This is a genomic window from Turicibacter sp. KK003 (assembly GCF_037014675.1).
GTDB classification, from domain to species: domain Bacteria; phylum Bacillota_I; class Bacilli_A; order MOL361; family Turicibacteraceae; genus Turicibacter; species Turicibacter faecis.
Genome location: NZ_CP142738.1, coordinates 755172 through 812313, shown reverse-complemented (window position 1 = coordinate 812313; position 57142 = coordinate 755172). Strand labels below are relative to the sequence as shown.

Here is a 57142-nt window from a genome sequence, read left to right as displayed (position 1 = left end):
AAATACATCGAAACTTGCACAAACCCTGATTGATTCGATGGATTAATTTCATTATAAGGAAAATAAGCCGTCATTTCGTTATACAGAGCTGTTCGCTCCATCGCAAACTCAATCTGTTGCGGATAATTAATTTTTGCCAATTTACAAAAATAATTAAATTTATCCATGGCACCTAATGGGTCCGTATAATAACGATCAAAATATACTTGTTCATCGGGTTGCACAACAACAACGCGAACACGTTTAAAACTTCTCTCCATAATTACCCTCCTTCTTTTAACCTGACTGTATTATTATCCTATTGTTTCAAAAGAAGAAATATGCCCCAAAAACAACGAGCTTTTTCTTACACCCTCACCTTGCATCAAATGAACGGCATAAAAAAAGGCGAAGAAATTCTTCACCTTCTACCTATACCAATTTTTATTACATCGCAATTTCATCCCATGATGGAATAGAGTCTAACGCTCCCAATTTTGTTGTTGTTAACGCACCTACTTTATTCGCATTTTGGGTAAACTCGACTAACATTGCTTCATCCGTTAAAATTTCTTTCGGATTGTTTAAATTCGCAATTTGTGATAATAGTGCTCCGATAAAAGCATCACCCGCTCCTGTTGAATCAATCATGTTAACTGGGACACTCTCAACTTTATAAATTTTATTAATTGAGATGAGGGACCCCTCTTTTCCAAGTGTTAACGTTACAATTTTAGCCCCTAACTCGTGCAATGCTAAAATCATTTTCTGATGATCCGTTTCCCCCGTAATAATCTGTCCTTCTTCCTCTGATACTTTAATCAAATCAACCGATTTAATTACTTCCTTACAATGTTTAATAAACAATTCCTTTTTATCATGATAAAGTGCCTCGCGATAATTTGGATCAAATGAAATAAACTTATGATTCTCGATAGCAAATGAAATAAATGACTTATAAACCTCATAAAGTTTATCTCCTAATAAGGCCGTTGCACTCCCTAAATGAACAATTTTACAATCCTTAAATGCTTCAAAGTCAATTTGATCAGGTGATAGATTTCCATCTGCCCCTCGCATGAACTCAAAATCACGTTCCCCTTGCTCATCGATTGAAACATAGGCAATTGTCGTTCCAAGCGTTTCATCCTTAATCACGTGTTTTGTTCCTACTTGATAACGCTCAAGTGTATCCATTAAAAACTTACCGAACGAATCCTTTCCAACCGCACCCACAAATTCAGCCGATGCACCTAATTTAACAAGCGCTGTTGCTACATTTGCAGGAGCCCCTCCTGCCTTCTTTTGAAAACGTTCTACGTCTACTAATTTCTTACCATTTTCAAGCGAAATAAAATCAATTAACACTTCACCTGGACAAATTACCTTTGCCATTATTACACCTCTTTCTAAACATTTAATCCCCATTTGGTTGTCTTCAATTGTACCATTCCATCCGTAAAGAATTCAATGCCTGCGCTTTCAATTTTTGTAAAAATTCGTGTAGAAAATACTTCAAGCCCATCATTTACAAAAATTTCAATAGAGGAAACATCAACAAAAATTTGTAGTTTCAATTGTTTTTCATCAAAGTGACATTTTCTCACCGTTCCATATTCATCCCCACATGTACGCCCTGATTTTGAACGATCTAACACAAGTTTTCGATTGATTAAATCGTAATAAAAGACCGTTTCTTCGTTATCACCTTTACGAAGTTTAATCCCGACAACTTGGGCTTCAATTTCGGTAAACTCAGCCGTTAGTTCATAAACAATTCCGTTAATTTTTTCAAAAGAGATTGATTCTTGTTGCAAAAGGTGCGTGACGGTATGCGCTTCTTTTCGCAATTGCTCTAGTTCTTTTATCGGACGTTGCCATAATCTATTCTCCTCCACGATTAATTCACGTGGAATCGTCAAACAATGTGCCCAACCATTTTCATCACTCACACAATCAACACCTGGTAGACCAAACCAACCAACTAAAATCCTTCTTCCACTTGGATCTTGCATCGTTTGAGGAGCGTAAAATTCAAATCCACGATCTAACTCAACAAAACTCCCATGTTTAAATACACCATTCTGCCAATCAATTTCTTCCCCAATCAAATACCCCGATTGAAAAATATTATTATAAAGATCTCCCTGTGATTCCATTCCCTGCGGTGAAAGAATCATGACCCCCTTCCCGTTTTGGGTGAAATAGTCTGGACATTCCCACATAAATCCATTTCCTTTAAATGAGGTTTTCACCTCACCCTTGTAGGTCCATTCCACTAAGTCTTTTGACTGATAATAAACAACAGTTCCTTGATTCCCTTCTAGCTCAGCACCAATAAGACAATAATACATGTCTCCTACTTGAAAGACTTTTGGATCCCTAAAATGCTCGGTTACCTGATAAGGCCTATTTTTAATTACCGGTTCCTCATATTTCATTATCTTCCCTTCTTTGTTCATCACTGCCAAACATTGCGTTGGATACCTAACCCAATCTTTATCACGCGCATTTCCCGTATACATTAAATACAACTGGTGGTCCTTTTCAATGGCCGTTCCTGAAAAGACGCCATGACTATCAAAAGGACGATCAGGTTCTAAGGCGATTCCTTCGTTTCTCCAATGAACTAAATCCTTCGATACTGTATGATACCAGTACTTCACCCCATGAACGGGTCCTAGTGGAAACCATTGATAAAACAAATGGTACTCCCCATTGAAATAACTAAATCCATTTGGATCATTTAATAACCCTGTGACGGGCTGAATATGATACATTTGTCGATACGGGCAATGTTTCACCTGATCAATTAATTTCCCATATTCTTCTTTCGAGACTTCTTCAATTCGTCGATAACGTTGCTCTGTTGTCCACTCCATCTGACACACTCCTTTGCAATCTAACCTTTGACTTTTTTATTAAACATTCGCGCTAACATGAGCGTTGCGATAAATCCAACGACAAATGCGATACCTAAAGTCACCATATATTGAAACATTGATTCTGGACGAATAACGATCACACCAGGTAACCCAGCAGGCCCTGGTGAAACAGATAAGACCTTCATAAAAGTTCCATAAGCCGCTGCTACTGCTGAACCAACTAATGCCCCAATAAACGGATATTTTAACTTCAGATTAACCCCAAAGACTGCCGGCTCAGTAATACCAAGTAACGCTGACACTCCCGATGCCGAAGCTAATCCTTTCATTTTAGTATCGTTTTTCATCAAATACATCACCGCTAACGCCGCTGCTCCTTGGGCGACATTCGAGGCAGCAACGACAGCGAAAGTAGGTGATCCACCTAGTGTCCCAATATTCGCTAAAATCTGAGTTTCTGCTGTAACTAATGAGTGATGCATTCCCGTAATCACTAATAACGGATAAGCTACCCCATAAATAGCCCCTCCAACAGGACCTAAAGAGAAAAATAACCACATGACTGCCTCAGTTAATCCGTCCCCGACGATTCGCATGATAGGACCTATGACGATAAACGTAAGAACAGCCGTTACTAGCACAGCAACTAACGGGGTAATAATATTATCAAACATAGCTGGAACGATTTTTCGTGTTTTACGTTCGACTTTTGCTAACACAAATGCCGACACAATAATTGGTAAAACTGTTCCCTGATACCCCACCTTTGCGATTTCAAATCCAAAAACATTCCAAACAGGTATCGTCTGATCTAATAAAGCTTGTCCATAGCTATAGCCATTTAATAAATCCGGATGAATCATAATTGCCCCAATGACGGCACCTAATACGGGCGTTCCTCCAAAAATCTTTGCCGCTGAAAAACCAATTAAAACAGGTAAAAAAGTAAACGCTGCATTTGAAAATAAATTAATCATCTCTGCCAAGTCTGCCATTTGCGGATACGACTCAATTAAAGACTTCCCTTCGATAAACAAACCTTGTGCAGTTAAGACATTATTTAATCCCATAAGTAATCCCGCCGCAACTAAGGCAGGTAAAATAGGGACAAACACATCGGCTAATGACTTAAGTATTCTCTGAAACACGTTCATTTTTGTCCCTGCTACCTCTTTTAACTCCTCTTTTCCAATCTCTTGAATCCCACTCTGCTTCAGAAACTCTTGATAAACTTGATCTACGATTCCAGTCCCAAGTATTATTTGAAACTGTCCCCCATTATTAAAGGTTCCTTTCACTAAGTCTAACGATTCAATCTGCTCAACATCTATTTTTTGATCCTCACAAACCACAATGCGTAAACGTGTGGCACAACTCGCAACGCGAACAACATTATCTTTCCCCCCGACAAGGAAAAGGATTTGATTCGCAGTTTCTTGATATTTTTGTTGTTTCACTTGACTCCCTCCTCTAGTTCACTCAAAATGAAACGTTTCATTTTTAGTTGAAAAAATATGAAACGTTTCATTTTTCATCTTCAGTATACTACGGGAAAGACCCCCTGTCAATAACAAAATGTAAAACGCTTCCTAACTTTCTTAAAAAGAAAAGGATCCCCTGATTAACAAGCTATCCTTTCGTTGTCTTTCCTTGGAAAAGCTGAACAGGCAATAATACCTCATGGGAAACCTCTCGTTTATTAATTAAGGCGATCACCCCATTAACGCTCATTTTAGCAATTTCTTCAATCGGCTGACAAATCGTTGTAATTTTAATTTCATCCGTTGCTGAAGATTTAATTCCATCAAAACCAATAATCTGAACATCTTCTGGAATCCTCTTCCCATTTCTTGTTACATAGTCTATCACCTGAAAGGCGTAATCATCCGTTACTGCAAATATTCCATCAATCGTTGATGTTTCGATGATCTCTTTTTTCAAAAATAATTCTAAATTTCTCTGAAAAGTTTCATGATGCCCCTGATCATCAAATATCAGATAGGATTTTTGATGTCTTTCGCAATAGTCCACAAAACCTTTTCTCCGATTTCTTGTGGCATTATCTTTCTTTGATCCGTGCCCAATAAAACAAACGGATTGACAACCTACATCGTCTAAATGCTTGGCCGCCAAAGCTCCTCCCGAAAAGTTATCACTACTCACATAGGGAATGTTGTCATTAAAAAAACGATCAATACTAATTAATGGTATATTGTTAGAAATATAGGACTCAATATCACTATAAGTAACCGTAATAATTCCATCCACCTGGTTTTGTTTCGCCATTGTAAAATAGGCAAGTTCTGTTACGTAATCTCCCTCTGAATTACAAAGAATCATTTTATATTGTTTTTCCCTTAAATAACGTTCAATATGAAAAGCTAATTCCCCATAAAATGGATTCCATACTGTTGGAATAATAAGTGCAACAGTATGAGTACGGTTAACTTTTAAACCACGTGCATAAATATTAGGTTCATAATTTAATTCTTTAATAGCTAGCTCAACAGCTTGTTTTGTTTTCGGCTTCACCGCGATATTATTAATTACCTTTGACACTGTTCCAACAGAAACTCCTGCTCGTTTTGCTACCTCTTTAATCGTTGACACGTTAAACTCACCTTTTTCTGACTTTATTATTAATTAGATTATACCATTCCTCACGGACAAACATTCAGAATATGTCATTAAAAAACACCAATCGCTTATAAAAAAACGAATTGGTGTCTTAACTATTTTATCGTCCACAACATTTTTTGTATTTTTTACCACTCTCGCATGGGCATGGTTCATTGCGACCTACTTTTGTCGATTTAACCGGATTAATCATCGGTACAATCATGGGTGCACTCTCTGACTGTTGACTATCTTTTAAGTCGACTTGACGGAATCCTTTGTTTTCCCACGTACGGGCGTGGTTATAGGCATCCGTTAATAATACCATTAATTGTTGACTTGTCTCATATGCACCAATTTCAACCCCACGGTCCTCTAGTAACATAAAGGCATATTTAGGTTGATACTCGTAGGCAAAAGATACGCCAATTGCATCTGTAATCTCATGTGCCTCCTGATCATTATGAACAATATGCTCAAAAATAAACGCTTCTACTTTTTCAAGCTCCTCTGTCCAATCTCCTTGATCCGTTCCGAATTTTAAAACTTCCTCTTTTGTCGGCATATAGTATGGCTTATCTTGATGAAGATCGTATAACTTAACCGCCTCCATCTCTGAATCCATGAGTAATGCGTCGCTCACAAATAAAGGCCCAAACGACTGAACATCCCCTTTAAAGGTTAATTTACAAAACAGCACATTCAAGGCTTCCTCAGGTGTTAACTCTCCCTCTTCGTATTGATTAAAGACAGTTACTAATTGATTAAACTCACACACACCATATAAATTAACAAGGGCCTTCATATAAAGATAAATTAAATCTGCACGGGCTTTAGTCGCCTCTAACGTTGTTAAATCAATGGCTTTGTATGCCTCTTTAACCACTTCAGGCATGACATAGACAACTTCCTTATCTTTCATCACCGGCAAAATGTAACCTAAACGATATAACACCAGAACACATCCACTTAATGTCGCATCTTGTGTTACATACGCTTCGTTTGCTAACATGACAAAATCACTCATCATTAATTCATCAAATCCGCAAAGAATATACTCAAGTCGGTTAGCATCACTAATCGTCTCTTTAATACGCTCGATGAGCCCACCTTTCGCTAAAGCCGAACACCCCTTTAAACCATGGGCATCCACAATTGACTTTAACTGTGTTTTCTTTAATTTATTTAAAATCGTCTCGAAACTTTCTGTATACTCACATTTAATGACATTCGAAACCATTGATTCTTTCACCATATCATTGATATTTTGCATCAGTAATCCCACCTTACAAAAGAAAAGTCAACTCAACTTAGCGAACGTTAAACATCCGCCCTTTTGAGTCGCAAGATTCGTTAGCAATCGCCAACCTCAATCATCATGATTAATGCATGGCACGACGCAACCCAAACGATTCCATTTTTAAAATAAGACATTGACGTCTTAATCATCTCCCGGATTCCTTTGGTTTTGATGGCGCACACCTTACTTCATGACCTTATTTCTTTATACAACTCCAAAACCAAAACATCGACTTGTATTTCTTCATCTATGTTCTGATGATTCATGCCGTGTACAACACTTGATAAACGTGCCAATTATCCATTAAAAAATGAAAACTAATCGTATTATACAAAAAAAAAGACGTTAAATAAATGATTTTGTTGTATTTTTTTGAAATCTTATATCACTTTTTGTAGAATAGCGAACAGATTTTCCATTTATTTCATCATCCCGACGAACATTTATCCAAATCATCTAAAATATAGGAATATCCCCCCTCCCCTAAACGTCATGATTACTAAAACACATGCATATAGTATAGTAATATCACCATAAAAAGGGGGGAATTTTATGGCCGTTTTTTGTTATGTTTTAGTTGCTTATCTAAGCATTTTTATTCATGAACTTGGACACTATACATCAGCCTATCTTTTCGGTATTAAGGCCACAGACGTTATTACGGGAATGGGATTTAAATTCTTCACGTTTAAAACAAAATCCACGACATTCCGATTCAACATTATTCCTGGCGGAGGCGTGACCATCTATCCGCAAAATCAGGAATTAACTCTTTCACGTTTAAAGCAGTTTATCGTCCTAGGTTCTGGAGTCACCTTTAACTATATAGCCGCTGTTTGTGCGACTACACTCTACCTTAAAACATCACCGATTGCTGGATTTTTGGCTTTTAATCAAATGATTATTAATTTTATAAAGACACTCTTTACCCTCTTTTCTATCGATCATTTTTTGGCACCCCATGTTGGAATGGCAGAATCAATTGGAATGATCGCCAATCAATTTACAACGGGACAATTTGTTCTCTTCATTTTTATTTTTATGAATCTTCTTCTTTTCCTGTTTAACTTACTTCCTATTCCTTACTTTGACGGAGGACAGATGATTTCCCTTTATACAGATCCGATTCTTCAAAGAATAGGACTTTCAGAAGCAGTGTTAGAACGCATTAAAATTTTAATTAATCAATTAATCGGAATACTACTTCTCATCGCTGCCTGCTTACCTTTAATCAACGAAGCCTACCACCGTATCATTAAAACATATTTATCAGAACATGACATGATAAAGTGGGCCCTGATCGTCGTTGGGTTCTTATTGATTAAACGACTCATTTCTCCACTTATCTCATCACATAAAAAGAAAAAAAGAGTCTGAGTTTTTTACTCAGACTCTTTTTATGGCCTTAGATAAAATGGGAAGTAAAAAGATTGTAGCTAGAAAAGTGCTCACACCGTTTCCAACCGACGTCTGAAAGCCCAATAATAAGTGTATCCCTAATGCCCTACCTGTCATACCACTTAGGAAAATAAAGGGGAGGTCAATCAGAGTCCCTGATAAAAAGGCACCTAAAAACCCTAAACACGCAACAACATACTCTGACCTTAGCCGCCGGCCAATCAAATGATAGATAATCGCGTAGGTTGGAAAAATAAGCACATACATTAGCGTCCATGGTTGGGCTCCATAAACAAGAACAATGAGTAAACACGCGATTAAGACAGATAAAATAGCTTGTCGTTTGGGCAAAGATACCCCATAAAGTAAAACGGTAAAGTTAAACAGTTCGGCATAGAGGACCAGTGAGCCACAATGATAAATGATAAATAGCAAGGAAGCCAAAGCGGAAATCCTCGCAAGCTCTCTAACCTTCATTTTCGTCCCCAAGCATGGAACTATAGTGGAAAGTCACCTCATCTTTATCAAAAAGAGGAAGTTGATCAGCACTAGGTGCCTGACCAAGAGGCATGACGATTCCCCGCTCTTTTGACTCATATTGATAAAGCCAAAAAGGCCCCGAAGGACCATTGTCTTTCGCACTCAAACCCAAAATTCCTGTAATATATAGTCCGTATTTAGATTCCTCGGCCTCTAACTGTAATGCTTCATGATTTTCTCTTAAAAATTCACCCAGGGAACTTGCATTTGTCTTAAAAACTTGATGATCAAGTAAAACCGATGAGGTTTGTTCATCTATTACCGTGAGAACAAGCTCCTTTTCTTCTTGTTCACCATAAGTTGGCGAGAAGGTATAAGTCAACGTAACCCCGATCACGATAACCACGAAAGCGATAAGTATCTTTTTGAAGTTCAACACAGTCACATCCTCTCCTAAAAAAACATTTGACCCTAAACTCCCTTATTATAGCGGAACAATGAAATATACACAATAATAAATACTTTTTTCAATCAAACTGTATGTTTATTGAAAAAGTGAACCATACTAAAGTTGGTACACTTTCATATTTTTCACTGTGTCACCGGGCGATGAGGCGCTTGTGTTGACGATGAAATGCTTCCTTCAAAAAAACACTGATGGGATTTTCAGTGTTTTTTTCTATTCCTCTTTAAAGTATTGATCCAGACGAACATCATAGACAACACACACCCATTGTCCTTTATCCTGATACGTGTAACTCACCCGTTTAAATTGATAATCCTTCCATTTTTTCTTTGATAAATTTGACGTTGTTAATAGGGAGCTTTGTTGATTCCCTCCAATTTCTAATGGATGATAAAGGGTATGGGTCTCACCTAAATCGTCCTCAAATGTATACATTATATTTTGAATCGCATGTGAAGAATTATTCTTTAAATACGTTTGAAGCTTAACCCCTGCCCCTTCAGGTGCAAACGTTGGATCAACAAATTCAATATCGTCAACTTTTACCTTAGGGTTAATCGTCTCGCGTTCAGTGGATTCACTATACGTATAAAAATCGCGTCCGACATCATACGTCACTACCGTCTCTTGATTCTCCTCATCAATCATTTTAATAGTAAAGCGAGTCTTTTTTAAATCTTTCAATTTTAGACTCTGCGGCCCAACGCAGCGAATCCATCCGCTCGTATCCCCAGGTTTTAACGTATCCTGGGTCACAATGGTCGTATGTTGCCCATCTTTTAGTTCAACCTCAATGGTCACACCTTGAACCGTGTGTTTTGAACGATTTTTTATTTTTGCTTGATAAACGGCTACCTCGCTTCCTTCTTCTCGTTCAAGTGATACATCAACTAGTTCAATTTCTTCAATCTGAATATAATGACGATTCGCCTTCCCGTCCTCTGCCTCCATCTCACATCCAAACAAAACCAAGATTAACATACATGCGAACGTAAGATATATCCATTTGAGTTTCATCCCTTTTCACCCCTTTTTAGCCTTTACTATTAAAATGACCCTAAATCTTTTTTTTATACTCACCACAAATATAAAAAGGTAGGAACATCGGTTCCTACCTTTTTATAACAAATGCTTTCCTAATCCACTATTATATAAATGATACCACTGCTCTTTAGTTAACGAGATACGTGTTGCCTCACAAGCAGCCTTTATACGCGATGGGGTCTTTGTTCCCACAATCGGCTGAATATGAGCCGGATGGCGAAGTAACCAGGCAATCATAATAGCCTCAAAACTAACCTCGTATTCCTTTGCATAACGTTCAATCGTTTGAACTAATGTAGGATACACTTCTCTCCCTTCCTTCGTTGCTAATTGCCCACCTGCAAGGGGAGACCAAGCTTGAATCGTTAATTGATTCAAACGGCAATATTCAAAGGTTCCATCATTTCGATAATTTCCGGGATTCACTGCACAATTTACGTTTAATCCCTCGTCAATAAGTTGAGACTGAACTAACGAAAGTTCTAATTGATTCGTCACAAGCGGATCACTTAAATACGATTGTAATAAAGCTATCTGGGCTGCATTATGGTTACTCACCCCAAAATAACGGACCTTTTGTTGTTCCTTTAAATCACGAAATGCTCTCGCTACCTCCTCAGGTTCAACTAAGGCGTCGGGACGATGAAGTAATAACGTATCTAAATAATCCGTTTTCAAACGTTTTAAAATACCATCAACCGACTTCATAATATAAGCATAACTTAAATCATAGTGGGGAGCAGAGCCCATAAATAAGTCATCCGCCAATCGAATCCCACACTTAGATTGAATATAAATTGACTCTCGGTCCACAAGATTAGCCTCCCAAATCGCAGAAAAGGCGCTTTCCGATTTGCCATTTTTATAAATATCCGCATGGTCAAAAAAATTAATTCCTTGCTCAAGTGCTGCCTCTACCGCTTTAACAGCTGTTATTTCGTCTTCTTTTGTCATCCCTTCACTCTTATTCCAAGATCCCCCTAGTCCCATACAACCGAGGGCAATTTGAGATACCATTTGGTCACTCATTCCTAGTTTAAATTTTTCCACGTCTCATTCCCCAATTCTTTCTCTATTTTTATTTCATCTGCTCTCCTCATCATTCACCATGATATGATTCTTCTGTCGCCCCTTCATGATGTTCCTGAACGGATGGTTCCTGTTGTTCCTGATTTTGATTCAATTGATTTAGCATAGAATCTGATTTATACGGAACACGTCCCGACGGAATCAATTGAGAAGCTGGTCCCACGTGATGATCTTGATCATCAAAAAAGATATGAGCATTAAAGGCCTTCAATACTTTATCCTTTGCAACCCCTCCTAGGAAGAACATCTCATCAACCTTACATCCCCATTTACGTAACGTTAAAATAACGCGTTTATGCGCTGGAGAATTTCTAGCCGTAACAATCGCGATTTTGACAAGCGTATCTTCTTTTTCTTTTATTTTCGATAATGTTTTTAAAAGTTTGGCGAATGGCCCTTCATTCATTGCATTTTCCGCATTTTCATTTTCATTTTCATAAAAGGCCTCCAATCCCTTTTGCTTATAAATTAACTCCGATTCATCCGAGAAAACAACAGCATCTGCATCGAATGCAATACGGATTTCTTTTTGATTAGGGTGGTAATCTCTTGGAGTATCATAAACAAGTGCTGCTGCAACCCCCTGATCAATGGCATCTTGAACTTCCTTTTCATTTCGTGATAAAAACAGATCAATATTAAAAGCTCCTAAATAAGGATGTTTTGCCTCACCCCCAGTAAATGCCCCACGTACAATATCTAACTTATACTCTGCAATACTATTAAATACTCTTAAGGCAGTTTCCGGACTATTACTTGATAAAATAATCACCTCAACGATAGGCTCTTCGAATTTCTCATTTAAACCTAGTAACGCCTCCACCAATGGAAAGGCCGTTCCTTTAGCTAAAACAGTATTCTCATTCTCTATTTGATAACGCGTATAGGCCTCAATTCCTTCTTTTTCAAAAATCGTATTTTCATATTCTAAATCAAATAATGCTCGACTTGAAATTGCCACAACTAACTTGTCACTTAAATCATACGCCATCTCAATCACCTCTTTTTACATTTTATGGGATAACCACTTAACCTTATTATAGCGATTTCTTTTTACTTTATCAACTCATGCTAAAAGGCAATATTTAAAATACACTCTGCATTAGGGAGAGGTTTGAGCGCCTCTTGAGAGCAGGCGGAAAAATAAACCGTCGGCGAATAGAGTTCAATTAAATCCTCTCCCTTTCCTGATGCGATAAAACACATCGCATTAATCTTACAATTTGATTCTTTAAAAAGTTCTAGCACCAGTCGGTCAACACTACACGTGCGTGTCGTCATTAATTCAACCGATATCGGATACTTTTGTTGCTGTAAATATCCAATGAGAGGCAACCACTTTCCAAGGCCCGGATACGTTATCTCATCTAAAAATAACCGATGATCAAAAATAAAACTTAAGGTTTCCTTATATCCCTGTCTCGTCAAAAGTCCAGAAAGAATTCCGCTTTCTTTCATCTGCCTAATACCTTTTTCATCAAATGACAAATAAACCTCAACTTCAAGCGCGTGTAAATATGAAACCGTCGACTCCCCCCCGGTAAAAATAAGCTGATTAATATTTAACCCGTAATAAGATAAACTGTCAAAAACGATAGAGGAAATGGATGGATCGTGCATGGAGAAGACAAACAATTCAACAACTTGATGATTTAACCCCATCAACCGCTGACAAAAAGGCAATAAAAGGCCTGGATTATAACAATTGTGTTCATTAATCTGCATCTCAAAAATAGCATCTAAATCTACGCCAATATTCAATCTCTCCATCTATTTTCGCTCCTCTAAACTATGTATCATAGTATATGATAGCCCCTCTCTCCTTTAGAACATCCATTTAAAAATATCTGTCATGGCTAAGCATTTAACCTTACTTTCGCGAGTGACTAGCAGTTTTGTGAAAAAAACTCATGACGGCTACTACAATATAAAAAAGCCTAAGACGTTTTATAACTCTAGAATAAATCGCCTTAGACTCATGAAAAATTTTAATGACGTTTACAATCTCTATTATTGTTCAAATGTTTCACAACTTGCTGTTACTTCGTTAATTTGAACATCATGCGCATGACATTTATGCTTTTCATTATGTTTGCATTGGCATGCTCCGCATTTAATATTAGTTACGCCTGCTTTTTTAGGTGCTGCATTAAATTCCATTGCAAATTCAGCATCTGCTCTTAAATCTTGATCGGCAAAACTTTTACACATCGTTTCATCCGTTGTCACCGCGTGTGCGCCGCGTACATTTACCACACCCGCATAACAGTTTCCGTGATTATCATTATGTACACAATTATGTGCTCCACATTTAATTGCCATGTTAAAACCTCCCATTTAAATAAATAACCTCACGTACATTATAATCTGTACCCTTTGTCAAGGACAAAGAAAAAAACCTAAGCAACTTGAAGCTGATTTCTGTATCCTACAGGAGTCAGCTTTTTTAAATTCCATTGATATCTAAAGTTGTTATGATAATCTATATATTCTTCAATTTCAATGAGTAAATCATCAAATGTCAGTTGATTGGTTATATCTGCTTCATCTTTTAGATGCCCAAAAAATGATTCTTGTGGAGCGTTATCCCAACAATTCCCCTTCCTAGACATTGATTGTTGAATTCCTAATTCCTTTAATTGATTCGAAAATTGCGGACTCGTATAATGCACGCCCTGATCGGAGTGAATAATCGTTTCCTTCGTTAATTGGACAGTCGGATTTTCTTGAAGTTGGTTCAGTGTTTGGAGAACAAAATCTATCTTTAAATGCTCACTTAATTGAAAAGCTAAAACTTCATTTGTTGCACTATCTAAGATGGTCGAGAGATAGGCAGTCTGACCCTTTCCATATTTTAAATAAGTGATATCGGTTAATAGAACTTTATAAGGTTCTAATGGCCTAAATTGACGATTAACAAGATTTGGACAGACACGATGTGCTTGTGTCGCTTTAGCGAGTTTACGATAGGGATTGCTTCGACGAACTTGACTCAATAGTCCATACTTTTTCATGATTCGATGAATAGATTTTAGGTTAAAGATAATGTTGAATTCCCCTTTAAGAACCATCGCTACTTGGCGAATTCCCTTGTTTTTTCGTCCCTTAAAACAAATGGCCTTTTGAATAACTTCTAAACGATGTTGTTCCTCCTTTAATCGCTTTAAACGAGCTTCTTCAGCACATAACGAAAAATAACGATAATAACCTGATCTTGAAACACCAAGACTATCGCATAAATGAGAAATTAAAGATTTAAATTTAGTTGATGTCTGATTCACTACTTGATGAATCATTTGAAACTTTACTTCTTTAGAGACTATTCGAGCATTTTTCTCATGAGTCTCAACTTTTTTAATAATTCGTTCTCAATCTTTAAAACTTCTAATTCAGCCTGCGTGCGTAATAATTGTTCTTCTAGCGTTAACTCTCGTTTTAGGGACCTTCCAGAATTCTTAGTACGACTATCATCCAATCCTAATGGGCCCTGGGTTTTAAAGGCTTGTTTCCAACGTTTAGCTGCAGAATTCACACGCTGCATGCCAAGCACCGTAACATTAAATCCATAGTATTCGAATATCTCTCGCGGAAACTTTCCTTTCTCGCTCATCATAATAAAGTTCTCCTTAAATTCTTTCGTATAAGTAATCCCTTTTTCAGATACTGACTTAACATATTCGTTTTGTTTGAGTTGTTCAATCTCTTGTGGTGTAAATAACTTCTTGCTCATTTAAAATCCTCCTAAAATCTAATAGTTAATATTATAACAAAAAGGCCCTAGAAGGTAGACTTTTTTTATTTGTCTACTCTCTAGGGTACATTTTATTATATTCCCTTTTTTTAAACTTTTTATTCTTTGAAGTCTCTATATATTCGACAAAAACCTGTTTTATTTTCAAAAGCATAGCCCTTTTCAAACCTGCCATGAAATGCTAAAATAGACTCACTTTTATGAATTTAAACCATGAAGTAGGTACTGTAGGTTAGTAGGTTTAAAGAAGGATAAAAGACAAAAGGAGTGACATGAAAAAAAATGTCAAGTAGAATGGTAGGAGGTTTTATTATGAGTCAAGAAACAATATCGCAACAGCGAGATGGTTTTAGTTCACGTTTTGGATTAATTGCCGCCGCTGCAGGGTCTGCAGTAGGACTAGGTAACATTTGGAAGTTCCCTTATATCGTCGGGGAAAATGGGGGATCTGCTTTTATTCTCATTTATTTAATTTCTATTCTCGGCGTGGGGCTTCCTGTATTATTAGCAGAATTTATTATTGGGCGACGCGGTGGAGCAAATGCTGTGCGTTCGTTTAAAAAATTAGCGCCAAATACAAAATGGCCCATTATTGGATGGCTTGGTATCATTGCCGCATTTATGATTCTGGGATTTTACACCGTTATTGCAGGATACACGATTCACTATATTTTATTAAGCCTAACAAACGCTTTTTCGGGCATGTCTTCTGAGCAAATTACCCAAACTTTTCATCAATTCTCATCAGGACATGCGCCTATTATTTATACGATTATATTCACTCTCTTAGCAGTTTTCGTTCTATTCGGTGGAATTAAAGATGGTATTGAAAAATATACTAAAATCTTAATGCCAGGACTAGTTGGGATCATTATTTTACTTGTGGTGAGAGCTATTACACTTCCCGGTGCAGCTGAAGGATTAAAATTTTTATTTAAACCTGACTTTAGCGAAATGTCAATGAACTCTATTTTAGATGCACTCGGTCATTCATTCTTCTCTTTAAGCGTCGGGATGGGAACGATGTTAACTTATGGATCTTACATTAGTAAGAAGGAAAACTTATCAACGGTGACTTGCTCCATAGCCGTGGCCGATACAATGATTGCTCTACTCGCAGGGGTAGCTATTTTCCCTGCTGTCTTCGCATTTGGAATTGACCCAACGGCTGGACCAGGTCTTGTATTCATCACATTACCAAATGTCTTCTTACAAATGCCAGGTGGAAATATCTTTGGGGCCCTCTTCTTCTTACTCTTATTTATCGCCGCTTTAACCTCTGTTGTTTCCATCTTTGAAGTTATTATTACGTACGTGACCGAAGAGCTAAACGTTAATCGCCATAAGGCCTTAAAATTAACTAGTATTGCCGTCATTATTATCGCAATCTTCTGCTCTTTATCACAGACGCCAAACACAGCCCTTTCTTTTAATGGAAATACATTATTTGATTGGATGGATTTATTATCGGCTAATGTGATTCTACCGATTGGAGGGTTACTCATCATTTGTTTCCTTGGATTTATCATGAAAAAAGATGAAATAGCCGATGAATTACAACAAGGTGCTTGCTCCATTAAAACAACGATGATTTATTTAACAATCACTAAGTTTATTGCACCTCTTGCGATTGCTATCGTATTCTTAACAGGAATCCAAGCCCTCTTTTAATAAAAAGCAAATTTATGCGGTATGAAGTCTCTATTCAGCGGGACTCATACCGTATTTATTTTGAATGCGTTTGATATTATAAGAGGTTGTAACTTAGGCTTAGGTAAAACACAGGATAAGTGATAGTTACGCCTAATACGACGACTGCATTTATGATTAACAATCCATCCGTATTTGTTAAGTAATGCCTGTTTAATTCTTCTTACACCCTAGATCCCATTCGAATCATTAAACACGGCTAAAATTAGACGATAAAGCTCCTCGTCACGATCAACACGGGGTGTAGCATATCTTTTTAAGCAAGTATAATAGCCTGATGACGAAACAAAGGTTAAGCTAAATAAGACGGCTAAGGGAAAGTTCTTTGGCATGCTCATGAATAAATTCAAATTTATCTTGTGTCCTTAGCCCCCCCCTTTTTTTTCTCTTGATTGACTTTTTTAATAATAAATGGTGTTCACGTAAATATTCCACTTCTTTTTCAAAGATCCTCAGTTTTGTTTTAGGACGCCCTGTGGCCTTTTTGCCTCGTTAGTCAATGAAAGCCAGTTCACCTTGATCCTAATAAACTTTCGCCCAAACATAAATACGCTTTGGATCTTGGATTTTCAATTGTTCACAAATAAAGTTTAACGGCATGAAGTTTTAATTCCTTGGAATAAGTAAAGTGGCGATTAATCTTGTTGGCTTGCATAAGAAAAAGTACCTCCGTAGTAGACCCAAAAGCGATTCTATCATCATTGATAGTGTCGCTTTTATTTTTTTGTCTACGATGAAGGTACTAGACCCTATCTCTTCTTCATTCCTTTTAAAAGTGCCCCTTTTTTGAGGTGTTTGACTACCTATAAAAAGAAGAAGGTGTTGTAAAACTAGCCCCCAACTCTTCTTTACCATTGATTATTTTGAGACTTTTAAGTCGTGATTCAGACAAAGTTGACGGACAAAACTTTTCAATTGTTCATCATACTCTTCAACCATCCGCTCTCCTACTGCCTCTAGCGCCAAGATATTTTTTATACTTACATCATCCATGGCATGGCTCACTCCAAAACTTCCTAAATTCGGTTCAATTCGAACATATTGACTTCGAATATGATGGCGTTGATAAAGTTGTACCAATTGATGATCGACCGTTTGTGACCCTACTGAGCCATAAATATGAATTAGCGGAACAATCCAACCGACTTTTCCCCATCTTTTAGAATGCTGATACTGATAAGTTTGATCCCTTGCCCCTGTCCCAAGAGATAGAATCATAATATCATCTGTATCGGAATATCCTTCAAATTTACACGCCTCAATATACGCACATAATGTTGGGTTATTCGCAACCAATCCCCCATCTATAAACGTGTGTGAATGATGATGGACAGGATTTAAGACATTTTTAACCGGAAAATAAGTTGGGGCAGCTGTTGAGGCCCGAATAACATCTTTAACAAGTAAATCACGGCTCTTATCTTTAATAGCTGTTACTTGATTGAAAAATACCGCCTTCCCGCTTTCAATATCATAACTCGGGATTAAACACGGTTTTAATAGCTCTGATAGCTTTAAATCACCTATATATTCGGTAAGGATGTCTTCTAACCGGTTCTCTTTATATAACGGATTTAGCAGGCCAAAGTAGTCAAAAAACTTTGTTTTCCAAGAACGTTGAAATAATTTGGCCCCTTCATTTAAATATAAATCTAACGCTTGCTGGGCTGTATATTTGGCCATCTTCCTCTCACTATCACTTGGGCATAAATAGAGCCCTGTTAAAATACTCCCTGTACTTGTTCCCGCGATTAAATCGAAATAATCACTAATTCTTGCTTGAGGATTTCGACTGTACTCCTGCAACAACTTCTCCAATCTTACTAAAATTTTTGCAGGAATGATTCCGCGGATTCCTCCCCCATCAATCGATAAAATACAGATTTTCTTTTTCACGTAAACTCCCCCTTTTCACATCAGATTTAGCCTACTATTAACTATATGCATTAAAACAAAAAAATACAGTTTTCTCCGTCTATATATACAAAATTGCCATTTGCATCTTATTCAGATACCTAAAAACTACGTTTTTCCCGCTTAAATCATAAAAATCAAACCCATAGAAGCCACACCACTATGCGTGTCGTTCCTATGGGTTTGATAAGACTCCCCTCCTAAATAGACGAGATGAATGATCGGGTTCATTTATAAAATATCTGGCAAGAACTCAATATAAAAATCGTTGAACTCTTCCGCCAATGAAACCTCCAACAAATCTTGGACTTTTGAATAGAGTGTAACAGATATAAATTCATCCATCGGTAAAATATAAATTGAAATCCACACTTTTCTTCCCGTACGAACTACATCATAGGTTGCTTCTTCTAATCCATAATACGTTAAAATAGGTTCACATTTTTCCTTGATAATCCTCATTGTTTCCTCTTCCGGGGCCATTAAGAAAATATCTCTCATAGCTGTTACAACGGCACGGATAGGTAGGGGTAATACAAAAAATGATAAAAAAATGGCAATCACCTGATCTAAATAGGGAAGCATGCGCTCAAGCCATGGATGATGAATTAACGCTGGCAAGAAAAAAGCAAGGGCCATTCCAAAACTAGCCACCGCATCAATCGTCCACTCCATAATTTCTGTTCTTAAAATTGGCGAATTCGCCAAACGATTCATCCTTCTTAAAATTAACATCACGGCTCCTCCAAGAACCGTCGCAAATAACTCAAAGTAGGCAATCGGTAAAAATTGAACATCTCGTCCGCCGTGAAACATAATCTGAACATTATTTACGATTAATGCAACGGTTACCGAAACAAGAACAAATCCCTTAATCGCAATAAATAATGACTCAACTTGAGAATAACCATACGGCTGTTTTTCACTCACTGGTTTATAAAGAAGCGGAACTAATTTTAATGAAAATAAAATCATAACAAGCTCCGACGTATCATAAACCGAATCCATTAAAACAGCCTGAGACTTTGATAAAATAGCGACTAAGAGCTCAACTAGTACAAATAAAATACCCGCTCCTAAAGAAATCTTTAATGCAACCTGTTCTTTTTTCTCTTCTAGGCGTCTATTCATTTCTTTCACAACTTTCCTTTTCTACAATCTATATTGAATTATACTCGCCTCATCAAGAAAATTTGATTTTTTCTTTTTTCTATTTTAAAACAAAAATAGACAATACGACCTCTAAGTTATCCTCGATTTCTATGGTTATGATTGAACCGCTTAGAGATCTTCAATTTAAAGCTATTTCCGTGAATATGAAAACGCAAAAAAGGCGTCCCTGAGGACACCTTTCATGATATAAATTGGTGCGGGTAACAGGAGTCGAACCTGCACACCGAGGGTACTAGAGCCTAAATCTAGCGCGTCTGCCAATTCCGCCATACCCGCCATTCACTTACATTTTTATTATACCAAATTTGAGGTAAAAATCAACCCTGAAACTGCTATTTTTTCTTTAAATTTTCTTTTAAATAACTTAGGGGAAATAGCCCCTAAGTTATTAACCCCCGATCTAGTTTTTCAATTTGATCTAAAATAGGTTGTAACGCCTTTTCCTGATTGCGATAAAAAACACTTCCGCGAAGGTGTATAAATGTCCATCCGGCTCTTTCAAGAACACGTTGACGTTCCATCTCCTGTTCAATCTTTTCAACGCCATAGAACGTATCGCCATCACACTCGATCGCTAATCTGTAACGTCCACTCTCAATCACAAGGTCCATCTGATATTTTCCAATAGATACTTTAGATTTAACAGCATAACCGTAAGACTCTAACGCCTTTTTCACATCACACTCTAACATCGTCTCGCACTCGCGACTCACTAATTCATACATAGGTTTCGGATGCTGACAATACGCTAATAATTCATATCTTAAATCCTCAGATGACAACTGGCTCAATGTTACCGAATGATACAGTCGCATTTGAGAACGGGCTCGACTTGCCGCAACATTGAATCGTTGCGTATACATTTTCTTATTTAATGCGTTATATCTCATATTGGGTGCGATAACAAGCGATAAAAACATCACGTCACGCTCATCCCCCTGAAATGAATAAGCATCACCACAAATAATTTGACGTTCAACCATTACCTTCTCGCCAATTGCGTCTAACAGTAACCGCTGAATTAACTTAGCCTGTTCCCCTCCTAATAACGAAATAACCCCGATACTCTTACCTTCATAATTCTTATTTTCAACACAAGACTTAATATCTTCAACAATACGGATGGCCTCGTTAAGATTCGTCTTTCGCTCATCACGCGCACCATTCTCAACGTAAATAGACATGACAGGTTGCCCGATCCGCTCTGATAACTCAGGTAACTTTAATGGAATCATCTCATTAAAATAGGCGAGCTTATTTGAAAAACCTATGATTTCAGGAACACAACGAAAATGTTCCTTTAACATCAACTTCCCTTTACTTGAAAAAACTCGACATGCAATATCATAAAGTGATGTTTTCAAATCATATGTATTGCCATTTTCAATATTATATAAATAACGATCCATTAAACTTTTAACTGAGGCATCCGAAATTCCAGGCATCACGGGACTAATCTGTTGATCGTCTCCGACAATAACCACACGCTTCCCACGCATTAATAGCGGTAAGCTCAACACATTACATTGGCTACTTTCATCAATAATTACGACATCAAATAACTCCGGATTCACCTTGAAGTTTTCAATGGCCTCCTTAGCGGGCATGATCCAAACCGGAATTGCACTTTGACACTTTTCCATTTCAAGCCTTGCCTCTCTCCTAAACTTTTGAGCTTGGCGCCCCGTTCCCTTTCCAATACGATTCATGACTTGCATCCATGTTTGCAGAGCACGATCTTCCTCTAGGGTAACCCGATTTAAAAGATTATTCCACGTCATCTTAAAAATTAATTGCTTTATAAGGGATGTTTCCTCTTTTTCAAGCATCCTAAGTTTTGTTTCTAACTCACCGCTTTTCCAATCCTCTAGTGAGTCTAAAAAGGTAACCAATTTAGCATAATCAATCATTTCTTGAAGGGTTCCAGGTAGCGGTTCTTTCACCCCTATTTTCATCGTAATTTCCGTTGCAAAAAGAGGCATTGTCCCTTTTAATACATTCAACAACTCATAAAAGTGTTGGTATTGTTCTTTCATCTGATTCAAAAATTGAATCGTTGCAATTTTCTCCGAAAATAAGGCCAAATCTTTATTAACAAGTGCATCATAAATTTCCTGACCAATCGAGTGAATCTGTTCACCGATTAAAAGTGGCTTATATTTATTTAATAATACTTGATACACATCCTGCCATCCCTTTTGTCTCATTTTATTTTTGGTCAGTTCAATAGAGTAGGAAAGCGCCTTTAAATCAGATAAATTATCATAACCAATATCCTTATATCCCGAAATAATAGGGCTTAAAAAAGCATTTAATTGCTTAATTTCCGCTAGACATTCCATAATAATCCCAAACTGTTTCATTTTTTGATTATGCGCGAAAAGGACCTGGGTTTCATTCCCCTCGATATAATCACCGCCATTTGGGGCCATATTTTTATTCCATATTTTCGAGAATTTGAGTAATAACTCACTTTTTTGTCGCCAAGCCTCTATCCGGTTTAATTCATCTAAGGTTGAAATTTTATGTCCATTAATGCGCGTATTCTCATAAAAAGCACGAACATCTGAATTAAATGTTAAATAAAGGCCGCCAATTCCTTTACCTGACTGAAGTCTTTCCTTCAATGACGTCATCATTTGATCATATTTAGGATGATCATAATAATTACACTCAATAATATCACTAACTAAAAGCACCTCAATCTCATTTAACCGATTCATAATATCCTTTAATCGATTAAAAACGGTCTCCCAAATAAGTGAACGTTCCTCATTGAGTAAACATTCTTCTAAAATCCTTTGTTCTAGCGGATCCCTTAATTTATCAATCTTTTGACACAGTGGTTCGAGTTGCTGACTCAATGCTTCAATAAATGTTCGATTTTCTTCAAGTTCGTACAGCTTCGGCATGAGTTTTAGCTCTTCAATCCGTGTCAAATATCCCCTTTCCTCGTTTAATAGTTTACGATACTCCTCTAGACTCATTAAACGATTGAGGGCGGGTAACTTGAGATGGGCCACGTCTTGATGATGCTTAGGCAATGATCCCTTTAATTCCCATAAAGTGATAAACTGGTCCTCACTTAAAGGGACGGGCGCCTCCATGTCAACCTTATCCTTAATCCAGCCTAAACGTTCGTAGTGAGCCGCAACCATTTGGGCAAATTCATACGGTTGACAGAGCTTATCCTTCCACATCTGACCTTTAGCATCTAACTCTTTAAAACGAACCAGATTACCTTTAGTCAAACTCATTTGACGACGAACCATGTCTAATTGGCGACTTAAAACTTGAATCTCTTTTTCCAATAATTTGGTATCATAGGTAGCTAATCCATCAGAAATTGTTCGTATAGATTGTTCAATTTGGGCTAATGATTGCCGATCTCCCCCTAAAAAAGACACGCATAAAGGTTGAATTTCCTCCGGTAACTTTTCAAGAAGAACACGAAGCGCCTTATCCTTTTCACTCGTTACTAACACACGTTTTCCATGCGCTAACAAATGAGAAATTAAATTAACAATCGTATGGCTTTTCCCCGTACCCGGTGGTCCCTGTACAGTCAAGGCAATATTATTAGCGAGCCTTCTTGCCACATCCTTTTGCTCCTCATTCGCAGGTAAGGGAAATAATAATTGCTCACACGTTTTCTTCCACTCCCGCGCCTCAGAATCAGTCTGCTTCAATCCATCTACATCGATAATCGCTTGAAGCGGCTTTGGAATCATCCCGCCCTCACTGATATACTCAATCGTTGACTGTAAATCTTCCTTGAGCAACACCTCTGACCGCTTTCTTACAACTATCATGCTCTGTTGCCTAATCATCGGAAACTTACTTACCAATGGCGCTTCATCAGCTGACAAATAAGCACCACTTGGATGCATATAATGAACCAATTGCCTCAAAATTCCCTCCGTTGTCTCCGAATCAAAGGGAGAAATAAACTGATCCAAAATACTTTCCTTTAATTGCATAATCTCCTGTTGGTTAGAAAACTCAACCCCTGCTAAAACTTCTAAATCCAGTTGATAACCGCGGGTACCTGGCAATAATTTAGCGACACCATTTTCAGCATCAAAATCAAGTTCTAGCCTCATTACAAGCATCGGGTGATGAATCGGTTGCTTTAACTGATAAGTTAACATCCCAATTCCCATCATTATTTCAAAGGAATGCTCCTCTGATTTCATCATTTGTCTTAATTGAAAAAAGTAATCATAAAGCTTTTGTACCTGACGTTTTTTCTTCTGAACAAGTGACCATTGACTCCATTTACTAATCCAAGCCTCATAATCAATTAGCAACTGTCTCATCGTCGACTCCGCTCCCTCAAGGCGTAAAAAAAGCTCATTTTTTTCAATTGTCGGCGCAAAAAAATCTAGCAATAAACGTTCCCAATCTGTTAAATTTACAAAGTTTAAATCAATTTTTTTTGCCTTTTCTTCTAATTGATTAAGTTGCTGCATCATAATTATATTAAGTTCATTAACCTCACAAACAGAACTTCCATCTTTAGTGTAATCAAATTTTAATAACGATAATACCTGTCCTATTTTATCGTCAAAAGAAGGATAATCATTTTTAAAAACTTGTTGGTGCACCTCTAGATAGGCCCGAGAATCAACACCAGCTCCTCCTAGAAAGCATCCTTCACCAACAGGCAACTCTTCTAACATCCATGTTTTTTCATACATTTTAATCTCACGAATCGGTTGATTCGTTAAATGACGGAGTGCTAATAAATACTCAAATAACTGCTTTACCTTCTTGTTCAAACCCTTCACTCCCTTAATTCACACTTTTTTTCATTATATCACATAAACTAACAATCTCCGTCCTATTATAGGATTACATATTCCGACAAAATAAACAAAAGATGTCTATAAACACTAGACATCCCCTAAAATAATTGGAATTTCTACCAATTCCGTATTTGATTTTTCCTCCCCTGTTAAAGAAAGACGACTGCCTCCGATTAGAACCACAATTAAGAAAAAGAAGATTAAAATTAAAAACATCAAAAAATGTAATCGGCGATGCATCGGATGGTCTATAGGTGGAGTTTCCTTTGATAAATAACCCGTTGTAACTCCCGCCTCTTTTAATACTTCTTTACTGAATTCCTGATCATGATGACATTCATCACAGTTAATAGGAGCACTATCATTTTCATTCATAATAATCCCTCCTTTACTAGTTATTATATTGACTTTTTTTCTATTTGACACAAAAAAAGAACTTATGTCTTAAACAGTTTTCATGTTTGACATAAGTTCTTTCATTCAAAACTTTACTTTGCAACACTTCCTGCTATATTTAAAACATCCCAAGTTCTTGAAAATGGTGGTGCATAGCATAAATCTAACATTGCCAATTGGTCTGTCGTTAAACGTGCAACAATAGCCGTTGCCAAAACATTAACACGTTGAACAGCATCTTTGCGTCCAACAACCTGTCCCCCTAAAATAACTTTCGTATGAGCATCATAAATTAACTTAACAGATATTTTAGATTGTCCAGGATAGTATGAGGTTTGGTTCATATCAGTAATAAAGACAGAGCGATAATCAATTCCTAAATCTTGCACTTCTTTTTCAGATAATCCTGTGCGTCCCGCCTCTAAACTTAAGACCTTCAAACAAGCAGAGGCCAAAGATCCGTTAAACTTCTTATGAGCCCCAGCTAAATTTTCACCAATAATACGTCCCATCTTATTAGCACCAGTTGCTAAAGGAATATATGCAGGATCCTTCTTTAAACGATGAGAAATAGTTGCACAATCTCCTGCGGCATAAATGCCCTGTACTGAAGTACGCCCTTCCTCATCAATAATAATTGCCCCATTTGCCGTCATCTCAAGGCCACTATCCTTTAAAAAGGTTGTATTAGGACGAACACCCGTTGTTAAAACAACTAAATCAATATCAAATATTCCATCAGTTGACACAACTTTTTGCACCTGAGTGTCGCCGATTAACTCAGTAACCGTATTATTCAAGTGTAAGTGAACGCCTTGCTGTCTTAATTCTTCTTCTAAAATATCTGTAACTTCCTTATCAAATGTATCAACAAGTACGCGGTCATTTAATTGAAATACGTGTATCTCTTTCCCGTATTGCTTAGCTGCCTCAACAACCTCTAAACCAATAAATCCTGCCCCAACAATCGCAATACGTTTTAAAGCCTCATTAGCCATCATATTTTTTAAAGCTAGACCATCTTCCATACTTTTTAAGGTGAAAACATTCCCTACATGAACATTTTTTATCGGAGGAATAATAGCGCTCGCACCTGTTGCAATCATCAATTGATCATAATGATCTGTAAAGATCTCTTCAGTTAATAAATTTTTAACCGATACCGTTTGATTCATCGTATTAATAGACAAAACCTCATGTTCTGTATTAACCGAAATACCTGAAGCATTAAACTGTTCTGCTGTTCGAGCAATCATCTTATTTGAATCCTCAAAAAAGTTTCCAACAAAATAAGGTAATCCGCAAGCCCCAAACGAAACATGCTTAGATTTTTCATACACAACAACGTCGGCTTCCTTATTCGCACGTTTTAACTTTGCAGCCGCGCTCATCCCAGCAGCAACACCACCGATTATAATCACTTTCATAATAAACCTCCCTGAATCAATATCACTGGCAGTTCAACTATTATATATGATTTTTAATAAAAAAAACACCCCGAAGGATGTTAAAATCATATTGGAGCGGGTGAAGAGAATCGAACTCTCACAGTCAGCTTGGAAGGCTGAAGTTCTACCATTAAACTACACCCGCATACTGGGGCGACTGATGGGAATCGAACCCACGAATGTCGGAGCCACAATCCGATGCGTTAACCACTTCGCCACAATCGCCATGGCAGGGGTGACAGGAATCGAACCCACACTAACGGTTTTGGAGACCGCTGTTCTACCGTTAAACTACACCCCTATTATTTAAATATGGTGCCGGAAGCAGGACTTGAACCCGCAACCTACTGATTACAAGTCAGTTGCTCTACCAATTGAGCTATTCCGGCTTTTTATGGCGCCCCAACTAGGACTCGAACCTAGGACCCCTTGATTAACAGTCAAGTGCTCTAACCAACTGAGCTATTGAGGCTTTTTTGTTGCCCAGCAACGTCCTACTCTCGCACTTTCGTACTACCATCGGCGCTAAGAAGCTTAACTTCTGTGTTCGGTATGGGAACAGGTGTGACCTTCTTGCTATCATTACTGGACCTTTTTTGGTGCCTAGGGCCGGAATCGAACCGGCACGGGTGTCACCACCCGCAGGATTTTAAGTCCTGTGCGTCTACCAGTTCCGCCACCCAGGCATTTCATCATTTCAGGCACGCGCCTTTTTTCAAAATGGTGTCCTGCAGAGGACTCGAACCTCTGACCCTCTGATTAAAAGTCAGATGCTCTACCAACTGAGCTAGCAGGACATCATTGGCTGGGCTAGCTGGATTCGAACCAGCGCATGACGGAGTCAAAGTCCGTTGCCTTACCGCTTGGCTATAGCCCATTCTTAAATGGTGGCTTGGGACGGAATCGAACCGCCGACACAAGGATTTTCAGTCCTTTGCTCTACCGACTGAGCTACCAAGCCTTTTATTTAAATGGCGGTCCAGACGGGAATCGAACCCGCGATCTCCTGCGTGACAGGCAGGCATGTTAACCGCTACACCACTGGACCTTTTGGTTGCGGGGACAGGACTTGAACCTGCGACCTTCGGGTTATGAGCCCGACGAGCTACCAACTGCTCCACCCCGCGATGTTTATTTATTTTAATATGGCGGAGGAAGAGGGATTCGAACCCCCGCGACGCTTTCACGCCCTGTCGGTTTTCAAGACCGATCCCTTCAGCCGGACTTGGGTATTCCTCCATTTTTCCATATTTATTTTGGTAGCGGAGGAGGGACTCGAACCCCCAACCTCACGGGTATGAACCGTACGCTCTAGCCAGTTGAGCTACTCCGCCTTCATTTTATATTAATTTTTCAAATATAATCTTTCTAAAAGATAATATTTTATGGCGCCCCAACTAGGACTCGAACCTAGGACCCCTTGATTAACAGTCAAGTGCTCTAACCAACTGAGCTATTGAGGCTTTTTTTATTGCCCAGCAACGTCCTACTCTCGCACTTTCGTACTACAATCGGCGCTAAGAAGCTTAACTTCTGTGTTCGGTATGGGAACAGGTGTAACCTTCTTGCTATCATTACTGGACCTTTTTGGTGCCTAGGGCCGGAATCGAACCGGCACGGGTGTCACCACCCGCAGGATTTTAAGTCCTGTGCGTCTACCAGTTCCGCCACCCAGGCATTTCATTATTTCAGGCACGCGCCTTTTTTCAAAATGGTGTCCTGCAGAGGACTCGAACCTCTGACCCTCTGATTAAAAGTCAGATGCTCTACCAACTGAGCTAGCAGGACATCATTGGCTGGGCTAGCTGGATTCGAACCAGCGCATGACGGAGTCAAAGTCCGTTGCCTTACCGCTTGGCTATAGCCCATTCTTAAGTGGTGGTGGGGGACGGATTCGAACCGCCGAACTCTCAGAGAGCGGATTTACAGTCCGCCGCGTTTAGCCACTTCGCTACCCCACCGTATTCTTTTGTTATATGGTGCCGGAAGCAGGACTTGAACCCGCAACCTACTGATTACAAGTCAGTTGCTCTACCAATTGAGCTATTCCGGCTCTTTATGGTGGAGGATGACGGGCTCGAACCGCCGACCCTCTGCTTGTAAGGCAGATGCTCTCCCAGCTGAGCTAATCCTCCACTTTTATTTTTAATGGTGACCCGTACGGGATTCGAACCCGTGTATGCATGCGTGAAAGGCATGTGTGTTAAACCGCTTCACCAACGGGCCTTTTCGACTTTTTTATTTTATCACGATTCAAACCCTATGTCAAAAAGTTTTTTTGTTTTTTTTATTTTTTCAGTCTCTTTTACTCTATCCAACCTTCCTTTCCTATTAAAGCCTCAATGGAATGTTTCACGTGATAAATAAGTTGAGCATAAAAAGTCTATAATCTGATTTCACAAGATCCCTGAGTTTTATTTAAATGGGATTCATTAAGCGTAAATATCGTATCCATGCTATTGAACAAGTATCCTTAACAGATAATCAATCATTAATAGTCTTCTCACGTTATCCTCGATTGGAAAACCTTATAACCGTTCACTTCAATAATATAACGTCTTCTCCCCTTCTAAATAATAAGTACCACGTATAAAAAAAATCTATAACCATCCTAAAACGAAAATTTCTAATATCCTTCATCTATTCTACTCTCCTTAAGTGAAATATGACCTATCCATTTCAGAAACCTAAAGTTAATAGCGCATCATTTGAAGTAATGATAACCGCTTAATAAGTCTATTCTTGTCTATTAAACCAACCTATCCCCCACTTCTCTTTAATAAATGTGCCTCTTTCCGTCATCCGCTTTTACATGTGGGTACCAAAACATATGACACACATTTAATAAAAAACATGGACCTTTTTTAAAAGTTCAAAAATTACTTTTCGCACCAAGCTTATTTAATCTAGATATATCTACTAAACCTATTACTTTCTTTTTATTACGATTTACACTCAAATTGGCGTATTTAATTTTAAACTAGTCTTCAATAAGCATTCAGAAAGTTTTTTTACCCTCATTGACTATATTTAAATAGAAACCTTAATTTAATGATACATATAGGGCGAAAGAATAAGATAGATGCAAAAAAAAAACACCCCGAAGGATGTTAAAATTCATATTGGAGCGGGTGAAGAGAATCGAACTCTCACAGTCAGCTTGGAAGGCTGAAGTTCTACCATTAAACTACACCCGCATACTGGGGCGACTGATGGGAATCGAACCCACGAATGTCGGAGCCACAATCCGATGCGTTAACCACTTCGCCACAATCGCCATATGGTGCCGGAAGCAGGACTTGAACCCGCAACCTACTGATTACAAGTCAGTTGCTCTACCAATTGAGCTATTCCGGCTCTTTATGGTGGAGGATGACGGGCTCGAACCGCCGACCCTCTGCTTGTAAGGCAGATGCTCTCCCAGCTGAGCTAATCCTCCACTTTTATTTTTAATGGTGACCCGTACGGGATTCGAACCCGTGTATGCATGCGTGAAAGGCATGTGTGTTAAACCGCTTCACCAACGGGCCTTTTTAACACTTTTTATGGCGCGCCCAAGAGGAGTCGAACCCCTAACCTTTTGATCCGTAGTCAAACGCTCTATCCAATTGAGCTATGGGCGCTTTTAAGTTGGTGCCTAGGGCCGGAATCGAACCGGCACGGGTGTCACCACCCGCAGGATTTTAAGTCCTGTGCGTCTACCAGTTCCGCCACCCAGGCATTTCATTATTTCAGGCACGCGCCTTTTTTCAAAATGGTGTCCTGCAGAGGACTCGAACCTCTGACCCTCTGATTAAAAGTCAGATGCTCTACCAACTGAGCTAGCAGGACATCATTGGCTGGGCTAGCTGGATTCGAACCAGCGCATGACGGAGTCAAAGTCCGTTGCCTTACCGCTTGGCTATAGCCCATTCTTATATGGTGGAGGATGACGGGCTCGAACCGCCGACCCTCTGCTTGTAAGGCAGATGCTCTCCCAGCTGAGCTAATCCTCCACTTTTATTTTTAATGGTGACCCGTACGGGATTCGAACCCGTGTATGCATGCGTGAAAGGCATGTGTGTTAAACCGCTTCACCAACGGGCCTCTTAACACTTTTTATGGCGCGCCCAAGAGGAGTCGAACCCCTAACCTTTTGATCCGTAGTCAAACGCTCTATCCAATTGAGCTATGGGCGCTTTAAAATGGTGTCCTGCAGAGGACTCGAACCTCTGACCCTCTGATTAAAAGTCAGATGCTCTACCAACTGAGCTAGCAGGACTTTTATTTATTATTTAAATGGCGGTCCAGACGGGAATCGAACCCGCGATCTCCTGCGTGACAGGCAGGCATGTTAACCGCTACACCACTGGACCTTTTGGTTGCGGGGACAGGACTTGAACCTGCGACCTTCGGGTTATGAGCCCGACGAGCTACCAACTGCTCCACCCCGCGATGTTTATTTATTTTAATATGGCGGAGGAAGAGGGATTCGAACCCCCGCGACGCTTTCACGCCCTGTCGGTTTTCAAGACCGATCCCTTCAGCCGGACTTGGGTATTCCTCCATTTTTCCATATTCGTTTTGGTAGCGGAGGAGGGACTCGAACCCCCAACCTCACGGGTATGAACCGTACGCTCTAGCCAGTTGAGCTACTCCGCCTTCTTATTATGGTCGGGAAGACAGGATTCGAACCTGCGACCCCCTGGTCCCAAACCAGGTGCTCTACCAAGCTGAGCCACTTCCCGATCTTTATTTTTAATGGTGACCCGTACGGGATTCGAACCCGTGTATGCATGCGTGAAAGGCATGTGTGTTAAACCGCTTCACCAACGGGCCTCTTAACACTTTTTATGGCGCGCCCAAGAGGAGTCGAACCCCTAACCTTTTGATCCGTAGTCAAACGCTCTATCCAATTGAGCTATGGGCGCTTTAAAATGGTGTCCTGCAGAGGACTCGAACCTCTGACCCTCTGATTAAAAGTCAGATGCTCTACCAACTGAGCTAGCAGGACATCGTTGGCTGGGCTAGCTGGATTCGAACCAGCGCATGACGGAGTCAAAGTCCGTTGCCTTACCGCTTGGCTATAGCCCATTCTTATATGGTGGAGGATGACGGGCTCGAACCGCCGACCCTCTGCTTGTAAGGCAGATGCTCTCCCAGCTGAGCTAATCCTCCACTTTTATTTTTAATGGTGACCCGTACGGGATTCGAACCCGTGTATGCATGCGTGAAAGGCATGTGTGTTAAACCGCTTCACCAACGGGCCTTCTCTCAAGACGACTTTTTTTATCTTAACACATCCAACAAGATTTGTCAAATACTTTTTTTATTTGTTTTTGTCGTTTTTTAGGACTTTTTTATAATATCATCATTCTTTTTATTTGTCAAAGTTTTTTTCTGAAAAAATTATTACTTTTTTAATATTACCTATTTTAAATTTTTTAAACTATTAATGTGCAAAACTACTTCCAATTAATTTCCAGCTATAAAATACCAGTAAAAAAAGAAAAAACATTAACTTAAATCCCTGTATAATTAAGTCTCCTACAACCAATTAACGAGGGGGAATTAAGTTAATGTTCATGGATAGTATTATATCAGATTCAAATTCAATTTTCAAATTTTTAAAACAACTTGATTTAGATTTATTCTTATCTAAACCTCAGTTTAATCATGTTAACCAGTTTCTAAACTTGATGATTCAGGAAAATTATCAGGGGAAAATCTCTGCCGTTAAACACTGTCATCGGACAAGTTTTGGACGATTTTTAACGGATAGTCCTTGGGATGAGGAGGCGATCAGTCACCAGATTCAAACCTATGTTTTATCCTGTATCTATCAGCGTTCTTATCAAACTCAACAACCTATTTACGTGATGGTTGATGATACGACTTGTGTTAAAACTAAACCTTCGTCACGGGCAACACATCCTATTCAAGGATGTAGCTGGCACTTTTCTCATCTTCATCATCAACACGTTTATGGTCATCAATTTGTCGCCTTGATGCTTCAATGTGAGGATTTAATTCTTCCTTATCAAATCATTCCCTATGAAAAAGAGAAACAGAGTAAAATCGAACTCGTTCGAAGAGCTCTGATGGAATTACCCAAACCTCCCTATAAAGGCTATGTCTTAGCGGATAGTTGGTATACGTGTGAAGCTCTCCTTCAAACGGCTAAGCAAGTCGGGTTTCATTATTTAGGAGCGATTAAAACGAATCGAATCATTCTTCCTAAAGGTTACCGTCCCAACGGAATTCAACTGAAACAATTTGCGAAAACATTATCCCTTCATGATCTCGACTTAGTGACCGTCGGATCTGAGCGTTATTATACATATCTATATAAGGGACGAATAAGAGGGGGACATGTCGTCCAAATCATTTTAAGTTGGCCCCAAACGGCTCCTTTGGAAGAAAAAGCTTTACGTTGTTTTATGAGTCATGATTTGAAAATGTCTGCCAAACAACTACTTAAACACTATACTAAACGTTGGCCTATTGAAATTTTCTTCCGAGAAGTGAAGCAAAATTTCGGAATGGGGAACTATCAAATTCGAACTTTACAAGGGATTAAACGATTGATGTTAATGATTCAATTCGTTTACCTTTATTTAAAACGAATAACGTTAAATAATCGTTGTTTGGGTGACAGTTTACGCCAGTGTCAACGAAAGCAAAAACAAGAATTAGTGAAATTAATTTATCATAAAGCTCAAAAAGGTGTGGAATTAAAAACCATTTTTGAAGAGTTGAAAATTGCATAGGGTAAGTGTATTTTCATTCCTTGGAAAATTTTTCTTAAAAATTGCACATTAATAGTTTTAAACTTAAATAATTAATAACTTTTTCTGCACACTCCCCTAATCCAATCCCCGATCTCTTTTTAAGATAAGTCAAATCTTTAAAACGATAAAAAAGAAAGTACCCGTAATATCTTATCCGGTTACTTTCAATCTTTTAGTTCATTACTTACTATTTATAAACAATTGTTTAACAATATTTACCACTCGCTCTTGTTCCCCTTGTGTCATTTGGGTATCAGAAGGCAAGCAAATCCCTCTATTTGCATAATCCTCTGCAATAGAAGTCCCCTCCTGTATTGTAAAAAAAGGAAAGTCGGAAAAATCCGGTTGAAAATGCATTGGCTTCCAAACAAGTCGTGATTCAATATGATGAGATTTCAATTTTTCCATAATTTCCTTACTGGTTACTACAGAACCCCTCTTAACCGTCATAACAGATAACCAGTAATTCGAATGTCCATAATCGCAAATATTCATCATTTCTATTTCACCTATCTCTTTAAAAGCGCGCCTATACGTTTCATAAATTTCTTTTTTTCTTTCAAGACGTTTAGCCAACACCTCAAGTTGCCTACGCCCTATACTTGCCGCGATAGGTGACATTAAATCATTTCTATTCTCAGATAAACAATCTCTAGCTTTATCAACGTATGAGGGGTCATTTGATATTAATGCTCCCCCTCCAAATAAAGTCGTAATTATCTTATTTTTATTAAAGGAATAAATCCCTACTGCGCCTAGGGTACCACTCATACGTCCTTTATAAGTCGCACCTAATGACTCAGCTGCCTCTTCTAAAACAGGCACTCCATACTCATGACAAATCTCTAAAATAGGATCCATATCCGCACTTTGGCCATACAAATTAACAACGACAACGGCACGTGGTCGTTGCCCTTTCTCTTTTAATTGTTGAAAGGCTAGCCTTAAAGATTGTGGGCACATCCCCCAAGTTAAAGGATCAATATCGATAAATACTGGCGTTGCTCCTAAAGAAAGTATAGCTTGACAAGATGGAGGATACGTAATTGATGACCAGAAAACGACATCCCCACTTTTCACACCAAGCGACTTCAAGGCAAGACGGATAGCCACCGTACCACTCGAAAGAACCAAAGCTTTTCTAGTACCAACGTATGATGAAAGTTCCTTTTCAAACTTTACAATCTCTAAGTCACCCGCTTGCTCACCATTTAAAAACCGATCAAGAGTTATCTTTTCATTCCTCTCCTCATATAAATGCGGAGCTGCCAAACAAACTTTCTTCACTTAGTTACCCCCTCTTTCATCCATAATTCTACGACGCCTATTGCTTAGCGTTCTAAAAATATTATACCATCCTCGATTTCCACCCCGTACATGAAAATAAAAAAAACATCCCGAAGGATGTTAAAATTCATATTGGAGCGGGTGAAGAGAATCGAACTCTCACAGTCAGCTTGGAAGGCTGAAGTTCTACCATTAAACTACACCCGCATACTGGGGCGACTGATGGGAATCGAACCCACGAATGTCGGAGCCACAATCCGATGCGTTAACCACTTCGCCACAATCGCCATATGGTGCCGGAAGCAGGACTTGAACCCGCAACCTACTGATTACAAGTCAGTTGCTCTACCAATTGAGCTATTCCGGCTCTTTATGGTGGAGGATGACGGGCTCGAACCGCCGACCCTCTGCTTGTAAGGCAGATGCTCTCCCAGCTGAGCTAATCCTCCACTTTTATTTTTAATGGTGACCCGTACGGGATTCGAACCCGTGTATGCATGCGTGAAAGGCATGTGTGTTAAACCGCTTCACCAACGGGCCTTTTTAACACTTTTTATGGCGCGCCCAAGAGGAGTCGAACCCCTAACCTTTTGATCCGTAGTCAAACGCTCTATCCAATTGAGCTATAGGCGCTTTTAAGTTGGTGCCTAGGGCCGGAATCGAACCGGCACGGGTGTCACCACCCGCAGGATTTTAAGTCCTGTGCGTCTACCAGTTCCGCCACCCAGGCATTTCATTATTTCAGGCACGCACCTTTTTTTAAAATGGTGTCCTGCAGAGGACTCGAACCTCTGACCCTCTGATTAAAAGTCAGATGCTCTACCAACTGAGCTAGCAGGACTTTTATTTATTATTTAAATGGCGGTCCAGACGGGAATCGAACCCGCGATCTCCTGCGTGACAGGCAGGCATGTTAACCGCTACACCACTGGACCCTGTATGGTGGCTTGGGACGGAATCGAACCGCCGACACAAGGATTTTCAGTCCTTTGCTCTACCGACTGAGCTACCAAGCCTTTTATTTAAATGGCGGTCCAGACGGGAATCGAACCCGCGATCTCCTGCGTGACAGGCAGGCATGTTAACCGCTACACCACTGGACCTTATATGGTGGCTTGGGACGGAATCGAACCGCCGACACAAGGATTTTCAGTCCTTTGCTCTACCGACTGAGCTACCAAGCCTTTTATTTAAATGGCGGTCCAGACGGGAATCGAACCCGCGATCTCCTGCGTGACAGGCAGGCATGTTAACCGCTACACCACTGGACCTTTTGGTTGCGGGGACAGGACTTGAACCTGCGACCTTCGGGTTATGAGCCCGACGAGCTACCAACTGCTCCACCCCGCGATGTTTATTTATTTTAATATGGCGGAGGAAGAGGGATTCGAACCCCCGCGACGCTTTCACGCCCTGTCGGTTTTCAAGACCGATCCCTTCAGCCGGACTTGGGTATTCCTCCATTTTTCCATATTTATTTTGGTAGCGGAGGAGGGACTCGAACCCCCAACCTCACGGGTATGAACCGTACGCTCTAGCCAGTTGAGCTACTCCGCCTTTTTATTATGGTCGGGAAGACAGGATTCGAACCTGCGACCCCCTGGTCCCAAACCAGGTGCTCTACCAAGCTGAGCCACTTCCCGATCTATTATTTTTAATGGTGACCCGTACGGGATTCGAACCCGTGTATGCATGCGTGAAAGGCATGTGTGTTAAACCGCTTCACCAACGGGCCTTCTCTCAAGACGACTTTCTTATCTTAACACATTCAACAACTTATGTCAAAAGTTTTTTTATTTTTTATTTTCTCGTTCTTTGTCGCTTTTTGGAACTTCTTAATAATATCATCCTTTAACGGGTTTGTCAAAACAATTTTCGCATTTTTTTCAAAAAAATAAAGGTAAGTCATCAATGCTTACCTTTATTTAGCCATCTAAATAGATAGGGATAACCTGCAAAGCTATAAAAAGCTAGCAATCCTCCGTATAAAAATTGATAAACCATGCCTTTAAAGGGCAAGGTTATGAGGCACCATTTTAAAATAAATAAAGATACGATTCCTATCATAAAACGAAATAACCGCATCGCAATTCGTCCCTTAACTTTGAAATTTACATATTTTTTTTCAAAGGCTACACCGACTATAAACCCTAAATATTCACCTACCATATGAGCAGGATGATGTGGTAATACTAAAAGAAAGGGAAGGAATAAAACAAGCGTAGCTAAATAGAGTTTACTTTTATCCTCAGACCTTAAAAACAACCTGTATGTACAGTAACTAATCGTTAAACCAAACAAAATTCCGCACACCACATCTTTTGGGTAATGAACCCCTAGGTAAAGCCGTGACAACCCAACAAGTAAAACCAGTATCAATAAAATGATGGCTGATTTATACCTTCTTAAAATCAAATAGGCGGCACCATAGGTAGAAGCAGCACCCTGTGAATGTCCACTTGGGAAAGAACTACCTGTCGCAGTTGAAACCCTTAGCGAGCGAACTCCTTCTTCTCCTATAGGTCTTTTTGCATTAACAATGTTTTTTACCGTATGATTAAACATTAAATTTGTATAAAACGAATAACTTAAATATTCACCCATCCTTTTATCAATGCACCAGTATATTCCTAAGACAAACATAATCTTAAAAGGCGCCTCTCCAAATTGGGTAATAAACTGAAATAATTGATCTAAAAGCGGGGTATGAAAGCTTTGTATAAAACGAATAATTTCTAACTCCACATTTCCTCTCCTAACCGATTCATCATCTATTTATAAATTCCTACCATCATCTTATTTATAAAATCGGCCCTTTAGAACTACCTCTTTCATCAATAAAAGATACGCTAATCGCTTCATTTTCGTTCGAACATTCTTTTTGTTAGATTGCTCGTTGCTGCCTAGGATAGTAATGGCATTACCTTTAAAAATTCAATACAAAAGATTACTTCATTAAGCTTTCCGCTCGTTATAATATTCCAACATTCCTCCGGTTACATTGATAACGTTATATCCAAGGCTATCTAAATACTGAGTAACATTTGCAGTTCTCGCTCCTGACCGACAAATTAAATAATAACATTCCTGCTTATTTAAATAAGACTCTGGTTTTTGAATCAACTGATTCATTGGAATATGTTTGGCTTGTTTAAGTTTAGGTAATGCATTAAACTCCTCAACCTCCCGAATATCAATGATATCAATTGAATCTAACTTTTCCTTTAAAGACTGAATAGTCACAGATTTCATTATTACTTCCCCCTTGATTATAAATAATTTTTTCGTCCTTTAAGTAAATATAAATGAATGAATCCTAATAAGTTCATATGTTTAATAAAAGGTCTTCCCTTATTATAAGTCTTATTTAAATAATAGGCGAGTATTTTAAATATAAAAGAGTCGAATAAAATCGACTCTTTTATATTTAAATTTTTATAATTTTTGTACGCCTGAAGCCTGTGGTCCACGATCACCTTGTGTAACCTCGAATTCAACTTTTTGTCCCTCTTCTAGAGTTCTGAATCCGTCTCCTTGAATTTCAGAAAAGTGAACAAACACTTCGTCACCACTATCTGCAGTAATAAATCCATATCCTTTATCGGCGTTAAACCATTTTACTGTTCCTGTTGCCATTTTGAAAAACCTCCAAAATATAAGTATAAAATATATTAACTAGTTACCTTCATTTAAAAGCAATATCTTAATTTCATTTTGCTTGAGATATGTTTTAAGTGTAATGGAACTATCGTTTATAGAATACCTCCTTTTAAAATTTATATACTCTCCTTTTACTATTTTTTATAATTTTATATAACACTGTTAATTCAGAGAGTAAATAAAAAAGGATGTCTTCTTAATAAGAAGAACATCCTTTTTTATTTACTAATGGGATACGGGCCTACTTCATCTATTTGTTATAAACGTTCGAAAGAAGAATTTTCCTGAACAACACTTTATTCTACTCCGATTTTTCTTCAACTACCGGCACAACTGATCCATATTTTTGTTTTAAATTATTATCAAAATATTGATAATAACGCGTTAAAATACGCCCATTATATAACTTTCTATTCTTATCTGCCTGGCGACCAAACGCTTTTTCGAATTTAGAGAACGACGTTAGAATATTGAAATCCCATGTCGATAATTTTCGTTTCATCATTCCAATTTTTTTATTTAATTTAAATACTTCATCCTCTTCACCAAGGCGCTCCCCATAAGGAGGGTTTGTAATCATATAAGCATATTTATAATTTGAAGAGAATTTATGGAAATCTAACTGATGGAATTCTATCGCTTTTGAAACTCCAGCTTTTTCAGCATTTTGACGTGCAGTGCGTAACACTTGAGGATCGATATCATAACCAAACATACGTAATGAGTTATTTTTTATCGCCTTTCGGGCACTATCACGAACCTGTTCAAAAATTTCTTTGTCCATTGATGGCCATTCTTCACAAACAAACGTACGATTTAATCCCGGTGCAATGTTGTTTCCAATCATAGCAGCTTCAATTAAAATGGTCCCTGACCCACAAAATGGATCAACTAAAAGTCGTTCCGGTTTCCAACGAGATAAGAGAATTAGTGAAGCTGCTAATGTTTCTTTTAACGGCGCTTCCCCCGCGAACTCACGATAGCCACGTTTATGCAACCCCGGACCTGTTGTATCAATCGTTAACGTTACCATATCTTTTAGAAGGGCTACCTCTATCTTATAAACTGGCCCGTCCTCAGAAAACCAATCCTGATTATAGGCGCGTTGCATACTCTTTACTACCGCTTTTTTTACAATCGCTTGACAGTCAGGAACGCTATGTAATGTAGATTTAATTGACTTTCCGACAACGTGCATTTTTCCATTAACAGGGATGTATTGACTCCAATCAATCGCTTCGGTTTGATTAAATAAATCTTCGAATGTTGTTGCCTCAAATTCTGCAATATTAATTAAAACACGGTCAGCCGTTCTTAACCACGTATTAGTAATTGCAATATCCATTTCATCACCCTCGAAATGAACCTTTCCATTTTCTAAGCGTAAATCTTCATAACCTAGTTGTCGTAACTCCTTCGCCGTAACGGCTTCGATTCCAAACGTCGTTGTTGCAATTAGTTTATAATCCATATATCTATTTCTCCTTATCTTAAAGTAACGAATCATTCAAGCCTTGCGTTACTGTGATAGCATTATATTTACTTATATCCTACGTTTATATTAAAATTTCTAGCTATTAATTTTTAATACCTATATTAAAATACCATTTTTAAGTTTATCATTAATCTTCCCACATGGCAATAATTATCTTTTTCTGTCTAATTATGAAAAATATTATTATATCATATATTTTTCTATAAAAATAGAAGTTTTACTCCTTCGTTTTAATCATTCCCTCCCTTCAGATCTATATTCGCCATTTTTAATTTATTAACCCTATACTTTTAAAGTATCTATGAAACCTAGCTATTCTTTACTCCGTAAAGAACTTTAACTGAACACGCCTGTGTCTTATACGACCTTAATCCTTGCATTCCATTTTTCTATACAAAACGTAGAACACGTTTCTGTTTACATATTATATTAGGCTATTTTAAGCCGATTCATTCGTTTGGGTGGCTTTTTTCATCATTTAATCCTCATTTACCCAAAACAAATCCTATCCCGCTACCTTAAAGACGTTTTTCAAGTAATTCTTTATAAAAAAAGTCATTCAAACGCGTTGAATGACTTTTTTTATTTAATTTGAATGGCTCCATTTACTTCTTTCGTATATGGAATCTTATTGGCATCTAAAAGGTTAGTCAATGCTAGGACAATTTGGTTTCCTACCTCATTTTGATCACTTACAAACTGATTGTAGGCCTGTTTCACTTCCTCAGTTAGAGATTCGCTACCTTCAAGTTTACCCATTAACTGATTAAGGCTAGTTAGTTTAAGATTCAATAGGCGTCCCATCTCAGAAAAGTTATCCCCTTCTGTAGCCATGATTTCCTGAGTTTTAACCGCTATCTGATTTTGTTTCTCTTTTAATTCCTGAAGATAAACACTAGAAAAATTACCCGTACTCATATGATCAGACAAACTTTTATTAATTTCATTATGTAGTAGCATCAGCTCATCATACTTGCCGATATAATCAGTTACTACTTTGTTAGTCGAAAGACCTAAAAATTGATTTACCTGATTCTGAGGAATAACCCCACCGACATAAAGAACCGTAAGTAATACAACAACCAACGGGATTCCAACTAAAATTCCACGTAATATATCCGCAAATGAGTTTTGAGTAGATAGCGTAATGTCTGCCATCTGATTTCCATTTCTAGTTTTTTGATACGGGGACTGCGATTTACGATGATTATTTCGTGTATAACCAACATTTTTTCTACCTAAATCATGATTGGCTCGGTATTGGGTTGTATCGACATTATATTGATACGTTCTTAGTTCATTCGTCGATTGTTTTTCTAACCTTATTTGTTCTTCTTCTCTCCATTGTTGATACCAGTTTCTATAATAAGTTTTATTTTTTATACCCATCCTTTTTGTTGCAAGATTTAATGGCTTGCAACTTCCCCCCTTTCAGTGTTATATCCTATCGTTGCAAAACATCGTCGTGTTACTAGAAACATACGCTTTTTTTAGCTCCTATATGATAAGGAGGAGGTAACTTTCGTTCGACTTTTAACACTTAACATTTGTAGTTGAATGTTAAATTTTATATAATGATAGTGTTTGTTTAGACTTATTAATCCTGTCATTAGTCAAACATTTTATAAGGAGGCTTTATGGAACAAAAAACATTACGGAAATTCTTATTTTTTAACTTTTTAATTATGACCGTCTTTAACTTCGCACACCCCGTGACTCCGCGGCTCATTAATGAATTAGAGTTACCCTCTTATATGTTCGGACTCTTCTTCGCCCTTATGTCAATTGGAAGCTATATCTTTTCTCCCATCTGGGGAAGCCTTTCAGATTATAAGGGACGAAAAAAGTTCCTAATGCTCGGGGTTTTAGGCTACGGCATGACGCAATTAGGATTTGGGCTGAGTCAATCGGCCATTACAATTTCTATCTTTCGTGTTCTTGGGGGAATCCTAAGTGTTAGTTACGTAGCGGTCATCATGGCCTGCATCAGCGATTTGTCGTCGGCAAAAGGTCGCGCAAAATCACTCGCCTATCTTGCAGCAACTACTTCAATGGGGGCAGCTGCCGGTTCAAATATTGGAGGATGGCTTGGAGCGACACATTACCAAAACAGTTTCATTGTACAGTTCATTTGTTGTATTTTATTAACAATCTGTCTCTTTTTCTTAACAGAGGATACCCTAGTCAATAAAAAAGAAGGAAAAACAACCCTCTCATTAAGCCACCTTACTTTTAAAAAATCTCAGATTGAATTTGGTCCACTATTGACCTCACTCATTCTAACCGTTGCATTAATGAACATTACAACAACAGCCTATAACTCAACCATCGGATACTTTGTTGAGTCAGATTTAAAGCTACCTACTCAATTAAACGGTCTTATCCTCAGTGTAGTTCCTATCTGCGCAGTTTTAGGAAATTTTCTTATTAGTCCTCGGCTTGCCAAAAAATACGATGAGTTTAAAACGCTAATCGTGATCATTGGATTAACAGCTACTTCGCTACTTGTATGGTCAGGCACAACAAACCTATTATTAACGTGCATTTGTTTGATGACCTTCTTTATCGTCATGCCCTTGGCACAACCTATTTATCAAAGTATGATTTCTAAGCAGGCCAAAAACAATGCAGGAGAAATCATGGGTATTCAAAACTCATCACGTTCTGTCGGAATGGTTATCGGATCATTAAGTGCCGGATTTCTATACGATTTAGGAAGTAAACTACCTTTCCTCATGGGAGGAATCACCGCTTTAATTGCCTGCTTGGTTTTAATCTTTCAACATCATCAACAAAAAAGACATTAGGAACTCTAATGTCTTTTTTTATATTCAAATCGGGATACAATTTCTTCCTCACTAAGGCCTAGCTCTAACACCCGATTAAGCTTTTTAACACAGTATGTATTGGGTGAATATTTGGGTGATTCAAAAATCCAGCGATCATCAAGTCCGAGGAGGCGACAAACAGCGAAGGCGATAGCCGCTGATCTGGATTCTCCCGTTGAACAATGAATAACAATCGTTTCCACCTGATCAAAATGATTTAAAATAAACTCGCCAATTCTTAGACAATCCTCCTCTGATAGTAATGTCTGGTCACCGTGCACCTCATGGATATCATCAAAACTTACTGAAATCATATCAATAATTCGAGGATTTCTATAAAAATTGGGCGTAGGCGCGTGGGTCCCCAAAATTGAAACTAACAATGTAACCTCCATCCACTGGTTATAACTCCATTCCTCTGCCTCTTTCTGACTCATGATTTTAATTTCCACGATAGTCCCCCCTCTTCTTTATCCCCCAGTTTCAAGATATGCCGGTGGCGATTTCTTTTTTTATCAAAACCCCTTATGCTTACTAAAAATAGTCGGTCTATCCCGTTCATCACATAACGACGTTTTTATCAAGAATGGGATGCTTTTACTCACGCTATTTTATTATCAATCCCATCGGCGTTAAAAAAATAAACATCTTCTTCTCTTTTTTCCTTTAAACCAATATTCCATGATCCTCATGGTCATTCATATTTTCGAGCTTTAAACGACCTACTTCAATCTTCCGTCCATTAGGAAATTCATAATAAAGGATTCGTTGCTCGCCAGGCATAAAGGGAGATACGCTAAATGTAATAGCAAACTTATGACTTTGAGGAACAAGTTCACTATATTTTCCTAGATAATGAAGGTGATTAATCTCCTCGTCCTTATAAACATCTTTTGAGACCGTCGTTACTGGACTATCATCCCCTAATTTAAAATTATATGCGCTAACTAAGGCTCCCTCCGCACTCGCTTCCAAAACCTTAATGGCGACGACAACCGTCCATTCGTCCTTCTGCTCATAATACCCCCAATCCCAATAACTCGTCTCATCAAATTTTGATAAAACCAACTCAAAATTATTCGATAACTCATCGGTTGTTACTCCACCAACAGGTGAGGGATCAGGTTGCTCCAACCAGCTAATTTCCTTAATCAGTATGCATGAAAATATAATAACCGCGACAACCTTTAAAAGAATGATTAACACTTTTTGACCTCGGTTTTCCTTTACAGAACAAGCTGTAAGATCAATACGACTTTCCACAATACATTCAAATGCCTCCGCCCATTGCAATAACCTTTCATCCTGCGAAGAATCATGATTCTGCTTTAAAAAGTCGTCTACTAAACATTCATAAACATTTTCTATCTCTTCAAGCGACATCGTCGGGGTTACCCCAAGAATTTCATACGCATGCTTCACATCCTCCATCAATCCCCCAACTCCTTCATTTCCCCATTTAACTCATTTCATCATATGTTTTTTTCATAAAATAAATGTTATTTCCTAAAAGAAAATCATCGAAAATCGCACTTAAACACTTAGTTAACGTATTAAAGTAATTAAAAAAGGATGCCAAGGCACCCTCTCTTAATCATGTGTTATATTCATAGGTATGGATAACGGTACCATCCACCGTAATAGGGATATCCTCCCCATCCCCATCCTCCATAATAAGGGTATCCTCCCCATCCCCATCCTCCACCGAAGAATGGATAACCAAAACCACCAATAAAGAATCTTTCATCTTGTACGCCTCTTGCAGCATAAGGATTCACATAAGCACCTGGATAAGGAGGAACCGCACAAGGATTCATATAGTGACTTGGATAAGGGGCCGCTCCCGATAAGCATCCCGCCTGATACGGAGGATACATCATCGATGGCGTTGCTGGAAACGGATATGGTGCCTGTTGGGCAACTTGTGAAGTGTTACTAGTCGCCTCATCTGGCTTTTTATAAACCGTTTCATTAACCGATACTTGACACTGCTCAACCGTTTTTGCTACGCCCCCAACTTCGACTTTAACACCATCATTTGGGGCAGTTGGCGTTTCTTCTTTTAAAGGCTTTAATGGAATCGGTTTTACTTCTTCCTTTTGCGTCACCTCTTGGGGAGCGGGCGACACTTGAACCTGACTCTGTTGAACATTTTGGACCACAACAGGTTCTGCCGCAGGGGCTTGAGTCGATTTTAGTTCAATCGGATTAGTGTCTAAATTAGGGTAATATTTTTGGATATGTTGTGCGACATTAGATTCTTCTTTACGAACAGGTGAAGGAACTTTGACTTTTAACCCAGGAACAAGGCCAGCTAAGTGATTAATATGGGTATTCATCCCGATTAAATCCTGAACACTGACATTGTATTTTTCAGCAATAGACTGAAATGTATCATTTCTTTGCACAATGTGGATTTTCATAAGCCTGATTCTCCTCTCTACATCATCTCCCTACAATATATGATGACATTTTTATGAATATAACAAACTTATACCAACAGCGTATTTTTCTATTTTCACCCCATTAACTTCTAAATCTAGAATCTTTACTTCGACCCACTTATGTCAGTTCCCCTTTTTAGAAGAAAAAGAAAACTTGATCACACATCACTTCTTTTCCTAATATCAAATTTCCTTAAAAAGTTGATCCGATAATGAAAAAAGATGATAGACCTTGAATCTTTAGATCCTCATAGATTCCTTGAGATAGAAAAACACTTTCTCAAACGAGAAGCGATTCAAGCGTTCGCATCTAACTCCCTGACATAAAAACAATCCCTTCATATAGGATACTTCCAACACCCCATACATTTTTCATTGGAAAAAGGGAGAACTTAACACCATCATAATTTTCAACGCCTAAAGCATAGCGCTTAAGAGTGAACCTTTAAAATTAAGCTAACATTATCAAGTGACACAGCATCATTTAACTTGAGGACAAAAAGATGAATACTCGATAAGCCTATAACCTTTTAAAATTCCTTTGCTGGCTCGCGGTCCCACCTTTACTCATATTTTAATGGGAAACTTCCCCTTGCCACCCCGATATTTTGCTAAAAGATCCATTCCCTATCTTTTTATTTCCTAACGAAAAAAGGTCCCCTCATTAGGGAACCTAGTATAGAAATAATAAATAAATTAATCTTTAAATTCAAATTCAAAGTTAAGGATACGAACAAGATTTCCATCCTCCACCCCAAGATCACGTAACGCCTGATCGACACCAAGCTGGCGTAACTGACGAGCAAAACGCATAACAGAAGCTTCTCGGTTGAAATCTGTTTGATGGAAAATTCTTTCCACATGCGGTCCAGAAACCACATAAACCCCATCATCTCCAAGAGAAATATGAAACTTCGCTTCTTCAGGTGTGAATTTATATGTAACTGATTGTTCCATTTCTTCCTCATCATATAATGGGAATTGTGGCGTTGTTTCCAATAAATCAGCCGTTTTATAGAGTAACTGATCAATTCCTTGACGTGTTGCAGCCGAAATTTCAATAATCGTCATATCGTCTCCAACTTTTTCCTTGAATGCTTTTAAATTTTCCTCTGCATCCCCAATATCCATTTTATTGGCAACAATAATTTGAGGACGTTCCATCAATTTATAGCGATATTGTGCAAGTTCATTATTAATAGTTACATAGTCTTCGTATGGGTCGCGTCCTTCCATTCCAGACATATCAATAACGTGTAAAATAACACGTGTACGCTCAATATGGCGTAAAAATTGATGTCCAAGCCCTGCCCCAGTTGCAGCACCTTCAATTAATCCCGGTAAATCTGCCATGACAAACGAACGACCATCTGGAACACGAACAACTCCTAAATTAGGAACAAGCGTTGTAAAGTGATAAGCTGCAATTTTAGGTTTACATGCTGATACAACAGAAATCAATGTCGATTTACCAACACTTGGGAACCCAACTAATCCGACATCTGCTAACACTTTTAATTCAACACGAATTTCTCGTTTTTGTCCAAGTTCACCATTTTCAGCAAGCTCAGGAGCCGTATTACGCGGAGTAGCAAAGTGAATATTTCCACGTCCACCGCGTCCTCCCTTAGCAATAATCGCACGCTGACCATTTTCAGTTAAATCAGCGATAATCAGATTCGTACTATTATCATAAACAATAGTCCCAACAGGAACTTTAATAATTAAATCATCAGAATTTTTTCCGTGGCAACTTTTTGCCATTCCGTTCTCACCATTTTTCGCCTGTAAGACACGGTTATAACGTAAATCCAATAGTGTCGACAATCCCTCATCCGCAACGAAGATGACACTACCTCCGTTTCCTCCGTCACCACCTGCAGGACCACCATTGGCAATATATTTTTCACGACGGAAGGCTACGGCACCATTTCCACCATTACCAGCCGCCACTTTTAATTTGACTTGATCGATAAACAAGTGTATCCCTCAATTCTATTCATTGAAATGGTTCTTCATTTCAACGTAGTATTCTTCAACATGTACCTCATAAATATTTTCAACGTAAGAGATCAACGAAGTAAATAACCCCAAACCTTCTGGCACAGACTTAGCATGCGATGAATAGAGTAGACTAAACTACTCTTTAAAAATTTCAAGAACGAAAACAATCCATCACTTTTCCTATATATGAAAATAAGAGTGCTATTTATATAACAAAAAATCAGCTAAAACTCCATGCCATACCCGAAGACACACTCCTGTACCTTAGAATGCGCATCATTGAGTCAAGCAAAAATAACATAGGTTATAAACGTCTTGCTATCCTCTACTAATATCTTCGGAAAACTTTTTAATCGGCATGCCCTATCTAGACTTTAATCTAATCATAAAAATAAACGGTTATAGGCTATTTATACTTCCCTCAAATAGGATTGAAAATAATCTAATTCGGTCTATATATAGTATTAAAATAAACTTATAAACTCATACGAAAAAAAGGCATAAAAAATAATCCCCTAATCGGCTGATCAGGGGATTGATTAAATCGATTACTTAGCTTCTGGGTATACAGAAACTTGTTTTTTGTCACGTCCTAAACGTTCGTATTTAACAACACCATCGATTTTACAGAATAAAGTGTGATCCACACCCATACCTACGTTTGTTCCTGGATAAATTTTAGTTCCGCGTTGACGATAGATAATTGATCCTGCAGAAGCATATTGTCCATCAGCTAATTTAGCTCCTAAACGTTTAGACTCAGAGTCACGACCGTTCTTTGTAGAACCAACACCTTTTTTAGATGCGAAAAATTGTAAATTTAACTTTAACATTGGGCCACCTCCTACTTATTTTCTATAACTGTTAAGTATTTAAATTGTTCTTCTTCAATTGTGTGCAAAGAAGTAATCATTCCATAGATTAGCGTTTGAGCAGCTTCACTAGTTGGAAGATTTTCAACTAATAAATAACCATCTTCCATTTTTATGCTAAGTTCTGATTCATCTAAGTTGATAATGGAATTTGTTAAGCCAAATGTTACTGCACTCACCGCAGCGCAGACTAAATCTTCACCGGGTTCACCTGCAAATGCATGGCCGCTAATTTCATATGACTCAACTTTATTATTTTTATAGTGAAAATTGGCTGTAATCATCGTCGATTTAATTAAGCGTTAATTGCTTCGATAACAACTTTAGTGTATGGTTGACGGTGACCTTGTTTCTTTTTGTAACCTTTTTTAGGTTTGTATTTGAACACAATAATTTTTTCACCTTTACCGTGTTTTTCAACCTTTGCAGTTACAGTTGCACCTTCTACTAATGGAGCACCAACTTTTGCGTTTTCTCCACCAACGAATAATACTTCGTCGAAAGTAACAACATCACCTTCAGCAACATTTAATTTTTCAATGTAGATTGCTTGACCTACTTCAACTTTTAATTGTTTACCACCAGTTTTAATAATAGCGTACATTACCTGCACCTCCTTAAAATTTAACTAAGACTCGCCATTTAAGGTATACAAGTTGTATTTAAACCTTATCCGTGCGGTTGTAGTACCCTAAGGTGCTAACAACATAGTTCATTATAGCAAAGCAAAAATCATTCGTCAACGTTTTATAGCTGGTTATCTCTACCTTTTTCGATTTTTTCTTTGAACATATATACTAAATTTTACAGACTCCTTCAAACTTCCCTATAAAACATAGGCATCTCGTGTCTTTTCATCCCTTCTATGAACGTCTGCGATAAAAAGGTGCTGTAATTTCGCCTTTCTTCTATTAACTAAAAAAAGTATTAAGGTATTCCCTAACACCCTAATACTTTTTTTATCATCATTAGATCAACGGGCTTTAATAGAATATCATCCATCATCGCCTCTTGAAATTTTGAATCATCTTTTGATAACTGATTTGCCGTCAAGGCAATAATACGCCCCTCATATCCAATCTTTCTTAGTTGTTTTGATGCCTCATATCCATCCATAACCGGCATACAAATATCCATCACTACAACATCATAATTTGGGTTGTTCTCAATTTCCTTAATTGCTTCAATCCCACTTTCAAGTGTTTTTACTTTTTTGATGTCCATGACATCTAATATATCTTCCATCAACATTAAGTTAATCTCATTATCATCTACTACTAGTACGGAAATATCATCTGTCAATTGTGCCACCTTATGCTCCGCCTCCAACTTCATCTCATCTTGTCTCTCCTATTTTAGTCAGTTTTATAAGGAGCGTCAACACTTAGGACCGCATTTTCCTCATATTTTAACTTCAACCAGCTCGTCTCATCATGTAATCGGTGGTTAATTTGAAACGTGTTAAAATATCCACGATAAAAATTATCCTCCAAGGAATGATTCCTAAATTTAATAATTTTATTTGGTAAATCCACATTTGTATACATTCTTTTCTGTAATAAAAACCGTTGAAATAGGAAATAAATTTGTTTATTGTACTTAATCGTCGAATAAACAAGAAATGACATAACAAGATAGATTTGTCGAAAATCGTTAAAAAATGTTATGGCCATAAAAAGAACAATTAAGACTATATTTATTATCTTCATTATCTTTAAAACTACCTTATACGGAAAATAACAACACAAAAACGCATTTAATAACCGGCTTCCATCTAAAGGTGGTAATGGTGTCAAATTAAAAAAGATAACAAACAACTGACTTCCTATCGCATAATCATACAGCGTTAAATTAACATATGGACTTATCCTTTCACGGGCTAGAATTAAGAGTAAAAAACAAAGAAAATTAAAAACAATTCCCCCGCTACTTACAACAAAATCTTCCACATTCGATTTATTTAATTCTCCCTGGAATTCCATAATGCCTCCGAAGGCAAAGAATTTTATTCGTTCAAACCTCCAGTTATAAAAAGCGGCCATCATTAGATGACCACACTCATGAACTAAAATAGTTAGAGCAAATATAATATATTCATTTAAATATCCAAGAAAAATTGCGAGTAAGGTCATCGCATAAAAAGAAGGATCAAACTTTATTCGTTTTGGACGCATCATTAAGCCCCCCTATTTATTGCAATGATTTTAAGTAATCCATAATATCTTGGTACTCTCCCTCCTCATTTTTTAATGATAAATAATAAAACGCCTCTTCTTCAAAATCTGTCCCCGGTAGCTCTAAAACCGAACCAACGCCAAGCTCGTCACCCACCTTAATGTGTTGATACTGACTAACTCCCCTATTTTCTAAAAAGCCAATCGTTAGGACCCATTCATCTGGTAGTTGGACATTAACATAATTACCTATCTTCTCATCGACACCTAAGTTCAAAACAATTCCCGATACAAAGCTTCTAATCGATTCTGTCTGTTTAGCCTGAATCACCACTCCATCTTCGTAGTCCTTTAAAGCCACATTATTAGTCGCCTTTTTAATCGCCTTTTTCAAATTAAACTCTGTATCTTTTTCATCGTTAGACGCCACCTGATTTCCTGACTCATCCATGGTTGATGATACGCCACCATTCACTGCCGCTACCTCTTCATCGCTCGGTAATTTAAATTCAAACGGCAACATATTTGACAAGAAGTTCTGATACATTTTTTCGTATTTGGCAAATGGAAAATTTCCCATGACCGAACTCTTTACAGTCTCGTACATCGTTGTGTTTGGAAGCTTTTGAATAACTAAGATTCCCATTAACACACATAAACAAATCATCGATTGACACATAAAACGTCTAATGAACCACGTTCCTTCATCTTCCTTTCTCCTTTGTCTATAATAAGCAGCAGAATGCTGAATCTGCTTATTACCATGAGCCGATCGATAAGATGAATGCTTTTTTTTATAATTGGCCACGATATTTCCCCCTCACTTTTTTCATCTGTGCGACTTGTTCATTGCATCATATGAGTATAGCGTAAAAGTTAGAACATTCGAGAGAGGCTTGCACTCTTTTTACAATCGACAGAAAAAAAACGAACCCTCAACAATTAGTTTTTTTAGTCTAATCGTCGGGGGTCCGCTCAAGATTCGTTTCTTTTTAGTTAAAAATCATTCAAAACCTTTTTTTGATAAATTTTAAATTGAAATTTCAACATGGGGTAGAGAACAATCGTCACTAGCATATTAAAAAAAGCCGTTGGAATTAAAATATATTTGATAAAAGTCCACGTTGACATATTAGTTGCTTTCATCGTATTCACAATAAAATAAACGATGGATTCCTCTCCCATAACCAAGATAGCGACCATCGCCATCATCGACAGCAAATTAATCGGCATGGTTTGAGAAACAAACCTCACCATAATAAACGTTAGAATAGGAAACAAACAAGTATATAAACCAATTAAATCCGCGTAACACACATCATAAAGAAAGCCGAAAATAAAAGCGAAAATAAAAGGTCTAATTCCCTTATCATAAAAAGTAAAAAAAGCTAAACAGATTAAAAAGACATTGGGAATTGCCCGGTAATAGCTAACAATAGGGTCAATGGGCAAAAAACTGACTAATAGATTATCCATGACAAAACAGGTCACAAACGTAATAATTAATCTACTCATGATCTATCGTCACCGCCTCACGCGCTACAACAATTACATAATCCATATTATCGTAATTTTTTTCTCCTTTTAAGTACAACGTTTGGGTTAATCCATCTTTACTAACCTCTATGCGATCCACGTAACCGATTAAAAGTGATTTAGGATATACACCACCTAATCCACTCGTAATTACCTTATCCCCTTTATCCACTTTTACATCTTTTGATACCTGAGTCATCACTAATTCGTCAGTTGTATAATCATAACCTTCCACGGTTCCAATAGAACCCTCTTTCCCATCGATAATAGCCGAAACTTTACTTCCAAAATCTTGATTCTTAATTAACTTAACTTTAGATGAAAAATCAGTAACTGAGATAATTTTACCAATGAGAAATCCCTCTTTTGATAACACGGCCATATTCTCTTTCATCCCCTGTTTACTTCCTTTATTAATAAAAATAAAGTCGTGCCACTGGTCAACATTACGCATCACCGTTGTCGCATTAATCGTTTCATACGCAACTAAAGACGTTCCCGTCTGTTGTAAATCTTCTAATGAAGCCAACTGTTCCTCTAACTGATGCGTATAAACCTCTAATGATTCGTACTGATACATCTGTTGTTTTAACATTTTATTCTCTTCGTATGTATGAAAGAGGTCATTCAAATTGACAAAGAAACGTTTGAAGCCCTCAACTATTCCCGTATAACCGGTTTGAACAACAACCATCCCATCCTTAATCAATCGCTGAGGAATAGACCCACGAGTCTCCTGATGCATCGTATATCCAACCGTAATAAGCGTCATAAATACTAAAACAATAATCAAAAATACCTTTAAATGATTAACACCCTTCATTTAACCACATCCTACGTCTTTACAATAATCTAATCCATATTGCCTATTATATATAATTGATAAGTCTGAAACAAGAGCCTTTCCTCACATAAAACGTCATAAATAATGTTTTTCACACAATTTACATGAGATCGAGGCGAGGTTAAAAAAGAAGTATCTCCTTTTATTTAAAATCCTTTTTTAAAATGAAGTAAGTCTCGCAATCTACCCATCCACGCCTTTCAGTCAACACGGCACGACGAATATATTTATCACGCGTCATTCCAATCTTTTGCATCACTCGCTCAGAAGCTTTATTCAAAACATCATACTTCGCTGTCACTACATCAACTCCCACATCAAAAAAGGCAAAGCTTAATACACAATGGGCGGCTTCAGTAGCTAACCCCTTATTCCAATAATTTTTTGCTAAACAATATCCTAACTCGCAATAAAACTTTCTTCCTCGTCGATGAAATTGAAAAAGTGAGATTGAACCAATCACTTCTTGATTTTCACGATCAACAATCGCCCATTGGTAGGTATCCTTTAATTGATAGGCCCGCTCCCAACTTTCTAAAATGCGTTGCGTCATCTCTACGTTTTCATGCGGCGCCCAAGCCACAAACTTTGCCACCTCTTCATCACTACTCCAATTATTAAATACCATCTGAGCATCACTCACCTCAAAGCGTCTTAAATATAACCTCGGCGTGTGTAATGGACATGTTCCTATATGCTTCATTTAAAACTCTCCCCTCTAAACATGACATCCATGAAAGTTTCTCACTCATCATAAAATTTATGACTATAAACAATCCAAATTCCTATATAAACGTTAAAATGAGATTTCCATCAATCACATCATTTTATATTCTATGCCAAACGTGGGCATTCAACCATCAATATTACCTCTTCCTCTAAATAAATAAGCCCCCCCCTCTTCTTCCGTCCACTAATAGCTACTTTTATTTCTATAACTATAAATTTATCGTATAAACACTTTTTATAATAGGAAAACTATGACTAAGATTCGATTATCTTGGGAAGGAATAACTGTATGTCACCATTGGAACATTTTATTGAACAATTTTTACCTTATATTATTCAAATCCTTGAAGCCATGGGCATTTTCATCATTACGCTCGGCGCATTCCGTGCGTTCTATCATTACATGAAAACACTTATTTTCAAGGACCATTATCCGACAAAACACCAATTTGCTAACTCAATGGCAACCGGTCTTGAGTTTAAATTAGCAGCCGAGATTTTAAAAACAGTACTTATCCAAAGTCTTAATGAACTTATCATTCTCGGATCTATTTTCCTACTTCGTGTCCTGATGACCATTGTTATTGAATGGGAAATTCGTCAGGATGAAAAACAGAAGCACCTTCATGAAAACAAAGAATAAAAAGAAAACTCGTAGCGATTATCTCACTGAATAGTGATTAACCTACGAGTTTCTTTCATTAAAGGTATCCTTTTTCCTTTAAACTTGTAAATTGATTATCTCCAATAATAAGATGATCAAGCAATCTAATTCCTATCAATTCCCCTGCCTCATACAACCGATGGGTTAGCTGAATGTCTTGTTGAGATGGGGTGGCATCCCCACTCGGATGATTATGAGCACAAATAACAGAAGCAGATGATCGCTTAATCGCCTCTTTAAAAACCTCCCTCGGATGAACAATAGCCTTATTTAAAGATCCAATAAAAATCGTCTTCCGACCAATAATATAATTTTTAGTATCCAAAAATAAGACAATAAAATGTTCTTGTGTTAAATGTTTCATATCTGCTGCTAAAAAAGAGACACAATCCTCAGGAGACAAAATAGAATCTTGTTTAATATGACTCGCTTTACTAATTCGTTTTCCAAGTTCGATACTTGCCAAAATCTGAATAGCCTTGCTTTCCCCGATTCCCTGAATACTCATTAACTCTTCAACCGTCATTTCATTTAGAAACTTCAAGCCCTCAGACTGCCTTAAAAGTTTCTGCGCGATAGCTAATGCCGATTGACCTTTACTTCCCGTTCGAAGTAAAATGGCCAACAATTCTGCATTAGATAAATAATGTGCGCCCTCCAATAATAATCGCTCTCTCGGTCGTTCTTCGTAGGGTAAATCACGGATCATAAACGATTCCATTTTGAATTAATCACATCCTATTCTTATCCATTTAACCATTGATAAATTTCTAATAACATCTTTTGTCGCTCAGGCGAGTTTGCTTCAAAAGATGAGGTAGCGAGTGTCACATAGTACCCCCAGATATGCATCTCATCATCTGTAAACGTTTGGATAAACTCTGCATCCATCTCATATGGCCGTTGTTTAACTGCCTGAACAAAGTAATTCCATTTTAAGTCATCTAGAGGAACCTCAACTTCCTTGATAAAGGAGTCAATTTTCTTTTCTGTTAGCTGTTCCTTAACCGGTGCTAGACTATCCTTTGTCCCGCCAATATAAGAAAATACCGAGTATTTTCCATCCACCTTTAAAATTCCATAATTGTAACCAATTTGTTTTAACTCCCCTGCCAGGTTCAACACATTATCATATGTTTCATAAACCCCATGCTGCATAATAAAAATTTTATTTTCAGCAACCTTTTCTTCCTTTTTATCTTTTTTATCGCCGTCCTTACTCGCTTCCTTTTCTTCTTGTGAATCACTTGCAGGATTTGTCTCATCATTCTTAACTTCTACGACTTCTTTTGAATCATCCGTACGAACTAAAAACGTATCAAGTGCCTTCCCAAACGACAATCCTAGCACCGTAAAAATCACTGTTAATAAAATAAACGGCTGTGCCTTTTTAAAATCAATCTTCGAAATAATAGTCTTTAATTTCTTTCCTTTCATCTCATTCCCACCTATCATCTTCACTCATTACTTCTAATATTACTACGTCTATATTGTTGTTTCATCATATCAGATGACAATCAAGAAAATTGTCTAAATCTCAAGCACATACTAATTTTCGCACCTCTGAAATAAAGTACAATGATCCTGTAATGACTAAGCAATCCCCCTCGCCAAGTCTTCCCATTACAGATTCAGTCAACCCTTTAAAATCTTCCTCATAGCTAGCATTTGATCGATTAAACAACTCATATTGCGCACGTGCTGACTGGGCACGCGGATAATCAAAGGTCGTAAAATAGACCTCATCGGCCACATTAGCCAAAAATTTGAACATTTCATGAGCATCCTTATCCTTAAGAATACTTACGATAAAGATCTTTCGTTTCATAGGATAAAGTTTCGAAAGGGTCTCACACAAATTTTTCATCCCTTCTACGTTATGCGCCCCGTCTAAAATAACCGGTGGATGTTGTCTCACCCTCTCAAAACGGCCAGCCCAAAAGGCCAATTTCATCCCCCTATATATATTTACGCTAGAAATATCCCATTTCCTTTTTTCTTTTAAAAATTTAAGGATGGCGTAAGCTAACGTCGCATTTTTAACCTGATGCTCCCCCTTCATAGATAATTGTACCCTGTTTAGAGAGGGCCAATCAAAAGTAACCCCATTTTCACTTAAGGAGATTTCGGTCGGTTGATAAAGTTCTAAAGCCTTAATAAGGGGGGATTGACGTTTAGCAGTTACCTCCTCAAATACTTTTAAAACTTCCTGATCTTCTTCCGTCGTAATAAGTGGCACCCCTTGCTTCACAATCCCTAACTTCTCATAGGCAATTTGAGTCCGTGCAGAGCCCAAGATCTGCTCATGATCCAAACCAATATTTGTAATACCACAAACCATCGGCTTAATCACATTTGTAGCATCTAAACGCCCCCCTAATCCAACTTCATAGATAACCACATCAACGTCGGCCTCTTCAAAATAAACAAAAGCAAGTAAGGTTATGATCTCAAACTCGGTAAACGGACCTAAATCAGATTGATTTATTAAATCAACAACTGAGTAAATTCGATTCGCACATTTAACAAGGTCTTCATCACTAATCGGTCTTCCATTTAATGAAATACGCTCATTAAACGTCTCAATATACGGAGACGTAAAGGTTCCTACACGATACCCTGCTTCCTCTAAAACACATCGCAAATAGGTAACCGTCGACCCTTTTCCATTTGTTCCTGCAATATGAATCGTCGGAACCTTTAAATGCGGCTGATTCAATTGTTTCAACGCTTCTTTCATTCGAGAAAGTCCCGGACGAATACCAAACCTTAACTGGCCATTAATCCAACCAATAACCTCGCTCCCATGTGTAAACATAACCATCACTTCCTTTATTGATATCTAGTTTCGATTAATTTTTATCCGTAAAATCCATTCTACATTCAGACAAGTACACTAAATTTCCTCTTCACTCATCTCGGGTTAGCGATAAAACATGAAAAGTTTTTTGGGCCCTATATCCTATTTTAACGTGACTGAGAGTGTCATTCCCCTTGATAAAACTTCCCCCGCCTTAATCGTCTGGGATGAAATAATCCCCTCTTCTCCCTTAACCTTAAGATTCAATTCATAATGATTAGCAAATTCCTCGACATCCTTTAAGTTCTTTCCAATAAAGTCTTCCATGATAGGCCGACCTTTAGAAACCTTCAATGTTAAAATTAATGGATCATTGCTAATTTTTGTTCGTGGTTTAATCGATTGTTCAATGACACAGTTTTGTATCACATCATAAGAATACTCCAAGTCGTAAATCATTAAAATATTTTCATGATCTTTTTCATACTGCATGACCTTCTTCGTCGACCATCCATGGAAATTTGGAATCGTATTGAGTCGGAGCGTTGCACTCACATTCATAAAAAGTGCAACAATAA

The 57142-nt window shown here is 38.0% G+C and carries 47 protein-coding genes, 64 tRNA genes, 2 rRNA genes and 1 other annotated feature (2 of these 114 only partly in view); of the genes, 5 read left to right on the top strand and 108 right to left on the bottom strand.

Annotated elements, in window-relative coordinates:
• The 6 genes from VXM77_RS04140 to VXM77_RS04115 form a co-directional block, all read right to left on the bottom strand.
• Positions 1-260: the 5' portion of a hypothetical protein gene (locus tag VXM77_RS04140; RefSeq protein WP_161830775.1), read on the bottom strand. It extends 31 nt beyond the left edge of the window; the window shows 260 of its 291 coding nt (coding positions 1-260); its start codon is at positions 258-260; its stop codon lies beyond the left edge, outside the window.
• 166 nt (positions 261-426) lie between these two features.
• Positions 427-1374, bottom strand: coding sequence for a carbohydrate kinase (locus tag VXM77_RS04135; RefSeq protein WP_161830774.1), 948 nt, complete (start codon positions 1372-1374; stop codon positions 427-429).
• Positions 1375-1388: 14 nt separating this feature from the next.
• Positions 1389-2861, bottom strand: coding sequence for a sucrose-6-phosphate hydrolase (locus VXM77_RS04130; RefSeq protein WP_161830773.1), 1473 nt, complete (start codon positions 2859-2861; stop codon positions 1389-1391).
• Positions 2862-2881: 20 nt separating this feature from the next.
• Positions 2882-4321 (bottom strand): sucrose-specific PTS transporter subunit IIBC, encoded by a 1440-nt coding sequence (locus VXM77_RS04125; protein ID WP_338507220.1) that lies wholly within the window; start codon positions 4319-4321, stop codon positions 2882-2884.
• A 172-nt stretch (positions 4322-4493) separates the two neighbouring features.
• Positions 4494-5474 (bottom strand): LacI family DNA-binding transcriptional regulator, encoded by a 981-nt coding sequence (locus VXM77_RS04120; protein WP_338507219.1) that lies wholly within the window; start codon positions 5472-5474, stop codon positions 4494-4496.
• Positions 5475-5601: 127 nt separating this feature from the next.
• A complete protein-coding gene (locus tag VXM77_RS04115; RefSeq protein ID WP_338507218.1) occupies positions 5602-6753 on the bottom strand; it encodes an SEC-C metal-binding domain-containing protein in 1152 nt (383 codons plus the stop codon).
• Positions 6754-7332: 579 nt separating this feature from the next.
• Between VXM77_RS04115 and VXM77_RS04110 the strand changes: the two genes are divergently transcribed.
• On the top strand, positions 7333-8157 hold the full coding sequence (locus tag VXM77_RS04110) for a site-2 protease family protein (RefSeq protein WP_338507217.1): 825 nt from the start codon (positions 7333-7335) through the stop codon (positions 8155-8157).
• A gap of 9 nt (positions 8158-8166) precedes the next feature.
• Here the strand turns inward: VXM77_RS04110 and VXM77_RS04105 are convergent, their stop codons facing one another.
• The 8 genes from VXM77_RS04105 to VXM77_RS04070 all read right to left on the bottom strand — a co-directional run bounded on the left by VXM77_RS04105 (position 8167) and on the right by VXM77_RS04070 (position 14987).
• Positions 8167-8529 carry a hypothetical protein gene (locus tag VXM77_RS04105; RefSeq protein WP_338507215.1) on the bottom strand — a complete coding sequence of 121 codons (363 nt, stop codon included), beginning with the start codon at positions 8527-8529 and terminating at the stop codon, positions 8167-8169.
• Positions 8530-8644: 115 nt separating this feature from the next.
• Positions 8645-9094: a hypothetical protein gene (locus VXM77_RS04100; protein WP_338507214.1), complete on the bottom strand. Its 450-nt coding sequence runs from the start codon at positions 9092-9094 to the stop codon at positions 8645-8647.
• Positions 9095-9337: 243 nt separating this feature from the next.
• Positions 9338-10141, bottom strand: coding sequence for a hypothetical protein (locus tag VXM77_RS04095; RefSeq protein WP_338507213.1), 804 nt, complete (start codon positions 10139-10141; stop codon positions 9338-9340).
• Positions 10142-10243: 102 nt separating this feature from the next.
• A complete protein-coding gene (locus VXM77_RS04090; protein ID WP_161830765.1) occupies positions 10244-11218 on the bottom strand; it encodes an aldo/keto reductase in 975 nt (324 codons plus the stop codon).
• Between the two features lie 49 nt (positions 11219-11267).
• The gene (locus tag VXM77_RS04085) at positions 11268-12248 is read right to left on the bottom strand and encodes a 5'-nucleotidase (RefSeq protein WP_161830764.1); all 981 of its coding nucleotides are present in this window, start codon (positions 12246-12248) and stop codon (positions 11268-11270) included.
• 80 nt (positions 12249-12328) lie between these two features.
• On the bottom strand, positions 12329-13027 hold the full coding sequence (locus tag VXM77_RS04080) for a 5'-nucleotidase (RefSeq protein WP_161830763.1): 699 nt from the start codon (positions 13025-13027) through the stop codon (positions 12329-12331).
• A 240-nt stretch (positions 13028-13267) separates the two neighbouring features.
• Positions 13268-13579, bottom strand: a complete 312-nt coding sequence (locus VXM77_RS04075) for a DUF1540 domain-containing protein (RefSeq protein WP_161830762.1) — start codon at positions 13577-13579, stop codon at positions 13268-13270.
• 77 nt (positions 13580-13656) lie between these two features.
• A protein-coding gene (locus VXM77_RS04070) for an IS3 family transposase (RefSeq protein ID WP_262951243.1) occupies positions 13657-14987 on the bottom strand; the annotation gives its coding sequence in 2 pieces (ribosomal slippage) (positions 13657-14606 and positions 14606-14987; 1332 coding nt in all).
• A gap of 333 nt (positions 14988-15320) precedes the next feature.
• Here VXM77_RS04070 and VXM77_RS04065 point away from each other — a divergent pair.
• Positions 15321-16679, top strand: coding sequence for a sodium-dependent transporter (locus tag VXM77_RS04065; RefSeq protein ID WP_338507210.1), 1359 nt, complete (start codon positions 15321-15323; stop codon positions 16677-16679).
• A gap of 897 nt (positions 16680-17576) precedes the next feature.
• Here VXM77_RS04065 and VXM77_RS04060 read toward each other — a convergent pair.
• The 53 genes from VXM77_RS04060 to VXM77_RS03800 all read right to left on the bottom strand — a co-directional run bounded on the left by VXM77_RS04060 (position 17577) and on the right by VXM77_RS03800 (position 31705).
• Entirely contained in the window at positions 17577-18614 is a 1038-nt protein-coding gene (locus VXM77_RS04060; RefSeq protein ID WP_338507209.1) for a patatin-like phospholipase family protein, read from the bottom strand.
• A gap of 249 nt (positions 18615-18863) precedes the next feature.
• Positions 18864-19763, bottom strand: a complete 900-nt coding sequence (locus VXM77_RS04055; protein ID WP_338507207.1) for a cation transporter — start codon at positions 19761-19763, stop codon at positions 18864-18866.
• Between the two features lie 234 nt (positions 19764-19997).
• A tRNA-Leu gene (locus tag VXM77_RS04050) sits at positions 19998-20081 on the bottom strand.
• A 104-nt stretch (positions 20082-20185) separates the two neighbouring features.
• Positions 20186-24586: an AAA domain-containing protein gene (locus VXM77_RS04045; protein WP_338507205.1), complete on the bottom strand. Its 4401-nt coding sequence runs from the start codon at positions 24584-24586 to the stop codon at positions 20186-20188.
• Between the two features lie 114 nt (positions 24587-24700).
• A complete protein-coding gene (locus tag VXM77_RS04040) occupies positions 24701-24988 on the bottom strand; it encodes a hypothetical protein (RefSeq protein WP_338507203.1) in 288 nt (95 codons plus the stop codon).
• Positions 24989-25101: 113 nt separating this feature from the next.
• Positions 25102-26436, bottom strand: coding sequence for a CoA-disulfide reductase (locus tag VXM77_RS04035; protein WP_338507201.1), 1335 nt, complete (start codon positions 26434-26436; stop codon positions 25102-25104).
• 92 nt (positions 26437-26528) lie between these two features.
• Positions 26529-26602 (bottom strand) — tRNA-Gly (locus VXM77_RS04030).
• Between the two features lie 4 nt (positions 26603-26606).
• Positions 26607-26682 (bottom strand) — tRNA-His (locus tag VXM77_RS04025).
• A gap of 2 nt (positions 26683-26684) precedes the next feature.
• A tRNA-Trp gene (locus VXM77_RS04020) sits at positions 26685-26758 on the bottom strand.
• Positions 26759-26770: 12 nt separating this feature from the next.
• Positions 26771-26846, bottom strand: a tRNA-Thr gene (locus VXM77_RS04015).
• A gap of 6 nt (positions 26847-26852) precedes the next feature.
• Positions 26853-26929: transfer RNA gene (locus tag VXM77_RS04010), tRNA-Asn, on the bottom strand.
• A 9-nt stretch (positions 26930-26938) separates the two neighbouring features.
• Positions 26939-27047 (bottom strand): 5S ribosomal RNA (gene rrf / locus VXM77_RS04005).
• 7 nt (positions 27048-27054) lie between these two features.
• Positions 27055-27143: transfer RNA gene (locus tag VXM77_RS04000), tRNA-Leu, on the bottom strand.
• 35 nt (positions 27144-27178) lie between these two features.
• A tRNA-Lys gene (locus VXM77_RS03995) sits at positions 27179-27254 on the bottom strand.
• Between the two features lie 5 nt (positions 27255-27259).
• Positions 27260-27334 (bottom strand) — tRNA-Gln (locus tag VXM77_RS03990).
• Positions 27335-27342: 8 nt separating this feature from the next.
• Positions 27343-27418 (bottom strand) — tRNA-Phe (locus tag VXM77_RS03985).
• Between the two features lie 11 nt (positions 27419-27429).
• Positions 27430-27505, bottom strand: a tRNA-Asp gene (locus tag VXM77_RS03980).
• Between the two features lie 3 nt (positions 27506-27508).
• Positions 27509-27584: transfer RNA gene (locus VXM77_RS03975), tRNA-Met, on the bottom strand.
• Positions 27585-27603: 19 nt separating this feature from the next.
• Positions 27604-27696 (bottom strand) — tRNA-Ser (locus tag VXM77_RS03970).
• A gap of 18 nt (positions 27697-27714) precedes the next feature.
• Positions 27715-27791, bottom strand: a tRNA-Met gene (locus tag VXM77_RS03965).
• Between the two features lie 52 nt (positions 27792-27843).
• Positions 27844-27920 (bottom strand) — tRNA-Asn (locus VXM77_RS03960).
• 10 nt (positions 27921-27930) lie between these two features.
• Positions 27931-28039, bottom strand: a 5S ribosomal RNA gene (rrf, locus tag VXM77_RS03955).
• A 6-nt stretch (positions 28040-28045) separates the two neighbouring features.
• A tRNA-Leu gene (locus VXM77_RS03950) sits at positions 28046-28134 on the bottom strand.
• 35 nt (positions 28135-28169) lie between these two features.
• Positions 28170-28245, bottom strand: a tRNA-Lys gene (locus VXM77_RS03945).
• A 5-nt stretch (positions 28246-28250) separates the two neighbouring features.
• Positions 28251-28325, bottom strand: a tRNA-Gln gene (locus VXM77_RS03940).
• A gap of 8 nt (positions 28326-28333) precedes the next feature.
• Positions 28334-28418: transfer RNA gene (locus VXM77_RS03935), tRNA-Tyr, on the bottom strand.
• Between the two features lie 16 nt (positions 28419-28434).
• Positions 28435-28510 (bottom strand) — tRNA-Thr (locus tag VXM77_RS03930).
• Positions 28511-28516: 6 nt separating this feature from the next.
• A tRNA-Val gene (locus VXM77_RS03925) sits at positions 28517-28592 on the bottom strand.
• Between the two features lie 14 nt (positions 28593-28606).
• Positions 28607-28683, bottom strand: a tRNA-Glu gene (locus tag VXM77_RS03920).
• Positions 28684-29580: 897 nt separating this feature from the next.
• A tRNA-Gly gene (locus tag VXM77_RS03915) sits at positions 29581-29654 on the bottom strand.
• Positions 29655-29658: 4 nt separating this feature from the next.
• Positions 29659-29734: transfer RNA gene (locus tag VXM77_RS03910), tRNA-His, on the bottom strand.
• A 4-nt stretch (positions 29735-29738) separates the two neighbouring features.
• Positions 29739-29814: transfer RNA gene (locus VXM77_RS03905), tRNA-Thr, on the bottom strand.
• Between the two features lie 6 nt (positions 29815-29820).
• Positions 29821-29896, bottom strand: a tRNA-Val gene (locus VXM77_RS03900).
• 14 nt (positions 29897-29910) lie between these two features.
• Positions 29911-29987 (bottom strand) — tRNA-Glu (locus VXM77_RS03895).
• Between the two features lie 16 nt (positions 29988-30003).
• Positions 30004-30080, bottom strand: a tRNA-Arg gene (locus tag VXM77_RS03890).
• Between the two features lie 8 nt (positions 30081-30088).
• Positions 30089-30177: transfer RNA gene (locus VXM77_RS03885), tRNA-Leu, on the bottom strand.
• Between the two features lie 35 nt (positions 30178-30212).
• Positions 30213-30288 (bottom strand) — tRNA-Lys (locus VXM77_RS03880).
• A 5-nt stretch (positions 30289-30293) separates the two neighbouring features.
• A tRNA-Gln gene (locus tag VXM77_RS03875) sits at positions 30294-30368 on the bottom strand.
• An 8-nt stretch (positions 30369-30376) separates the two neighbouring features.
• Positions 30377-30452: transfer RNA gene (locus VXM77_RS03870), tRNA-Val, on the bottom strand.
• A gap of 14 nt (positions 30453-30466) precedes the next feature.
• Positions 30467-30543: transfer RNA gene (locus VXM77_RS03865), tRNA-Glu, on the bottom strand.
• Positions 30544-30558: 15 nt separating this feature from the next.
• Positions 30559-30635, bottom strand: a tRNA-Arg gene (locus tag VXM77_RS03860).
• 7 nt (positions 30636-30642) lie between these two features.
• Positions 30643-30718: transfer RNA gene (locus tag VXM77_RS03855), tRNA-Lys, on the bottom strand.
• 18 nt (positions 30719-30736) lie between these two features.
• A tRNA-Asp gene (locus VXM77_RS03850) sits at positions 30737-30812 on the bottom strand.
• A 3-nt stretch (positions 30813-30815) separates the two neighbouring features.
• Positions 30816-30891, bottom strand: a tRNA-Met gene (locus VXM77_RS03845).
• Between the two features lie 19 nt (positions 30892-30910).
• Positions 30911-31003, bottom strand: a tRNA-Ser gene (locus VXM77_RS03840).
• Positions 31004-31021: 18 nt separating this feature from the next.
• Positions 31022-31098 (bottom strand) — tRNA-Met (locus tag VXM77_RS03835).
• Between the two features lie 9 nt (positions 31099-31107).
• Positions 31108-31184, bottom strand: a tRNA-Pro gene (locus VXM77_RS03830).
• Between the two features lie 14 nt (positions 31185-31198).
• A tRNA-Glu gene (locus VXM77_RS03825) sits at positions 31199-31275 on the bottom strand.
• Positions 31276-31290: 15 nt separating this feature from the next.
• Positions 31291-31367 (bottom strand) — tRNA-Arg (locus VXM77_RS03820).
• A 7-nt stretch (positions 31368-31374) separates the two neighbouring features.
• Positions 31375-31450: transfer RNA gene (locus tag VXM77_RS03815), tRNA-Lys, on the bottom strand.
• A gap of 5 nt (positions 31451-31455) precedes the next feature.
• Positions 31456-31530 (bottom strand) — tRNA-Gln (locus VXM77_RS03810).
• A gap of 8 nt (positions 31531-31538) precedes the next feature.
• Positions 31539-31614, bottom strand: a tRNA-Val gene (locus VXM77_RS03805).
• A gap of 14 nt (positions 31615-31628) precedes the next feature.
• Positions 31629-31705 (bottom strand) — tRNA-Glu (locus VXM77_RS03800).
• Positions 31706-32015: 310 nt separating this feature from the next.
• Here VXM77_RS03800 and VXM77_RS03795 point away from each other — a divergent pair.
• Complete coding sequence (locus tag VXM77_RS03795; protein ID WP_161832744.1) at positions 32016-33206, top strand: transposase; 1191 nt, start codon at positions 32016-32018, stop codon at positions 33204-33206.
• 201 nt (positions 33207-33407) lie between these two features.
• On the opposite strand, the gene VXM77_RS03790 is transcribed toward VXM77_RS03795, so the two are convergent.
• From VXM77_RS03790 to VXM77_RS03675, 24 genes are all read right to left on the bottom strand, one after another.
• The gene (locus tag VXM77_RS03790; RefSeq protein ID WP_262953962.1) at positions 33408-34514 is read right to left on the bottom strand and encodes a DegT/DnrJ/EryC1/StrS family aminotransferase; all 1107 of its coding nucleotides are present in this window, start codon (positions 34512-34514) and stop codon (positions 33408-33410) included.
• Positions 34515-34647: 133 nt separating this feature from the next.
• Positions 34648-34721 (bottom strand) — tRNA-Gly (locus tag VXM77_RS03785).
• A gap of 4 nt (positions 34722-34725) precedes the next feature.
• Positions 34726-34801 (bottom strand) — tRNA-His (locus VXM77_RS03780).
• Positions 34802-34805: 4 nt separating this feature from the next.
• A tRNA-Thr gene (locus tag VXM77_RS03775) sits at positions 34806-34881 on the bottom strand.
• Positions 34882-34887: 6 nt separating this feature from the next.
• Positions 34888-34963 (bottom strand) — tRNA-Val (locus VXM77_RS03770).
• Positions 34964-34977: 14 nt separating this feature from the next.
• Positions 34978-35054 (bottom strand) — tRNA-Glu (locus tag VXM77_RS03765).
• A gap of 16 nt (positions 35055-35070) precedes the next feature.
• Positions 35071-35147: transfer RNA gene (locus VXM77_RS03760), tRNA-Arg, on the bottom strand.
• A gap of 8 nt (positions 35148-35155) precedes the next feature.
• Positions 35156-35244, bottom strand: a tRNA-Leu gene (locus tag VXM77_RS03755).
• A 35-nt stretch (positions 35245-35279) separates the two neighbouring features.
• Positions 35280-35355 (bottom strand) — tRNA-Lys (locus VXM77_RS03750).
• Positions 35356-35373: 18 nt separating this feature from the next.
• Positions 35374-35449, bottom strand: a tRNA-Asp gene (locus VXM77_RS03745).
• Between the two features lie 5 nt (positions 35450-35454).
• Positions 35455-35530: transfer RNA gene (locus VXM77_RS03740), tRNA-Phe, on the bottom strand.
• A gap of 11 nt (positions 35531-35541) precedes the next feature.
• Positions 35542-35617: transfer RNA gene (locus tag VXM77_RS03735), tRNA-Asp, on the bottom strand.
• A 5-nt stretch (positions 35618-35622) separates the two neighbouring features.
• A tRNA-Phe gene (locus VXM77_RS03730) sits at positions 35623-35698 on the bottom strand.
• A gap of 11 nt (positions 35699-35709) precedes the next feature.
• Positions 35710-35785, bottom strand: a tRNA-Asp gene (locus VXM77_RS03725).
• Between the two features lie 3 nt (positions 35786-35788).
• Positions 35789-35864 (bottom strand) — tRNA-Met (locus VXM77_RS03720).
• A 19-nt stretch (positions 35865-35883) separates the two neighbouring features.
• Positions 35884-35976: transfer RNA gene (locus tag VXM77_RS03715), tRNA-Ser, on the bottom strand.
• Positions 35977-35994: 18 nt separating this feature from the next.
• Positions 35995-36071 (bottom strand) — tRNA-Met (locus VXM77_RS03710).
• 9 nt (positions 36072-36080) lie between these two features.
• A tRNA-Pro gene (locus VXM77_RS03705) sits at positions 36081-36157 on the bottom strand.
• Between the two features lie 15 nt (positions 36158-36172).
• A tRNA-Glu gene (locus VXM77_RS03700) sits at positions 36173-36249 on the bottom strand.
• Between the two features lie 173 nt (positions 36250-36422).
• Positions 36423-37259: a phosphatase PAP2 family protein gene (locus VXM77_RS03695; RefSeq protein WP_161831602.1), complete on the bottom strand. Its 837-nt coding sequence runs from the start codon at positions 37257-37259 to the stop codon at positions 36423-36425.
• 210 nt (positions 37260-37469) lie between these two features.
• Entirely contained in the window at positions 37470-37766 is a 297-nt protein-coding gene (locus VXM77_RS03690; protein WP_161831601.1) for a rhodanese-like domain-containing protein, read from the bottom strand.
• A gap of 183 nt (positions 37767-37949) precedes the next feature.
• The gene (locus tag VXM77_RS03685) at positions 37950-38150 is read right to left on the bottom strand and encodes a cold-shock protein (RefSeq protein ID WP_161831600.1); all 201 of its coding nucleotides are present in this window, start codon (positions 38148-38150) and stop codon (positions 37950-37952) included.
• Positions 38151-38475: 325 nt separating this feature from the next.
• Complete coding sequence (locus VXM77_RS03680) at positions 38476-39645, bottom strand: class I SAM-dependent RNA methyltransferase (RefSeq protein ID WP_161831599.1); 1170 nt, start codon at positions 39643-39645, stop codon at positions 38476-38478.
• 606 nt (positions 39646-40251) lie between these two features.
• The gene (locus tag VXM77_RS03675) at positions 40252-41058 is read right to left on the bottom strand and encodes a hypothetical protein (RefSeq protein ID WP_161831598.1); all 807 of its coding nucleotides are present in this window, start codon (positions 41056-41058) and stop codon (positions 40252-40254) included.
• Positions 41059-41306: 248 nt separating this feature from the next.
• On the opposite strand from VXM77_RS03675, the gene VXM77_RS03670 reads away from it, so the two are divergent.
• Positions 41307-42476: an MFS transporter gene (locus tag VXM77_RS03670; protein ID WP_161831597.1), complete on the top strand. Its 1170-nt coding sequence runs from the start codon at positions 41307-41309 to the stop codon at positions 42474-42476.
• A 5-nt stretch (positions 42477-42481) separates the two neighbouring features.
• On the opposite strand, the gene VXM77_RS03665 is transcribed toward VXM77_RS03670, so the two are convergent.
• From VXM77_RS03665 to VXM77_RS03605, 13 genes are all read right to left on the bottom strand, one after another.
• A complete protein-coding gene (locus VXM77_RS03665; RefSeq protein WP_161831596.1) occupies positions 42482-42949 on the bottom strand; it encodes a hypothetical protein in 468 nt (155 codons plus the stop codon).
• Positions 42950-43163: 214 nt separating this feature from the next.
• A complete protein-coding gene (locus VXM77_RS03660) occupies positions 43164-43928 on the bottom strand; it encodes a hypothetical protein (protein ID WP_161831595.1) in 765 nt (254 codons plus the stop codon).
• Positions 43929-44104: 176 nt separating this feature from the next.
• Positions 44105-44920, bottom strand: a complete 816-nt coding sequence (locus tag VXM77_RS03655; protein ID WP_338507196.1) for a LysM domain-containing protein — start codon at positions 44918-44920, stop codon at positions 44105-44107.
• Between the two features lie 717 nt (positions 44921-45637).
• Entirely contained in the window at positions 45638-46921 is a 1284-nt protein-coding gene (gene obgE, locus VXM77_RS03650) for a GTPase ObgE (protein ID WP_161831593.1), read from the bottom strand.
• A gap of 572 nt (positions 46922-47493) precedes the next feature.
• Entirely contained in the window at positions 47494-47778 is a 285-nt protein-coding gene (gene rpmA / locus VXM77_RS03645) for a 50S ribosomal protein L27 (RefSeq protein WP_161831592.1), read from the bottom strand.
• 11 nt (positions 47779-47789) lie between these two features.
• Complete coding sequence (locus VXM77_RS03640) at positions 47790-48101, bottom strand: ribosomal-processing cysteine protease Prp (protein ID WP_161831591.1); 312 nt, start codon at positions 48099-48101, stop codon at positions 47790-47792.
• A gap of 11 nt (positions 48102-48112) precedes the next feature.
• Positions 48113-48421, bottom strand: a complete 309-nt coding sequence (gene rplU / locus VXM77_RS03635; RefSeq protein ID WP_161831590.1) for a 50S ribosomal protein L21 — start codon at positions 48419-48421, stop codon at positions 48113-48115.
• A 17-nt stretch (positions 48422-48438) separates the two neighbouring features.
• Positions 48439-48510: a sequence feature (ribosomal protein L21 leader region), on the bottom strand.
• A 246-nt stretch (positions 48511-48756) separates the two neighbouring features.
• The gene (locus VXM77_RS03630) at positions 48757-49152 is read right to left on the bottom strand and encodes a response regulator (RefSeq protein WP_161831589.1); all 396 of its coding nucleotides are present in this window, start codon (positions 49150-49152) and stop codon (positions 48757-48759) included.
• 20 nt (positions 49153-49172) lie between these two features.
• Positions 49173-49991, bottom strand: a complete 819-nt coding sequence (locus VXM77_RS03625) for a site-2 protease family protein (RefSeq protein ID WP_262953456.1) — start codon at positions 49989-49991, stop codon at positions 49173-49175.
• A gap of 16 nt (positions 49992-50007) precedes the next feature.
• Positions 50008-50799, bottom strand: a complete 792-nt coding sequence (locus VXM77_RS03620) for a M23 family metallopeptidase (protein WP_262953457.1) — start codon at positions 50797-50799, stop codon at positions 50008-50010.
• Between the two features lie 188 nt (positions 50800-50987).
• A complete protein-coding gene (mreD, locus tag VXM77_RS03615; RefSeq protein ID WP_161831586.1) occupies positions 50988-51506 on the bottom strand; it encodes a rod shape-determining protein MreD in 519 nt (172 codons plus the stop codon).
• Entirely contained in the window at positions 51499-52350 is an 852-nt protein-coding gene (gene mreC / locus VXM77_RS03610) for a rod shape-determining protein MreC (RefSeq protein ID WP_262953459.1), read from the bottom strand. Before mreC ends, mreD begins: the two co-directional genes overlap by 8 nt.
• Before the next feature lie 163 nt (positions 52351-52513).
• A complete protein-coding gene (locus VXM77_RS03605; RefSeq protein ID WP_161831584.1) occupies positions 52514-53074 on the bottom strand; it encodes a GNAT family N-acetyltransferase in 561 nt (186 codons plus the stop codon).
• A 315-nt stretch (positions 53075-53389) separates the two neighbouring features.
• Here VXM77_RS03605 and VXM77_RS03600 point away from each other — a divergent pair, with 315 nt between their 5' ends.
• Entirely contained in the window at positions 53390-53743 is a 354-nt protein-coding gene (locus tag VXM77_RS03600; RefSeq protein ID WP_161831583.1) for a DUF1622 domain-containing protein, read from the top strand.
• A 58-nt stretch (positions 53744-53801) separates the two neighbouring features.
• Here VXM77_RS03600 and radC read toward each other — a convergent pair whose 3' ends face one another.
• The 4 genes from radC to VXM77_RS03580 all read right to left on the bottom strand — a co-directional run.
• The gene (radC, locus tag VXM77_RS03595) at positions 53802-54485 is read right to left on the bottom strand and encodes a DNA repair protein RadC (RefSeq protein ID WP_338507189.1); all 684 of its coding nucleotides are present in this window, start codon (positions 54483-54485) and stop codon (positions 53802-53804) included.
• A 23-nt stretch (positions 54486-54508) separates the two neighbouring features.
• A complete protein-coding gene (locus tag VXM77_RS03590; protein ID WP_338507187.1) occupies positions 54509-55201 on the bottom strand; it encodes a sporulation protein in 693 nt (230 codons plus the stop codon).
• A gap of 100 nt (positions 55202-55301) precedes the next feature.
• The gene (locus tag VXM77_RS03585) at positions 55302-56582 is read right to left on the bottom strand and encodes a folylpolyglutamate synthase/dihydrofolate synthase family protein (protein ID WP_338507185.1); all 1281 of its coding nucleotides are present in this window, start codon (positions 56580-56582) and stop codon (positions 55302-55304) included.
• Between the two features lie 144 nt (positions 56583-56726).
• A protein-coding gene (locus tag VXM77_RS03580; RefSeq protein WP_161831581.1) for a PASTA domain-containing protein crosses the window boundary here: on the bottom strand, positions 56727-57142 show its 3' portion. 67 nt of this gene lie beyond the right edge of the window; 416 of the gene's 483 nt are visible here — the last part of the coding sequence; its start codon lies beyond the right edge, outside the window — the gene reads right to left on this strand; the stop codon is at positions 56727-56729.

What these genes read in the sequence shown, in the direction of transcription:
- VXM77_RS04130 (WP_161830773.1), bottom strand. Translation starts at nt 2,861, where the DNA reads ATGGAGTGGACAACAGAGCAACGTTATCGACGAATTGAAGAAGTCTCG.
- VXM77_RS03600 (WP_161831583.1), top strand. Translation starts at nt 53,390, where the DNA reads ATGTCACCATTGGAACATTTTATTGAACAATTTTTACCTTATATTATT.
- VXM77_RS03795 (WP_161832744.1), top strand. Translation starts at nt 32,016, where the DNA reads ATGTTCATGGATAGTATTATATCAGATTCAAATTCAATTTTCAAATTT.
- VXM77_RS04080 (WP_161830763.1), bottom strand. Translation starts at nt 13,027, where the DNA reads ATGGAGAGATTGAATATTGGCGTAGATTTAGATGCTATTTTTGAGATG.
- VXM77_RS04135 (WP_161830774.1), bottom strand. Translation starts at nt 1,374, where the DNA reads ATGGCAAAGGTAATTTGTCCAGGTGAAGTGTTAATTGATTTTATTTCG.
- VXM77_RS03685 (WP_161831600.1), bottom strand. Translation starts at nt 38,150, where the DNA reads ATGGCAACAGGAACAGTAAAATGGTTTAACGCCGATAAAGGATATGGA.
- VXM77_RS03585 (WP_338507185.1), bottom strand. Translation starts at nt 56,582, where the DNA reads ATGTTTACACATGGGAGCGAGGTTATTGGTTGGATTAATGGCCAGTTA.
- VXM77_RS03590 (WP_338507187.1), bottom strand. Translation starts at nt 55,201, where the DNA reads ATGAAAGGAAAGAAATTAAAGACTATTATTTCGAAGATTGATTTTAAA.
- VXM77_RS03670 (WP_161831597.1), top strand. Translation starts at nt 41,307, where the DNA reads ATGGAACAAAAAACATTACGGAAATTCTTATTTTTTAACTTTTTAATT.
- VXM77_RS03680 (WP_161831599.1), bottom strand. Translation starts at nt 39,645, where the DNA reads ATGGATTATAAACTAATTGCAACAACGACGTTTGGAATCGAAGCCGTT.
- VXM77_RS03605 (WP_161831584.1), bottom strand. Translation starts at nt 53,074, where the DNA reads ATGAAGCATATAGGAACATGTCCATTACACACGCCGAGGTTATATTTA.
- VXM77_RS03630 (WP_161831589.1), bottom strand. Translation starts at nt 49,152, where the DNA reads ATGAAGTTGGAGGCGGAGCATAAGGTGGCACAATTGACAGATGATATT.
- VXM77_RS04095 (WP_338507213.1), bottom strand. Translation starts at nt 10,141, where the DNA reads ATGAAACTCAAATGGATATATCTTACGTTCGCATGTATGTTAATCTTG.
- VXM77_RS04035 (WP_338507201.1), bottom strand. Translation starts at nt 26,436, where the DNA reads ATGAAAGTGATTATAATCGGTGGTGTTGCTGCTGGGATGAGCGCGGCT.
- mreD (WP_161831586.1), bottom strand. Translation starts at nt 51,506, where the DNA reads ATGAGTAGATTAATTATTACGTTTGTGACCTGTTTTGTCATGGATAAT.
- VXM77_RS04065 (WP_338507210.1), top strand. Translation starts at nt 15,321, where the DNA reads ATGAGTCAAGAAACAATATCGCAACAGCGAGATGGTTTTAGTTCACGT.
- rpmA (WP_161831592.1), bottom strand. Translation starts at nt 47,778, where the DNA reads ATGTTAAAGTTAAATTTACAATTTTTCGCATCTAAAAAAGGTGTTGGT.
- VXM77_RS03690 (WP_161831601.1), bottom strand. Translation starts at nt 37,766, where the DNA reads ATGAAATCTGTGACTATTCAGTCTTTAAAGGAAAAGTTAGATTCAATT.
- VXM77_RS04110 (WP_338507217.1), top strand. Translation starts at nt 7,333, where the DNA reads ATGGCCGTTTTTTGTTATGTTTTAGTTGCTTATCTAAGCATTTTTATT.
- VXM77_RS03655 (WP_338507196.1), bottom strand. Translation starts at nt 44,920, where the DNA reads ATGAAAATCCACATTGTGCAAAGAAATGATACATTTCAGTCTATTGCT.
- VXM77_RS04085 (WP_161830764.1), bottom strand. Translation starts at nt 12,248, where the DNA reads ATGGCGTATGATTTAAGTGACAAGTTAGTTGTGGCAATTTCAAGTCGA.
- VXM77_RS04075 (WP_161830762.1), bottom strand. Translation starts at nt 13,579, where the DNA reads ATGGCAATTAAATGTGGAGCACATAATTGTGTACATAATGATAATCAC.
- VXM77_RS03675 (WP_161831598.1), bottom strand. Translation starts at nt 41,058, where the DNA reads ATGGGTATAAAAAATAAAACTTATTATAGAAACTGGTATCAACAATGG.
- radC (WP_338507189.1), bottom strand. Translation starts at nt 54,485, where the DNA reads ATGGAATCGTTTATGATCCGTGATTTACCCTACGAAGAACGACCGAGA.
- VXM77_RS04115 (WP_338507218.1), bottom strand. Translation starts at nt 6,753, where the DNA reads ATGCAAAATATCAATGATATGGTGAAAGAATCAATGGTTTCGAATGTC.
- VXM77_RS03660 (WP_161831595.1), bottom strand. Translation starts at nt 43,928, where the DNA reads ATGGAGGATGTGAAGCATGCGTATGAAATTCTTGGGGTAACCCCGACG.
- VXM77_RS03640 (WP_161831591.1), bottom strand. Translation starts at nt 48,101, where the DNA reads ATGATTACAGCCAATTTTCACTATAAAAATAATAAAGTTGAGTCATAT.
- rplU (WP_161831590.1), bottom strand. Translation starts at nt 48,421, where the DNA reads ATGTACGCTATTATTAAAACTGGTGGTAAACAATTAAAAGTTGAAGTA.
- VXM77_RS04055 (WP_338507207.1), bottom strand. Translation starts at nt 19,763, where the DNA reads ATGAATAGACGCCTAGAAGAGAAAAAAGAACAGGTTGCATTAAAGATT.
- VXM77_RS03625 (WP_262953456.1), bottom strand. Translation starts at nt 49,991, where the DNA reads ATGCGTCCAAAACGAATAAAGTTTGATCCTTCTTTTTATGCGATGACC.
- mreC (WP_262953459.1), bottom strand. Translation starts at nt 52,350, where the DNA reads ATGAAGGGTGTTAATCATTTAAAGGTATTTTTGATTATTGTTTTAGTA.
- VXM77_RS04040 (WP_338507203.1), bottom strand. Translation starts at nt 24,988, where the DNA reads ATGAATGAAAATGATAGTGCTCCTATTAACTGTGATGAATGTCATCAT.